This is a genomic window from Legionella parisiensis (assembly GCF_001467945.1).
GTDB lineage: Bacteria > Pseudomonadota > Gammaproteobacteria > Legionellales > Legionellaceae > Legionella > Legionella parisiensis.
Map to the genome: position 1 here is coordinate 2,163,599 of NZ_LNYQ01000013.1, position 57,671 is coordinate 2,221,269.

Here is a 57,671-nt window from a genome sequence, read left to right on the forward strand (position 1 = left end):
GGGTTTTAGCTTGGTTGGTGCAATTCGAAATAGACCTCCATTAAGCAATAGCAATTGTTGCTTACTCATCCCCGCCCAGGTTTCATCCCCAACAGATGGCATGAATGCTTTTTGAGCTTTAATACCATCAAGATATTTGCTGGCAATGATTGAAATAATACTGGCTCCATATCCTTTCTCAATATGATAATCAGCTATATTTAAAGCTTTATAGTTTGCCTTCATCCAATCCTTCATAGGAATTTCATTTTTGTAAAATTGACCCGTCAGAATTAAGGGTAAAGAAGCAATTGTTGTTGGATAGCCACCAACGGTGTTTGGATAAAAAGTGAAGCCGCGCAAAAACGCCACTTCTTCAGGCCAATTCTGTGCTATCTCATTAAAAATGTCAGATTGAAAACTATCCAAAATTATCAGGATCTTATTATTCTTCTCGTGGAAGGAGAAAAGACTCTTTGCAGCAGCTTGCTCATCATTTTTCTTAGAGTGGTAGTCCGAACTAACCCAGGCAGTAATTAGTGACAGAGTTCCTAACAGTAAGCTACCTTGTGCCAAAATAAGTAACTTATTCCTTGATCGAAAAGCAAGAATAATAGCAGCGCTAACAAGAAACAACCAGACTAGCAATTCTAAATTGGCTTGAATGCTCCATTTGCTCCAGTTGACTCCATTTCCATCTAACGGACCAAAGTCCCAAGCAAAAAGTTGACTTTGCACCCAAGCAGACAATGCAAGTCCCACCAATATTCCTGAAATGATTGCATACACCACCGGCCACCGGGAAATGACCAGTAACAAGCCAAGTAAAGCTGCTGTGACGCCAACACAAATAAATACTAGCAGCGGTAACACATCCGCCAGATTAGTTGTAAATTCAAAATGGTTTCCCAAATAAAAAACAAGAGGAGCTACCAGGAAAACAATAAGAGGCAAACTTAATGCAAAAATTACTGATCGTTTAAAATCCATTTATGTCTATTGTCCATCTTCGCTGTAAGATATTGGTACGTATGGAAAAATTACTCCATTCATACCCCACTTCAATTTAAATAAATTACGACAGCACTATAACAGAAAAACTCATATTGGAAAATCTCCTAAAACTTGATCAGAGCATTGATAGTGAAATGAGTAATTCTCAATTGCAGTTATTGCCCCCCGCTCGGCAACAAGAACCAGAGCTTGTCCGACATATTGTTAATTTGAATATTACGTCAATTTAATCTTTTATTTTCCATAAACTATTAATAAATTAATTTTGAGTTAAGTCAAAAATCGTCGGAGCAAAAGATTAAAAATCGCCCCCAAAGGGGCATTATGGGTTCCTTACATTACATCCTTTCGTTCAAAAGTTTCATTGTACTCGCGTAGACTAATCAATCCGGCTTCATATTTTTCGCGAGCTTCATAAGCACTTACATAGCAGTTATTGGGTTTATCTTCCGTAACACCAACAATAGCATCAAGAAACTCAACCAACCATTGAAGTATCTTTCTCATTTTGACCTTCCCTGTTATAAATTACATCCGTTCAACCATTATAGCCATATTTCAGACATTTTTTCCAATAGCAAGCAGGATCATTTTGATCTCAAAATATGTGGCATAATTTAGATTATTTCTGGTCAAACAATCCAAACCATCTTTTTTTAAGTGATTAATAATTAATAATTATCGAAAATTCGAATTGCCGTCAGGGAAAGAACCAAAATTACAATTTAGATATGCTTTAAGTGACTCGATACAAGCAGCCACAGATTTTATTAATGAATAGGCAAAGGCACATTCAACTCCTAAGAGGAGTGTGCGCGTGTCCATTGGAATATAAAAAAAGGTGATTGGTCAACTTTTTGACCTCCCCCTGAAAAAATGAAGGATATAGATAAGTCCAGTTATAAAAATATATGCACTCTATTTGAGAATGCTCTCATCAGTTATTTTTTTACCCATTCACCAGCAGAGTTTTTTTTGTATTCGTTTTTGACTGCGCTCCAGGCAACTGCATGGGCAGTCTCTTCCCTGTCACGCTCCCCCTGCCTTTTCTCGGGCTTATCATACTGATCCCAAGCATTATTATATGCCTCCTTATAAATTTCCTGGGCATGATTAGGCAAGTTATCCTTAACGCTATCAGGTAGTTCATTGATTTTTTTATAGGGCATCAGAGCCTCCTTTCTTTGATAATTTTTATAGCATGTAATTAGGAACTATAAGTTGAATTAATAAGCTATAGTTCAATATTGTTAAAATAACAAAAAACAAATTTGTCCATCGCTATTAAAACGGTTCATATTTTCAGCACGCACTGAAAGGCGATCAGTATTGAATTTTGTATCAGTCGTAATGCAAAATTCAAAACCAGTTCCCTTGTGCTCTGGTAATAAGTATAGTTGCTGTAAAGCCTACGCTTTCTTCTTTCATGTCATCTTCCATCGTTTTGTCCTTCATGTTTTACCCTTCTTGAAAACAACAATCATCTAATAGGCTAGAATTAAAACAAGATGGTTTTTTCCTACTAAAATCAATGGAAGAAATATAGGAGAAATAACATGAAAAAAATGGAATGTTCCAAAACAAACTGCCTCTGGGCACTACGCTTTGAAGTCCTAGGAGTTATCTTATTGGGTATCGCAACCTGCCTAACTATCTTCACTGGTGATAGTCTTGGAATAGCCGCTTTATTTGCTGCAGGCGTTATCTTGTGTCTCTTTAATAAATTTTGCTCTCAAGTGTGCTCATCAAAACAACCGTCCTGCCCTGTTTGTGATTCATCCCATTCTGAAGAATCCATCCAAAAACAAGAAAAGAAAGAAGGTGAAGTTGGGCAAACAATTTATAGTGAAAGTACAAGTCAAACCAAGAGAGGAAAATAACCTTATCTCATATGAAATATAAGCTATTTTTCAGCTCAACTTTCACTTGCTTGTTGTTTTTAGAAAAGCTTTTTCTGATGTTTAATTAATTTTGGAGGACAAAGATAATTCTGTCCTTCAAAATTAATTATTTGTGCACTTTCGAATATGCTTATCAGCATGTGGTTGGGTGAAATTTCCTTGCTCATGAACTCATTTAGCATGTTCTTACTATTGACGGATTCATCAAGACCTGACTCCAGGCATTAACCTTTCGTCAAATAATTGACACCTAAAAAATCAACTCAACCAATACAGCTCTTCATTCAATAATTGTAATACACAAGAGTATTCATAAAGGGTTCGGAATTACTTATTCCACAATAAACCGGGAAGAAATTTCTATTTACTACTAGAATATAAAGAAGTTCTTAGGCGCAACTCACTTTAATACTTTAAGTTGCTGATGAGGAGTATACATTATACAGGACGTAAAAAATGAATCTTAGCCATTGGTTTCAGCTAGATGACATTCCCATTAATGCTATTTATGGATATTATTCTCCGGGATTAGTATTCCTCTCTTATATCGTCGCTGTTTTAGCTTCTTACGTAGCATTAGATTTGGTTGGTAGTTTACGTACTGAACATCGAAAGAGAGCCAGATATTTCTGGTTAGTTGGTGGTGCTTTCGCAATGGGGGCAGGCATCTGGTCTATGCATTTTATTGGCATGTTAGCTTATGTTATGTCGATGCCAATGAAATTTGAATTGACATGGACAGTAGCTTCCTTGTTAGCCGCTGTACTCGCTTCAGCCTTAGCATTGTTTATTTTGCAGAAAGAGAACTATTCATTAGCCCATTTAATTTTTGGTGGGGTAATAATTGGTCTTGCAATAGCCACCATGCATTACATGGGCATGGAAGGGATGAAAACCCATGTAAATATTCATTATTTACCAGGTTTATTTATTCTTTCAATTATTATAGCGGTTACTGCTGCCGAAGCAGCCCTTTGGTTATCACTACGCACTAATCAAGGTACAAGTCGACGACAATTTTATACCAAGCTCGTTAGTGCATTAATTATGGGTATTGCTATTTGCGGTATGCATTACACTGGCATGGAGGCTGCCGTCTTTACACCACTTATGACCTACCCAATGTCTCAATCACATTTGGAGATAATTAGCACCTATTACATGCCCTTCTTTATTGCAGGAACCACCATTTTAATTTTGATTTTGGCACTTATAACAAGTACTTATAAAAAAATTATTAGTAATGAAAAAGCTTTTTTAAAAGCCATGTTAAATAACTTAGAAGATGGCATTATAGCGTGTAACGCGGTCGGTAAAATAACGGTAGTAAATGATGTGCTTCATCGGAAAATATCAGCAAATATAGTGGGTAAATACGTTCAGGATTTGCCTAAATACTTTAATTTTTATTCATCTAACAATGAACTAATTACGGATGAAAAAATACCTCTTAAAAGAGTGTTAAAAGGTGAAAAAATCCAAGGAATACCCTTCCTAATAAAATTTAAAAACGACTTAGTAAATGATGTAATCATTGATGGGCAAGAAATTTTTAATGCAAGCGGAAAAGTAATTGGTGCTTTAACAGTCATTCACGATGTAACTGAACTTAAAAAAACAGAAAAATTAAAAAAAGAATTTGTTTCGATTGTTAGCCATGAATTACGTACCCCCCTTACTTCCATACGTGGCTCACTTGGATTACTCATAAGTGGTACTATGGGCAGCTTTCCTGAGAAAGCCACAAAATTACTCGAAATAGCAAATAATAACTGTGAGCGACTACTTTTATTGATCAATGATATTCTTGACATCGAAAAAATTGAAGCAGGAAAAATGGAGTTTCGATTAGTCGAAAAGGATCTACAAAATTTAGTAAATGAAGCCATTGAAAGCAACAAAATGTACGCTGAGAAATATGATGTCAAGATAAAATGTACTGAATTGGCAGAGTCATTTAAAGTAAATGTGGATCCTGATCGTCTGATTCAAGTATTAAACAATTTAATTTCCAATGCTTGTAAATTTTCAACCAAGGGGAATGATGTTGTCATTTCAATTGAAAAATTAGATAAAATGGTTCGAGTTTCAGTCTACAATTACGGCTCAGAAATTCCTTTAGAATTTAGACCACGTATCTTTCAAAAATTCTCTCAAGCAGATTCCTCTGATACGCGCGGAAAAAGTGGCTCAGGATTGGGGCTCAATATTAGTAGAGCCATCATAGAAAAACTCGAAGGACGGATCAATTTTACAAGTTCCCCAGAAAACACTAGGTTTTATTTTGACCTCCCGCTTATTGAAAGTACGCCTAGAGGATTATCTCTTAACAAAGAGAGTATTCGCCCTCAAAATAATCAGAGATTACTTATTTGCGAAGATGATGAAGATCAAGCCAATTACTTACAAGCATTATTAGAGTCCGCGAGCTATGAAACTGACATAGCGCATAGTGTTAAAGAGGCGAAAATGCTGCTGGAGTTGAATCAATATCATGCCATATTAATGGATTTAGTGTTACCCGATCAAGATGGCGTATCCTTTATTCGTGAGCTTCGGACTGATCAAAATACTAAAGACATTCCAATTATTGTTCTCTCTGTAATAGCCGAGACAGGACGTAGCTTATTAAATGGTGATGCAATCAGTGTAGTGGATTGGTTAGATAAGCCTATCGACTCCAATGCACTATTGGATTCAATTCGTAGAATTAAAAATTTAGGTATGAATAAACCCAATATTCTTCATATTGAAGACAATGTAGAGCAGCAGCATATTATTTCAACTTTGTTAAATAAGAATGCAAATGTGACTACTGCAAGTAATTTGCGTCAGGCAAAAGATATGTTACAGCATAAAAGATATGACTTAGTTATTTTAGATCTATTATTACCTGATGGTAACGGTATGGAAATTTTACCGTGGTTGGCGAAGTATCAGTTCCCGGTATTGGTTTTTTCAAATTTTGAGCTAAGTAAAGACTATGCTAAATATGTTAGCCAAGCATTAGTTAAATCCAAGTCGTCTAACGAGGTATTGTTAAAAACAATAACTAATCTCCTATAAGGAATAGCAAAGATAAGGATCAGGTTATGACAACTAAACTTAAGAAAATATTATATGCTGAAGATGAAGAGGATATTAGAGCAATTGCCCAAATTGCATTAGAGGATATCGGTGATTATGAAGTAAAATATTGCTCTAATGGTCAAGATGTTCTATCTGCAGCACAAACGTTTACGCCTGACTTAATTCTTCTTGATGTGATGATGCCTTTTAAAGATGGCCCAACTACCCTTCAAGAGCTAAGGAAATTAAATAGCTTTTCATCAATACCAGCTGTTTTTATGACCGCTAAAATCCAAACACAAGAAATTGAAGAATATAAAGAAATGGGCGTTGTGGATGTCATTGCCAAGCCTTTTAATCCTATGGAGCTTGCAAACGAACTGAATAAAATATGGATCCGATATCATGGAAAAAATACGTAATCGGTTACAAGAACTTTTTTTAAACTATTCCAGAAGTTTGCCCACTAAAATTGAGCAAATAAATCAAAACTGGCAAGAGCTAATCACACGCTTTAATAGTGAAAATTTTATTACTTTTCATCGTCAAGTACATAGCTTATGTGGATCTTCAGGGACTTACGGCTATTCAGAAATAAGTAAAGCAGCGCGAGAGTTAGAAATTTATTTAAAAAAATTATTAGGTAATACTATGCTGTCTCCTGAGGAGCAACAAATTATATCTCAATTTTTAATGAGTATAAAAGATAAGTTAGAGCTTCCTCCGTCTAAGAATTTGTTTCAATTAACTTTAGAAACAAAAGAAATCGAAAATAAAGCTATATATATTTTAGAGCAGGATCCCTCATTAGCAAAGGAACTCGATGAAGGGCTTACGCAAGCAGGTTACTCTGCAGAAGTGTTATTAGATTTGAAAGAACTGCAAACCAAAGTGCAGCAAAATCAACCAATAGCGCTGGTAGTTAATACTCATTTTTTAATGTGTATTCGTAATCAAAAATCGCTAATCAATTTAGTTAAGAAGCAAAATTCTTTTATACAACTATTCTGCATTGTACCTAATTATGAATTATTACCGCGTTTAATAGCTGTCCGTGCAGGCTGTAGAGCTTTTTTTCAAAAACCAGTAGATATATTTTATTTAATTCAAATTATTAATCAAAAGTGTAGTTTTACAACGAACATTCCCTTCCGAATTTTAATAGTAGATGACTCTGAATCTCTTGGAGAATACTATTCTTTAATTTTAAAACAAGCCGGCATGGTTGCTCATGCAATTAAAAATCCCATGGATATTTTTAAGTATCTTGAAAAATTTCGCCCTGACCTGATTTTAATGGATATCTATATGCCTCAATGTACAGGATTAGAACTTGCATCAGTACTGCGTCAGGAAAGTAAATACAATAAAATACCTATTATTTTTCTTTCGACAGAACAAGATAAACGTAAGCAATTAACAGCATTAAGCATTGGCGGCGATGATTTTCTTACCAAACCTATATCACCAGCACACCTAATATCTGCTGTAAAAATCCGTTCGCAAAGAGCGGGAGTTTTAAACTACTATATGTCGACTGATAGCCTAACAGGATTACTAAACCACTCCAGTTTTTTAAAACGCTTAGAACTTGAGCTTGATTATGCAAAACAAAAAAGCACAGCATTATCTTTAGTTATGATAGATATTGATCACTTTAAAAAGGTCAACGATACTTATGGCCACCCTTTTGGTGATGTAGTGATAAAAAAATTGGCGACTTTACTAACGCTTCGCCTTCGCAATAATGATATCGTTGGAAGATATGGTGGTGAAGAATTTGCTATTGTATTACCAGGGACAAATGCGCAGCAAAGTAAGAAAGTAATCGATGAGTTAAGAAAGCAATTTTCGCACGAGTTTTTTGCGAATACAGACCGTTTTTCTGTTACCTTTAGCGCCGGAATTGCTCAAAAAAATGCAGATAGCGATATCAATAAATTAGTTAACGAAGCTGATATAGCCCTTTATGAAGCGAAACATTTAGGTCGTAATCAAGTAGTGCTCAATAAAGATATAGAATAATTAGTGAAATTTAATCTTGATTCCATATTTCTTACAAATCGATAAATAAATTTTTCTTGCCTTCTTGAAAATATGCTGTGAGAAACCAATAATAATCCCCAGCACCCTCAGTAAGAGAATGTTCATACACAACTAATTTATCGGAGTTCCAAATATAATTAGGCCAATTCCATTTCCATGATTAATAAAAAGTGGGTTATTAATCAACATTACTTTTGCCTTCAACAACGGGAAAAGCAAACCGATGGTGACACATTACCCGAGACTGCATTGCCAGATATCACGGAAACCACGTCAGAAACGTGGTGAAACCTATGCTAATTTGGACATGAGATGCTAGGCGCCCTTTTCAATTTTGCTGCAGGGCAATATGAAGACAATAGTGTCATTATCTTTTCATAGATAACCAAGTAAAACGCCGCTAACAAACACTAACCTGGTATCGTATTACCTATATAAAGTCTCATGACGTCTTCTTTCTCATGTTTGGCTACCTATTTATCTCGTACACTCAACTCTAAGGTTTTTCTCTTATTGCCATGGTGTTTTCAAAAAGATGCAAATTATCGAGTTCAGTCTTAATAAAACCGAATTTAGTATCTTGATAAAAGAACACTTCGCCTGTTGAAATATCATGATAGCCACCAATAATTCCACACTCGCCTGTTTCAATAAGTTCTTTTAAAATGGGACTGCGCTCCATAACAGCGTGCACCGTTCTTTTTATATTAATCGTTGTAACTTTTTCCACAAATTCCTCGTTACTTGAGGTGCGGTTTTCAATTGTTGTTTTTTCAGCCCTGACAGCAGGTTGTATTTTACTTAACAAGGCAGTCAGACTTCCCATTTCTACATGATCACATGCACCCTTTATTGCGCCACATTTTGAATGTCCCAAAACCACTATTATCTTAGCCCCTGCTACTTTGCAAGCAAACTCCATGCTTCCTAAAATATCTTCATTAATAATAGTTCCTGCAATGCGCACGCTAAATACATCACCTAAACCCTGGTCAAAAATCAACTCGACAGATGTTCGTGAATCAATACAGCTTAAAATGATTGCAAAGGGATGTTGCCCATCAGAGGTTTCATTAGCCTGCTGCAGCAGGTTACGATTAACTTTTAAGTTATTTACAAATCGTTTGTTACCTTCTTGCAATAAATGCAATGCAATTTCAGGTGTAATAGCTTCCTGCATTTCTTTAGTCAATGTTTTCATCTTTATGCTCCCACGTAGGCTCCAAGTATTAGCTGAATTCAATAAAATTTATTGTTTCGACAGTAATATGTTTCAATTTTGCGTTTACCTTATAATCTCGTATGTATTCCACCACATCGTAGGCAATGGATTTTGAGTTTGAGCAATCAATAATTACTTTTGAATAAGGCGGAATGGCATCCAGAGCTTGGATGATGCTGGCCTTATTAAAGAAAGATACCTCTTCTGCCAATACGAGATGATGAATCGCATGCGCATTTTCCTTGGTTATTGTATCTTTCATATAATAAGCATTGCGATAGCTGTGGCGTAAGGTATAAAAAATACCAAAAGCCATGCCAATACAAATTCCTTTAAGCAAATCCGTTGCCAAAATCCCCACGACAGTGGCGATAAAAGGCATAAATTGCTCGGAGCCTAATTGATATAAATGTTGAAATAATACAGGCTTAGCTAGCTTATAACCTATCATAATCAATATAGCCGCAAGGCTTGCAAGGGGAATATAATTTAGAAATTGAGCAATAGTAGCAGCACTGATTAATAAGAAAATACCATGCAGTATTGTAGAAAGCTTGGTTTTTCCACCAAATGCAATGTTTGCAGAGCTACGAACAATTACCTGGGTAATAGGTAATCCTCCACACAGTCCTGACACTATATTACCAAGTCCCTGTGCTTTTAGTTCTCTATTTGTTGGCGTCACTCTTTTGAATGGATCTAACTTGTCAGTGGCCTCCACACAAAGCAGTGTTTCCAGACTTGCAACAATAGCTAGAACAACAGCAGTTTTCCAGACCTGGGGATTGGTTATTGCAGAAAAGTCCGGTAAAGTAAATTGCTTGAAAAATTCGATTAAATTATTCGCAACAGGTATCCTCACCAAATGGTCTGGAGCTAAGCTAAAATTTAAGATATTTGATTGAAACAGCAGGTTCATTGCAATTCCCATCAAAACAACGACTATAGGTCCTTGTATTAATTCAAAAATCTTATGCTTTTTTGTTAAAACAGTTTCCCAAAAAATTAGCACCGCCAAGGATAAAGTGGAAATTAAAATTGCACCCGGTGTAAAAGAATTAAGTGCACTACTAATAGAGGCAAACGTAGTTTCACCATCCGCTTGATAGTATGAAAGATCGCCGATTAAATCATTATCATAACCCAAGGCATGAGGGATCTGTTTTAAAATAATCAATAATCCTATGCCTGCAAGCATCCCTTTTATGACTGAAGAGGGAAAAAAATAAGCAATAAATCCTGCTTTTGCATAGCCCATAATAATTTGAATCATACCCGCGAGAATAACTGCCAATAAGAATGCAGGCCAAGAGCCTAATGTGTTGATGGCCGCAAATACAATAACCGCTAACCCCGCAGCCGGTCCGCTAACGCCTAAATGTGAACCGCTGGCTATACCGACGACGATGCCGCCAACTATCCCTGCTATAATGCCTGAGAACAAAGGCGCACCGGATGCTAAGGCAATACCAAGACATAAAGGCAGTGCCACAAAGAATACGACAATACTTGCCACAAGGTCGCTTTTGAACTCTTTGAACATATTGTATCCCTCCATAAAGGACAACATATTGCTTACTAATTGTTGGCAAATTTAAGTGCCAACTATGATTTAATACATCATCCTTAAAGGAGATTATCTGGAGTATGGCTCCATATAGTCTTTACTTCATTAACCGCTGAGCGGATAACTTCATCAGATTGCAATCCGCCATCGAGATAAGCTAGTCCTTGAAGCAGCCAGTTTGCTAATTCTGGTTGAGCCAACTGATAGAACACCAAGTTTCTTTCTTTGCGCTGCTTGACTACCTTGTTGGCTCTTAAAATGGACAGATGCTGTGATACTACCGAGTGACTCGTTCCTAAAATTGATTGCAGACTGTTGACGTTTTGTTCACCAGCATGGAGTTCTTCAATAATTCGAATACGGTGTTGGTGAGCTATCGCATTTAAAAACTCTGCCATTTTCTCAGAAATTAATTTCCTGGCGGGCATAATGAATTTCCAATATTAGTATATTCTAATATAATAATATGTTTATTCTTATTTGCAACTTAATTTACAACTTTCACTTTTGCTAATACAAGAGGTAAGCTTAGGGTATACTTAAAATTCAAAGCTTTATCTTGAAAACAATAAGAGCGGGGGCGCTTATTAAATGTTACTAAAAAACCGTGTAAAATTGGATTTTGAATTAATTACCATCTTCTTTTACAACAGGAGCTGTATTTTTTCCTATCAACGAGAGTCAATCTAATATGGATGTCTTAATTTTACTAAGTCTCATTTTATTAAACGCTGCTTTTGCCATGGCTGAAATAGCTGTGATCAAAACACGTAAGGCACTGTTAAAAAAAAAATTGAAGCAGGCGATCGCTCAGCTCAATTGGCGATGTATCTTAGCGAAAACCCCAATGAATTTTTATCAACCATTCAAATTGGCATTACTTCCATAGGGATACTAAATGGAATTATTGGTGAGAATGCTTATGCGGAACCACTTAGCAAGTGGTTCACAAGCCTTGGAATGGCCCCCCCTATTGCAACTATTATTGCAACATCGTTCATTGTAATTTTACTCACCTACATCACCATTGTGATCGGAGAGCTCGTTCCCAAAAGACTTAGTCAAATCCATCCCGAACCCATCGCGGTCTTTTTTGCACGCCCGATGTATGTCCTTTCCCTTATTGCCAAACCTTTTGTTGCATTGTTAGCCTATTCAACTCTTCTTCTTTTAACTTTATTACGCGTTAAACAAACGAATGAGCAAAATATTACTGAAGAAGAACTTCAGCTATTACTGGAGGAAGGTAGAGGCGCTGGTGTTATTACACCACAAGAACATCAAATGGTGCGTAATGTCTTTTTGATGGATGATAGACCTATCTCTTCATTAATGGTTCCTCGTACTGATATTGTTTATCTGGATCTAAAAAAACCATTGGAAGACAATTTAAAATTAATGGATGAATCCCACCACACCCGCTTTCCGGTTTGTTATGGCGGGGTGGATAAGTTATTAGGGATCATTCATGCAAAAAAAGTATTATCACAATTGCTAAAACAAGAAACGCCTAATTTAAATGCAGATCTACAGGAGCCTATTTATGTTTTAAAATCTTTGACGGGATTAGAGTTATTAAAACAATTTAAAACGGCCAAAGTGCAACTTGTTTTTGTGATTGATGAATATGGTGATATTTTAGGTATGTTGACCCTGCAAGACTTAATGGTAGCCATTACAGGACAATTGCAAATTGAAACTATTGAAGATTCTTGGGCATTGCAGCGAGAAGATGGTTCATGGCTTTTAGATGGTCTTATTCCCCTACCGGAACTTAAAAACTGTCTGCAGTTGACATACTTACCCCCAGGAGCATTACATCAGTACCATACCTTAAATGGTATGTTGATTTTTTTATTAGAACGTTTTCCTCATTTGGGCGATAAAATTGAATGGGAACACTGGATTTTTGAGATTGTTGATATGGATGGCAATCACGCTGACAAAATATTAGCTTCAAAAATTAAAATGAAAGGCGTGCTAAAATGATAAGGGAAACCAAGACGAAATTATATTTAAGACAAGCTTAGGGATCATCGGATGACAACAGTGAGTGAGTGGTGGATGTGGTTAGGTTTTTTAGTTTTTGTAGCCATGATGCTTGCTATTGACCTGTTTTTATTGGGTGGGAGAAAAGCCCATCGTGTTTCTACGAAAGAAGCATTGTCATGGACAATAGCGTGGTTCACCTTAGCGCTCATTTTTAACCTGCTTTTATGGTGGTATCTCATCGATACAGCCAATATGCAAATTGCTAATGAAAAAGCACTCGAATTTCTCACGGGCTATCTCATCGAGAAGTCTTTATCGATTGACAATGTGTTCGTTATTCTCATGATTTTTAGTTATTTCTCTATCCCCGAAAAATATCAGCGTCGCGTACTAATCTATGGTGTACTCGGTGCTATTTTCATGCGCTTAATCCTTATTTTACTGGGTGTTTGGATAGTGAATCAATTTCACTGGGTACTCTACATTTTTGGTTTTTTGATGCTAATTACAGGTATTAGAATGGCTCTCTTTGCCGAACAGGCACCCAATCTTGCAAAAAATCCTATTCTTCGCTGGATGCGCAAGCATCTACGCATCACAGATAAATTGCAAGGCGAGCGATTTTTTACCGTCCACAACCAGTTAAGGTATGTTACCCCTCTTTTTCTTGTATTAATTCTTGTGGAGGTCAGTGATCTGATTTTTGCAGTCGATAGCATTCCAGCTATTTTTGCAGTAACTGATGATCCCTTTATTATTTTTACCTCAAATATTTTCGCAATACTTGGATTACGTGCTTTATATTTTTTATTGGTCAATATGCACAGTCGCTTCCATCTTCTTAAATATGGGCTTTCATTAATTTTGGTCTTTGTAGGCTTCAAAATGCTCATTGCACCCTGGTTTAAAATCCCTATCTTCATTGCTTTAGGTATTGTAGTGATCACCTTGATCTTTTGCATCGTACTAAGCATCTATCAAACATCGCTCATAGCGAAAAATAAAAACCCACCCAGGAAAATGTAGCACAAGAATTTTTTCAACCTTTATTGTGTATTAACATGAACATTGCTGCAGTAAATGCTGTTACAGGAATGATCGGTATCGATGTTAAAAAGATTGTTTGCATCATGCGACTAAATCAGTTTGTCCGTATAAAAAAGTACTTTATGATTTACGTTTGATTGATGCCCTTTTTAGCATTAAAAATCCAGCTAATCCCGATATAAAAGAACCAAGAACCACCCCAATTTTAACCATAGGCATTAAACTTGAATCATTATTTTGGTAGGCTAACGTGCCAATAAAAAGACTCATGGTAAAACCAACGCCACAAATAAGTGCAATGCCATAGACTTGAGTGAGACTCACCTTATCCGCTTTAAGAATTTGCTTGAACTTAACAAAATAACCTAAAGAGATGAAAATACCGAATTGTTTGCCAATAAATAACCCTAATCCGACTCCCAGTACGATAGGATGAGTAAACATTGATAAATCAAGTCCAATAAAGGTAACACCTGCATTAGCAAATGCAAATAAAGGTAGAATTAAAAAGACAACCCAATGGTGTAATCCATCTTCTAAACGAGACAGCATTGATTGATTACCCTCATCAGGAATCGTCATGGCAATCACAATCCCTGCGAGAGTTGCATGAACTCCTGATTTTAATACCGCAATCCACAAAGCGACTCCAAAAAGCATGAAGACCGATATATGACGACATTTGAAATAATTTAAGCCAATCAAAATCAAAGTAAACAATAAAGATAGTGAAAGCGAGAGTAACGATAAGTTCTTGGTATAAAATAATGCGATAATAATAATGGCTGCAATATCATCGAAAATGGCAATTGCAGTCAGTAAAATTTTAAGTGAAAAAGGAATTTTAGAGCGTAAAAGAGACACAATCCCTAAAGTAAATGCGATATCCGTAGCAGTAGGGATTGCCCATCCTTTCAGATAGACTGTATTGTGGGCGTTAAAGAAAATAAATATTAATGCAGGGAATATCAATCCGCTTAATGCCGTTAGGACAGGAACTAAAAGATTTGTTTTGTTACTTAAAATCCCGCGATTAATTTCCCGTTTTATTTCAAGACCGATCAATAAGAAATATATGGCCATTAATCCATCATTAATCCATAAAAGGAGGGGCTTTGTTATTGACAGACTTCCGACAGAGACATTGCCACTGATAGTTAAAAAATGCTCATAAGCAGTACGATAAGGGGAGTTAGCAACAATTATTGCAAGTACTGCAGCAATGAATAATAGAGTTCCACCAAGAGTTTCTAAGTTGTAAAAATCCGATTTTTTCATGAATCTATTTTATAATTTATAAAAAAATTAAGTGTACCCAGTATTGGGATAATTATCCAAGCAATTTACAATATTTGCTTACATACTCACCTTAGTTGTACTACAGGAAAAGAAACTGTCTTTCTGCCTCATCGTATGAATCGCTACGGGAACTACTGTGCGTTTAATACAGTCACATACTAAACAATCAAACGGTATAGGTACATTGGACCATAATAAAAAGAATTACCCATCAAGGTAGTGATGCCTCATTTTTACCGCAAACATTTATAAAGCAAAAAAAGTTTAGAAAGTAGAGCGGATGCATTATTAAACCAATTTAGATTTTCAAAATAAGTCTTTTGCAAAAATCGGTTTGGTTCGACTCTCATCATATTTAATGAGTGAATTAAAACATTTATTTATCTACTGACATGAATCCATTTTAAAAAACAGCTATAGTAGGAAGAACATGATTGTATTTGTATCCTGATAAGAGGATGTTTTTTAAGGATATTGTTATGGATGACAATTTATATAAAGAAGCTTTGCTTAGGCTCGATAACGCTTCTACTCTCGCTTCGCTTGACCCGGAAGCCGTTGAAAAATTAAAACATGCGAAAGCATGCCTTGAGGTGGCGATACCAGTACGAATGGACGATGGGCAATTAAAAATATTTACCGGTTATCGGGTCCATCATAATTCTATACGTGGCCCCACTAAAGGGGGTATTCGTTTTCATCCTGAAGTGAGTCTTTCTGAAATAAAAACTTTAGCTTTCTGGATGACCATTAAGTGTGCTGTAGTTGGTATACCTTTTGGTGGCGCAAAAGGTGGCGTTATTGTCAATCCGAAACAATTATCACGCCTGGAATTAGAACGACTAAGCCGAAGTTACATTACGTCCATAGCAGACTTTATTGGACCGGATTTAGATATCCCTGCACCTGATATGTACACAAACGCTATGATTATGGGATGGATGATGGACGAATACTCTAAAATTGTCCGTCAAGCAACACCCGCTGTAATTACTGGGAAACCTCTACCATTGGGCGGAAGTCAGGGACGAGAGGAAGCAACAGGTTTAGGTGCTTATTATTGTATTAAAGAGCTGGAACAAATAAAAAAATGGCGCCCCCAAAAGATGCGCATAGCCATTCAAGGTTTTGGCAATGCAGCACAACCGTTAGCGCAATTATTAAATCAGGATGGTTACAAGATTGTGGCAGTTAGTGATTCCAGAGGTGGTATCTATCGTGCACAGGGGTTTGACATTCCAAGCATTATTTATGCAAAAAACAAATTTGAACAGATAAAAGCCGTGTACTGTGAAGATTCCGTCTGTCAAATGGTTAAAGCAACTCAGATCACTAATGAAGAGCTGTTAGAATTAAAGGTTGATATTCTAATTCTGGCGGCGCTTGAAAACCAAATAACCAAGAAAAATGCGGCAAAGATAAAAGCGCCTGTAATTGTTGAGGTCGCTAATGGCCCTACTACAGTAGATGCCGATGATATTTTAAAGAAAAAAAATACTCTTGTTGTCCCTGATATTCTAGCTAATGCAGGCGGGGTTACGGTAAGTTATTTTGAATGGGTTCAGAATAAGTCAGGTTACTACTGGACGTTGGCACAGGTGCACAGACGTTTGCGCGCCATTATATCGAGAGAATTTAACAACGTTTTTGAGTTACAGGAAGCTTATCAAGTTGACCTGCGCACGGCTGCTTATATTCATGCATTAAATCGACAGGCGGAAGCTGTCGCAGCCCAAGGGACTCATGATTATTTTTCCGAGTCTTATTGAAAAAACCTATTCTTGAATACTCTATAGAGTATTTCTAAAAATGTGACAAAATATGTGCCTACGCATGTATTCATTTGATACTTTTCTAACTCTCTAAAAAATATAGGGGATTGTTTTAACTGCAAAGAACACGCTTTTTATTGCAAAGAAATATCGCGGTGTTATTGATGAGGGGCTCGGTTTCGATTTGATACAGCTGCATAGCAACTCAATTTACTCATACAAATTGCTTTAATTTATTCCTTATGAACAACGAGCTAAAAGAGGCTCTTTTATAAAAGTTAAAAGTTTTGAGTCATATTTATCTGTCAACACCAAATTAATGTCCTATCATTAAATCAAGAAGGATAAATACTATCCATGCACTTGGGTTTTGAATGTATGATTTTTTCATGGCCAATCAAATACGAAGGGTGAACAATAATTCAAACATGGCGCTGAATTGTTGTTTTCTCAAAAAAACCGATGCAAGGAGGAGTGAGTTATGCAACGATTTTACACTATTCTATTCGTCAGCCATGGGGTTAAGGATGAAACAGAAGCCTTGGCACTAAAATTAGCCCCTATAAAGAGAACATTCTACAGAAAATTGACTGTTCGTTACCGGCATTAAAACCTCTTGTCTTTGTTTCACCGGTAAAACGTATTAATCAGGGAAAAAAGTACCATGGAAGAACAACAAAACATCTTCTCAGAACCATGTTGGCATGAGCAATCCAAGGAAACAATTCTCTCGACATTAAATGCTACAGAAATGGGTTTAAGCGAGGCGGAGTCTCAAAGCAGATTAAAGATTTATGGCTTCAATCGCTTACCGGAGCCCCCAAAAACAAGTACTTTCTTTCGCTTTATACTCCAGTTTCATAACATACTCATCTATGTGTTACTAGCGGCTGCCCTGGTCACTTCTTTTTTACAACACTGGATAGATACTGCAGTTATTTTAGCCGTTGTTATCATCAATGCCCTGATAGGCTTCATCCAGGAAGGAAAAGCAGAAAAAGCACTGGATGCAATTCAAAAAATGTTCTCTCCTACTGCTATCGTAGTACGGGATGGCGAACGAGTACGCATTGCCAGCGAGAAGCTTGTTCCAGGCGATATTATAGTGCTGGAAGCAGGAGATAAAGTTCCTGCCGATGTACGCTTAATCAAATCTCATGGGCTCACTACTCAAGAAGCCATACTCACTGGCGAATCCGTCCCAGTTGAAAAACACATCCATCCGGTTTCAAGGAATGCTGCTTTAGGGGACCGGACGTGCATGGCCTTTAGCGGAACATTAGTGACCAATGGCCAAGGCAAAGGGATTGTTGTAGAAACAGGCTCCACCACTCAAATTGGATGTATTAGTGGATTATTATCACGAGTAGAAACATTAACTACGCCATTAGTCCTGCAAATGGGGCTGTTTGCAAAATGGCTCACTTTATTCATTTTATTAATCGCCGCAATTCTTCTTGTTTATGGTTATTTTGTCCAGCACCATCCGTTTGGTGAATTGTTTATGGTCGTCGTTGGTTTGTCGGTAGCAGCTATTCCTGAAGGCCTTCCTGCAGTACTTTCGATTACACTAGCCATCGGGGTGCAGGCCATGGCGAAACGACACACTATTGTACGCCGACTCCCTGCTATTGAAACCTTGGGATCGGTATCGGTTATCTGTGCTGATAAAACCGGTACGCTGACCCAAAATGAGATGACGGTATCCTCTGTCTTAACCAGTAATCACTGGTTTATACTAGATAGCATCAGCTATGAACCTCAAGGAACAATTACGCTAAACGAACAAGTGATTGATAGCAACGAGTATCCTCTGCTTAAGAAACTCGCGCGGGCAGCAACGCTTTGTAATGATGCAACACTTCATGACCAGGAAGGGAACTGGACTGTAGAAGGCGATCCGATGGAGGGGGCATTACTCGCGTTTGCCGTTAAAACAGGACTTATTCTAAAAGAAGAAAACGCATCTTGGGTACGTACCGATGTGATTCCTTTCGATGCCAGACATCGCTTTATGGCTACCTTAAATCATAACCATTTAAAGCATGCAATGATCCTTGTGAAAGGCGCTCCTGAACAAGTTTTGAAGATGTGCCAAAATCAACAGAGCAATTGGGGTGAAATACAGCCTTTAAACGAAATGTATTGGAAAGAGCAAATGGAGCAAATGGCTGCAAGAGGACAGCGTGTACTGGCTTTCGCAATCAAAAAAGCAAAGACAGAACATACAGTTTTGGAATTTGCGGATATTGAAGGTAGTTTGACCCTGCTTGGAATGGTTGGCCTAATTGATCCCCCACGGCCGGAGTCCATTTCGGCGTTGGCGCAATGCCATGCTGCAGGTATCGCAGTCAAAATGATTACAGGGGATCATGCCAGTACCGCGCTTGCCATTGGTCGGCAAATAGGACTTAAAAATTTGGACAAGGTTTTAACGGGTGTTGATTTGGATAACATGAATGATGCAACACTCAGAAATGCTGTACTGGATACCGATATTTTCGCTCGCACCAGTCCTGAACATAAATTAAGACTGGTCATGGCATTGCAATCGCATGGTATGACTGTAGCCATGACCGGTGATGGGGTGAATGATGCTCCAGCATTGAAACGGGCGGATGCTGGAATTGCCATGGGCAGAAAAGGCAGTGAAGTCGCAAAAGAAGCGGCTGAGTTTATACTGACAGATGATAATTTTGCTTCTATTGTGGCAGCTATTCGTGAAGGCCGTACCGTTTATGACAATCTTAAAAAAGTTATCAGCTGGACTTTGCCTACTAATGCAGGTGAAGCAATGACTATTATTCTGGCACTGCTCTTAGGTTTGAGTTTACCCGTAACTGCTATTCAAATTTTATGGATTAATTTGATTACTGCCGCGACGCTTGGCCTTGCTCTAGCATTTGAACCTACAGAAGAAGGAACCATGCATCGCCCGCCTCGCCCTCAAAATGAACCTCTGCTAACTGGAAGTTTGGTATGGCATATTATTCTGGTTTCGATTCTATTTATCTGTGGCATTTTTGGCATCTATTTTTATGCACTGGATCGGGGTTATTCCCTTGAGCTAGCGCGTACAATCGCGTTAAATACCCTGGTCGTACTTGAAATTTTTCATTTGTTTTATATTCGTAATATTTATACCACCTCACTTACATGGAAAGCAGTAAAAGGAACCAAAATTGTTTGGATGGCAGTCATTGTAATTACTGTGGCACAGTTTGCAATCACTTATTTCTCTCCTTTACAAACAATATTTGTTACTGAAGCTATCCCTTTTTGGGATGGGGTACTCATTGTTGTAACTGGTGTACTATTTTTCGCTGTGATTGAAACTGAAAAGCAGCTTCGCTTAAGGATAAGTACTATAAGACATGTCCATGCAGGAAAAAATACTCTCTATGGGGATAAAATCCTATGATGGATTGGTCGTTAATCCACGGTTTCCTTTTATGACATGACTTCGATGCTCATGATGGCAAGGATTGCAGGTTTTTTCTGGTTGCTGCTGCGATAGCAAATGGATTAGTCTCTTTGGCTACAGCCCCTATGACAAGTCCTGTTTACTACCTTGATTTTTTTATTGCTCCTCAGCATGGATTTAGTGCTTGAATATAAGCTGCAGTACACATATCGACTTGGTGATGTTGTTAACTTCATTATCCTTAGTTAATACATACTATTTGCTAAAAAACGATATGACTGCTAAGTTTAACCACACTTACAAATAAATTAATTATAGATTAATGCTTACAATTACAAAAATGTCGGTTTTTTCACCTAAACCCGATGAGCAAACATTGGGTTATTATGCTATTTTTGTACCTGAAAAGTTAAGGGTTCAAGGGATTGCAGCCAGGGCTTGATATCAATTGTCCTTCTATGGATACTGATCTAGATTCGCCTCTATCAGCTCAGTCGCCTTATGAAAGATATAGGGATGGCTTTAATGGCTTCCTTGATTATGAGTATATTTTAATAGATATAGCTGAGCACATAACTGCTCCTGGAGAAGTTAAAAAATGATGACTCCATTCTCACAAAAGTATTTTTATTTTATTGCAAATATTCTACTTACAGGTTACATACTTGTTATCTCAGCCACTTTATTTAACCCTTTACTCGCAGCACTTATCTTAGCTTTGGCTTTAAAACCGTTTGGTACATTCCTTGAAAAATTCAAAATTCCTCGTCTCTTGGCTTCTCTTATTTCGGTAGTTACATTCGTTATTTTTTTAGGGGGGCTTATCCTTTTTTTTCAAGCTCAAATACGGAGTATCGACTTTAAGCTAGGTCATATTAGTCAAAATATGATCTCAATACCATCCCATATCCAAAGCTCGGTTAGTAATTTTTTAGGCATAAGTGAAGAGCAGCAAACTTCTCTTCTAAACGAAATGTTTACAATAATAATTAAAAACAGCACGGTTTTATTCAATCGTACTTTGTCATTTACCACAGCACTTTTTGCTTCAATATCAATTTTTATTATTGCTTTATTTTTTTTCCTTAATTATCGAAAGTTTTTTAAAAATTTTTTATTCAAAATGGTTAAGGAGAAATACCATTCCAATTTAAATCGGATCTTAACTCGCATTTTATCTGTTGTCGGTCGTTATATATTTGGTTTACTTCTTATTATTTTCATCGTTGCCCTTTTGAATACTTTGGGGCTTTGGCTTTTAGGTGTGGAACATGCGATTTTGTTTGGTGTATTAGCTGCTATTTTAATACTTATCCCCTACATTGGTATTTTTATTGGTTCTCTACTTCCTGCCTTATTTGTTTTATTGACAAAAGGATCGTTTGGGTATGCCTTTGCTGTGATTTTTATTTTTATAATTGTACAATTCCTTGAAGGTAATTTTTTAACTCCCAATATTATTGGTAGCCAGGTGAGTGTTAACCCTTTTGCCGTAATATTAGGACTGTTAATTGGCGGATTATTACTAGGAATAACTGGTATTATGTTCGCGCTTCCCGTACTGGCAATAACAAAAGTGATTTGTGATGAAATAAAATCCCTAGAACCTATAGGATATCTAATTAGTAATCCTAAATGAGAATCTCGTAGCGTAGCATGATTTGTCATACCATTATATTATGACGAATAACATATAGCTAACGATAAGGCTGTATTCCTGTTTTTGTGTTGTTATTTCTTTTTTAGGGATAATAACCAAGCAGCAGACATTTATCCAAATCGCTAAATAAATAATTCTTTTCGGACATAATAATTCATAAAGTTATGTCCCTTAGTGCAAATCTACTACTCCGAACCTCGAATTAAAAGAACAGGTACAGTCGCTATATGGATGATATTATCAGCCACACTGCCTAAAAATAATCGACTAAACCCTCGTCTGCCATGTGCACCTACAACCAATAAATCAGCGGGCCACTTCTCAGCCTCTTTAACAATTATTTCTGCAACTCTACCTCGTAGTTGTTTCAGTTCCAAAAGTACTTTTTCAACTTTTATTGTCGATTGAGTGTTTATTTTTTTTGTTGCATTATCTAAAATTTCTTGTCCTTCTTCTATCGCTAATTTAAGTAAGGAAGCATAATCCAAATCAAGCCGCCCACTCGCATAAATACTTTCATCGACCACATGAATAATCCGTAAATTCATGTCGTAGCCTTTTGATAGCTTTATAATTTCTTCAATAGCACAATTAGAAACTTCACTTCCATCAATGGCTAACATAATATTTTTATACATAACTACTCCAAAAAGAAGATAGATTTGGAACCATGTGCATTTGGATAATTATAGGATGGATAGTTCTTTTTACAAATATCACAATAAAAGGGGGTCCTAATAGTTGTCTAAAGTGTTCTGTTTGATGTATTGCCCATCACTCGGCTGATAGAATAAATCCAATTGTCTTGGTTTAAAAATACGCTTCAGACAACGTTTGGCGATTTTAGTAATTAATCGTAAAGCATTCGTTGCATTGATAAAACGAAACTCAATGACTTGAAAATTGTCAAATCCACCCTAAATCGATTGGTATGTACAAAAAAACATGGTTGCGGTACTACAAACCGGAACGCTACTGCTTACCTATTATAAAGGAGTTACTCTTCTCTTGATTTAATTACATAATAAACTATCCTTGAATTGTGCAATGCAACAAGGAGCGTATCATGCAACAATTTAATCCAAATTCATTTAATAGCCTAAGTCTACCTCTACAACAAATTGTAGAATTAAATAAAAAGACATTTGAAAAATTTTCTTATTTAAAAGCGGAAGATTTTCAAACTAATAATCCTCAAATTTTAGTAGAAAAAAGTGTTCAAGTTTTTATAGATAATAGTCATAAAAGCCTTGATTATATGCATCAACTATTTAATATCTGGGAAAAACTATCTCAAGAATCTCGTGAAAAAACACAAGATGTAATGAAAAAGTCGCAATCTTATGCCTCTTCAATTAGCAAGGATTCCCGCTCTTCGGCAAAAAGAGCACATGGCAAAAGCTCTTCTCCCTTAAGAAGGGAGCATTCTAGTTCGAATTCTAATAAATCGCCAAATAGTCCTTCCAGAAACGCTGCTCAACATACAGCTTCATCTGATAAAAAACATGATGCGATCAAATAAAAAATAAATTTATTTAATTTAATGAGTAAAAATATTTTTATCTATAAGGAGAAAAAAATGGGTTACATAATTGGATGGTTGTTGGGTATACCAGTGAGTGTTCTTTTATTAATTTGGCTTATCTCTCATATTTGAAAAAGGAAATTACCATGCATACTGAAACTATCATAAAAACAGGCTGTTATAAAACAACAGTTATTCGCATTTGTTGGACTGCTATTCTAGCAGGGGCTGTAGTAGGAGTGGGACTGGGGTTTTTACTCAATCTCTTTGGCATGGCCATTGGATTAAGTGCATACAGTTCATCTGCAAATGGCGGTGAAGTAATTGCTATAGGTGGGGTAATTGGTTTGTTAATCGGTACTATTGCCGCAATGGCAACGGCAGGATTTGTAGCAGGTTATTTAGGCAGATTTCATCATTGCTATTGCCATGGTGGGGTACTGTATGGTTTTATAACCTGGAGTATCGCTTTAATACTAAGTATCGTGCTTATCGGCCCTACAACTCGCTATATCTCTACATATGAAAATCATTTAAGTCCATCTTTTGCGACCGTAGAAGTTACTAATTCATTAGTTGGAGATAAAGTAGTAGCGAGTGAGAAAAATAGTAACTCCCCTAGTGTATCCGTAGAAGCAAAACATTTGGCATGGAGTGGTTGGGTTCTTTTCATTCTCTTTTTTGTTGGGGCTTTCTCATGCTGTATCGGGGCTTGTTACGGTATGCGCTGTAAAAAAGAAGAGCTATCCACGGACCTTCCTTCGCAAAATGGACCTAATTAAAAATTGCAAACTAAATACTAACCATTTCATACATGAGATGGTTAGATTTCTACCTTCATCTGATGAAAATAAAAATGGAATAAGATCATTTCAGCATAATTAAAAATTACAGTAAAAACATATAAGATAAATATTTATCAAAGTCTTATGTTCCCATTCGCTTATAAAATAAATAATAATGATATTATATTTTCAAACTTCTTTTTGCCTTCTGGAATATAAGGGTAAGTTATGGCCGGAACAAGTTTATTAGCTCTAATTGATGATATCGCAACCGCATTAGATGATATTGCAGTTATGACTAAAGTAGCTACTAAAAAAACGGTGGGTGTATTGGGTGATGATTTGGCACTTAATGCCCAACAAGTACTAGGTATTCACGCGAAAAGAGAATTACCTGTTATCTGGGAAGTGACCAAAGGCTCTATTCTCAACAAATGCATATTAATTCCATCTGCACTCTTGATAAGTTTTTTTGCACCACCGCTTGTAAGGTTCTTCTTATTATTGGGTGGACTCTATTTGTGCTTTGAAGGATTCGAGAAAATTATTGAAAAAGTATTTCATAAAAAAAATAATAGCGCAAAAAAAATAGAGAAACTTAATATCAACATGTCTTTATTGGAACAGGATAAAATTAGAGGGGCCATACGCACTGATTTTGTACTATCAACTGAAATTATAGTAATAACATTAGGAACCGTCCTCGCAACATCCTTAATTAATCAAGTAGTAATTTTAATCATCATCTCACTCATCATGACTGTTGGTGTATATGGTTTAGTGGCCTTAATTGTAAAGCTGGATGATTTGGGGTTCATTTTACGCGAAAAAAAGCAACCAATCAGACAAATAGGCATTTTTTTAATCGGCACAGCTCCAATTTTGATGAAATTTTTAGGTATAGTAGGAACAATAGCTATGTTCTTGGTTGGAGGAGGGATTATTACACACGAAGTGTCTGTAATTCATTCGTACACCGAAAATGTATCTTCAATTCTCTCTTTGGGTATTGATTTCATTACGGGCATCATCGCTGGGGGAATAGCTGCGATTGTATTTATTCTTTTTAACAAACTTAAATCAAAAATCATAATTGATAAATAAAATGATGATTGAAGAAATCCTCAATTTATACGCTACAACTCTTTTTGAAAAAAGTTTTAATAAAACGACCGCTAAAAATAAATAAGTAGGCGCATAATACGGAACTACTTCGGCTAATACGGTGATCGTTATATAAGACACCAATGAGATGATTACTATGAGCCACTGGTTTCCATTGTCAAAATAATACAATAACTCCAGATTAGGGGGAAGCATGGGAAATTTTTTAGGAATAAACGAACTTTTGGATTATGGTCTCTATTTACGAGGGATAATAATTACACTGTATGCGATTGTGATCTTCAGAATGAACTTGTCTCGGCTTTATGGAAATCATAGCGCCTTGGATTTTATTATATATATTATCTTGGGGGCTATCTTGGGCGAAGCAATTGTGAACAATATACCTCTTTTGCCTTCTATAATAGTGTGCTCATTGATTGTTTTGATGTATAAAATAATGGCCTTTTTAACTTATAAAAGCCATCGAGTGGGAAAATATATTAAAGGAGAAAAAATTATACTCATTAAAAATGGAAAACTAATTAAAAAAAATCTCGAATGCACACGAATTACGAGAAACGATATAATGCAGTCATTAAGATTGCAATGCGGCCTTTGTAATCTTGAATTAGTAGATATAGCTATTCTTGAAAGAGGAGGAAAAATTTCCTTTCAAATTAAACGTAGCCACCGTCCTTAAAAAATCGATCTTATAATGATTTTTCAGAGAATTAGTGTTACCCAAATAAATCAGCACGCGCATTTTTTTGGATACCATGTACTATAATTTTTCTAATAAATTCGTTTCTTGAGAAACAAAATCTAGATGATGCAAGTAATTTCCAATCTAAAATGAGAACATAGCATTATATTATTCATTAAGAGTTTAAGGATTAAAAAATGAAAAAGGGAATTTTTCCTTATTTAAAATATGATTTTCAAGCCTCTATAGTGGTGTTTCTAGTCGCCCTACCCTTGTGTCTCGGTATTGCACTAGCATCAGAGGCTCCCCTATTTTCTGGAATTATAGCTGGAATAGTGGGGGGGATCGTTGTTGGATTTCTCAGCGGTTCCGCATTGGGAGTAAGCGGCCCAGCTGCAGGTCTTGTAGCAATAGTTCTCGCTGCTCAACAATACTTAGGTTCTTGGAAAACATTTTTATTGGCCGGGTTTATCGCAGGAATCATGCAAATTGTAGCCGGTTTTCTACGTGGTGGAATCATTGCTTATTATTTTCCCTCATCGGTAATTAAGGGTATGTTAAGCGGTATTGGGATAATCATTATCTTAAAGCAGATTCCCCATTTAATTGGATATGATGTACCTAAACCCAAACCCCAATTAAGCTCTTAATGGACATCTCACTTCGACTTGCTTCAATATTGATGGTATTTGGCTGTCTTTTTCATGCCGAACCTCCTGCACTTAGATTACGAAAAAATTCGACTTTTAGCATTTTTGGGAGGCTTACCATTCACTTTTGATTAAATATCCCTATAACTGTGGAAGAACTTATTTTATCTAAGACTCCCTTATAAAAAGCTGAAACGACGCCCTCAGCTAATTACAAGGGAACCTATTGCACTATATTTTATTTTAATTACCAACCATAAAAATTTGAAATAGATTGAACATACTCTGGAGAGAACTCCGGCCAATGATCTTTATCAAAACCAGGGGAATTTTTTAACCGCTCTTTATCTATATTCAAAATAAAACAATCTTCATCAAGATTATAGGTAAAGGCATTCCAAGGAATAGCAAAAAATTTATTGCCAAAACTCATAAAGCCACCAAAATCAAGCACTAAATAAGTCACTTTTCCTGTGTCTTTATCAATTACTATTTCCGCAACCTCTCCCAAATCTTTTAAATCATGATTTTTAACTGAAACCCCAACAACCTCACCAGAACGTACATTTGAATGAGCCATTTTTATTTCATCCTTGTTATTTAAAAATTTTAGCAAAAATATACCCTATTCCTGCTGCCAGAATAACTGAAGTAAGTGGTTGTTTTTGGATAGAGCGAGAAACACTTTTTACAGAATCTTCAATATATCCTTCAGCTTTACTCAATTCTTCCTTGCCAGATTTATATAAATCCGCCGCTGTATCACCAATTTGCGCTACTAGTTCTTCTGCTTTGGGTTTAGTCTCATAATAAGCATTTCCCGCTTTTTCTTTGGCTGTATCCAAAAGCTGGCTTGCTTTCTTTTTAATTTCTTTTGCATTGTCATTAAAATCATTCATAACTATTCTCCTTATAGTCTTATACTTCAAAGAACTTGGGAAAACACTCTATATAAGCTTAATGATTAAGAACTGTTTGTCAAATACAGCCCAAAAAGACCAATGTTTTACCATTTTTAATTATTGATAGGCATCTCGGCTCAAACCTCTTATCGGGCCAAGTGAAACAAAATGTAAGGCTAAGAAAATTTGGGAAAATTTTTCTAAATATTCAGGTTAATATGAATGATATCCAGTACAATTGATTAATGATTATGTTTTAAAGTGTATTGGCATTATTAGATCTGCTGATATTATTGGCATCCGGCCAAATTATACGCTCCAGTAAGTTCCTTTTTGGGGCTAACTGCTAGATACGCACTGCATACCAAACCTCAACAAATTCCGTTTAAACCTTAGCGAGATTTAAAAAATAACGAGTCGCTTTAAGTTCGCCGATTCGTTTGAGAATATTTTTTTAACCAAGTCATTTAGTTCTCTGGTTCTTTATCGATCGGTACGATCATATGAGGTATAAAAATTGGAATAAATCGGTATTATGCCTGTAAAAAAGATAATCAGTGCACTAAGTCGTGCAGCCATGATACGGTTTCTTCATTTGAATTAAAGGAAATCGAGTCATGCAATTGCACAACTCAACCAAAAACATTTGGAGTTAAGGCCTTTCCTTCTCTACGGTAGGAGGAAGGAAAAAACCTGAACCCGTTGAGTGCTTGCATGAGATCATCAATGATACCTAGAACCCTCATTATTGAAGATTTAGTTCAACTTTAGGAGTATTATAATCATCTCGAATAAAAATAGATTTTCCTGCTAATGTTAAAAAATCCTCTAAATCATGTTCTGGTATATTGGGGGCAAACAGAGCTTTGTCTACCAATCCAACAGTCCTATCATATTTTTCACCCGACATTCTTAATCCCGCGTTATTTACACATGCTATCATCGCTCTTGCAATATAGGCGTTTAATGAATGCTGGTGGTAATTCCCACCGCTTGCTTCCTGGATCGCTCTAAAAATATCTCCTATTGTATTTGCAGAATCAAGCTCATGGGAAAATTTTTGTGCTCTTTTTACACCAGTATCACCATGACGATGAAAAAATCCACGATATCTTTTAGGTGAATTGTCGTCTTTTTTCGTTGAATATTGAATATAATATCCAGCTTGCTCTTGCAAATTTTTTTTAAGCGTCTCAATACTTACTTTTTGAAGTTCACTCGATATGTTTTCTAAAGTTTTTCTTTTATAGTCTTGCACGCTTGAGGCGCCTAGGAAATCTCTGATTTTATTTCCTGATGCTATTACGGAAGACATTCTACCAATTTGTCTCTCTAAAGCTTGTTTTACTGTGTCAACTTCTTTTTTTAATCGCGACATGACATTCACCATTACACTTAAAAAAGGCAACTTATAGCTATTATATATAATGAATGTTAAGGGAACATTAATGTGTATAGCGACAATTAAAACGATGAATTGCCTCGAATTATGTGCATTTTCAGTAGAGCAGCAATAAACGAAAAAAACAGCCCAAGTTAAGGCATAGAATTTGGATTTATTTCATCTTTCATTATGTGTTTTTTATCTAAAGCCAAGGATAATAGTGTGGCGATGACAAGCGCTGCCGTAATAATAGACAAAGTCTGTTCAAAATTAAAATGTAACTCGAGTGATTTACCAAGCAAAGGCTGAAGTATAAGAGCACTCATCATTAAGATCATATTGGATGTTGATAATGCTGTACCGCGAAGTTCGTTGGTGACACTGTCTTTTACTACTCCAAATACCAAAATATATGCGGAAGAAAAAAAGCCTGTGAGGAACAATAAAAAATACAATATTCCCAAAAATTCAATCTTCAAATAGACAACAAATGAATAAAACAAAAATGTTAGCGAGGCAAATAATGTCATTACTATTTGTCTTTTTACACCGCATTGAACAAGCCAGGCACAAAAGGGGCCTCCAATGGCGGCTCCGATAAATACGACAGACATCAGAGTGCTGACTGTATACAAAGACATTGCTGGATAACGATGAACTAAAAAAGGAATTCCCCACAAATTAGCAATTGCATTAATGATCGAAATCATAGCAAATCCATAAAGTCCTGCGAGCCAGACTTGTGGATTTTGCAGAACTTGTTTGAGCGCTTTCGATGGGGATATCTGTTCTCTTTCTTCAGAAATAGAACAATGCTCTGGGTCTTGAATAATAAAAATAACAAATAAGGTGACTACAATGGCGCAACATCCAACAACATACATGGTAACGCGCCAACCCAAGTGAGTAATAAGTGAAGCCATACCAACTTCCCCAAGTGCCACTCCCATCATCGCTAAAGTCTCGGAAATGCCAACCAGCATCGTAAAGTGACGATTGGAAAACCAAGATGCAGTGACATAAAGCATCCCAATAAAACCAAAGGCGCTTCCCGATCCCATGATTAATCGAGCGAGATAAGCTTGCCCATACGATTGACTTAATCCCAAGCCAAATATGCCAAGGGATAGTAATATCGATGCCGATATTAAAATTTTACGTGTCCCAAAGCGATCATAAGCTAATCCAACCGGAATTTGCATGATCACATATGCTAGAAAAAAAGCAGCAGATAGCGAACCTACCTGTGTTTTAGTTAATTGAAAATCCAGACTCCACTTAGACGCCATCAATCCTGCCGTTGCTTGAAGAAAAAATTGAAAAAAAACATAAGTCGTAGCCATCCCCCAGTTAAGCCATGGCATTAGGTGTTGTCGATTAAGCATATTTACTCCAATTTCATAAGCCACTCTATCATTAATCTCTGTTGATTAAGTAGAGTACCTGGAAAGAACTCCATTAAAATAGCACCTTGAACACCTATTTCTTCTGGTATTTCTTGTATAATGCGCGGCACTGGCAAATCCTTGTCCCCAATTCTGCAGCAGGACATTTATAACCAAACATCAAGCTCAGAAAATTATAATCCGAATATTTTGTATCATCTCCATTTATTTTTATTAAAAGCAAGAAAAATGGTCTATATTTAACCTACTAACCAGATGAGTTGAAAAAAATCATAGAAGGAACATATTTATGGACAAAAAAATAGAACTATTGACCCCCCAAAACTCGGTGCTATTAATGATTGATTATCAACCACAAATGGCTTTTGGTGTCGCAAGTATTGATCGGCAATCTTTGAAGAATAATGCCGTAGCCATGGCTAACGCAGCAAAACTATTCCAGGTTCCTACTATTCTTACCTCTGTGGAAACAGAAAGTTTTAGCGGTTTTATATGGCCAGAGTTACTCGATGTATTCCCTGAAAATAATGTTATTGAGCGCACCAGCATGAACTCATGGGACTCTCAACTAGTGAGGCAACATGTTGATAATACTGGCAGGAAAAAGTTAATCCTTGCAGGCTTGTGGACTGAAGTATGTATCAATATGTGTGCTTTTTCAGCAATGCAAGATGGTTATGAAATTTATGTAGTTGAGGATGCTTGTGGTGGTACAAGCGAAATAGCACAACAATCCTCTATGAATCGAATGCAACAGGCTGGAGTTGTCTCTGTAACTTGGCAGCAAATACTGCTTGAATGGCAACGTGATTGGGCAAGAAGAGATACTTATGATGGTGTCATGAATATTGTCAAAGAGTTTAGTGGTGCTTACGGTATGGGCGTTGATTATGCGTATACAATCGTTCACAAACAAAAGCCAAGAAGTGAATGGAAAGGTAAAATGGTAAAATAGTATCTTTCTTAAGGAGTAGATAAATACGTGACCCCCAGCCTCATAAAAGCACCAACGCAGGCTAATGATTTTATATCAGGGGCAATCAAGGAGAACCTTGCAATGGATACAATTTATTACAATGGAAATTTTAAAGGCTCGGGTATTAGTAATAAAAAAATAACTGCTGTTGCTATTAAAAATAATAAATTTGTTCAATTTGGCTCTGATATAGAAATTATTAAACTAAAAACATCCGAGACGATACTGGTTGATTTACAGCAAAAAATTGTAATTCCAGGATTAAATGATTCTCACATCCACTTAATTCGTGGTGGACTGAATTTTAATATGGAGTTACGTTGGGATGGCGTTCGAACACTTAGTGAAGCGTTATTTATCCTTAAAGAGCAAGCTGAACGGACTCCGGCTCCCCAATGGGTTCGAATTGTTGGTGGTTGGACTGAGTTTCAATTTAAAGAGCGGAGAATGCCAACATTGGATGAAATCAATTCGGTTTCAAAAGACACTCCTGTCTTTGTCCTTCATCTCTACGATCGCGCATTACTCAATAGAGCCGCATTGAATGCCATTGGTTATGATAAGAATACTAAAGAAATGCCTGGTACCATGATTCAGCGTGATAAAAAAGGTAATCCAACCGGCTTATTAATTGCCCATCCTAACGCCATCATACTCTATTCTGCATTAGCTCAAGGCCCTAAGCTTAGTCGTGATGATCAAATTAATTCAACCTTACATTTTATGCGCGAATTAAACCGTCTTGGAGTCACTAGTGTGATCGATGCTGGTGGTGGGTTTCAAAATTACCCAGATGATTATGAAATAATCCAAGCGCTCGATCAAGAAAATAAATTATCTTTAAGAATCGCTTATAATTTATTTACGCAAAGAGCAGGATATGAACTAGATGATTTTACCCATTGGACAAAAACTTCGAAATACCAACAAGGTAATGACTATTATCGTCATAATGGAGCCGGTGAAATGCTTGTTTTCTCAGCTGCTGATTTTGAAGACTTTCTGCAACCGCGACCTGACTTACCTTCTGTAATGGAGGAACAACTAAAACCTGTTGTACGTCTTTTAGCAGAAAATAAATGGCCCTTTAGATTACATGCAACTTATGATGAATCAATTGCTAGAGCTCTAACTGTTTATGAGGAGGTCCATTCAGAGATCCCTATTGATAATTTACATTGGTTTTTCGATCATGCAGAGACCATCTCTGATCATTCAATAGATCGGGTAAAAAAAATCGGTGGTGGTATAGCTATTCAAAACAGGATGGCTTTTCAAGGAGAGTATTTTAGTGAACGCTATGGGAAAGAAAAAACCTTACTTACTCCCCCAATTAACAAAATAATTGAAGCAGGGATTCCAATCGGCATGGGGACAGATGCGACTCGAGTTTCGAGTTATAACCCCTGGTTATGTTTATATTGGCTCACTACAGGAAAAACAATAGGTGGACAATCACTTTATAATGAAGACAACATCCTTTCCAGAGAAAAAGCATTAGAGCTTTATACTAAAGGAAGTGCATGGTTTTCTAATGAAGAACATTTAAAGGGATCTTTTCTTTCTAATCAATTAGCAGATTTTGCTGTTCTGTCTAAAGATTTTTTTTTAGTACCAGAAGAGGATATTAAAGACATCTATTCGTTAATGACGGTGGTAGGTGGGAAAATCGTCCATGCTTGCGATAGTTTTTCTCAATACAATCCGCCAATTCCACCTGTTAGTCCCTCATGGTCTCCAGTTAAATATTATGGAGGTTATCATCGAGAAAACGTACTCGCATCAATTAACCAAAAGTTCCATCACCACAATCATTCTACTACTTCTTGTCATCATAGTTCTTGGCAATGGGGTGCATGTTTTTGCTGGGCATTTTAGTTATGAAAAACAACAGCCAACGCAAAGGATAGGGGTCAGATGATTAATAGATTTGGGATAATACTCTTCAACTACTTAATAAAGTAAGGCTCACTTCAGTTGATGGTGGGAGCATACTATAGGTCGGATTCGTCTTCCATTGCCCAGAAAAAAACCTATAAACAATATTTAAGGCAATATCAAACTGAAACAGAAAAACTAGAACTTAAAAATTGCCATGGCCTACGTCATGCCTATGCTCAAAAAAGATATCATGAAATTACAAACCAGCTCTCACCAGATAAACTGCCATTTAAATGTCAATTGAGGGTGGAAAACCATAATCAAGTTACTTTAGGCTGAGACGTTTTGTTTTTTAATTTCTCAATACTCAATCGCATTTTATAGTGTGGCACTGGATGCCATGAAGCTATAAATTCCCCAATGATTTCAAAACCAGCTTTTTTATAAACATGAACTGCACGCTCATTAGAGATTTCAGGATCAATAAGTACGATTTTAGCATCAGAAAATTGACTTAAGATAAACTCATGTATCATCTGTACTGATAATCCCTTACCAATATAATCCCGCCTGCAAATAAATAAATCGAGTGTTACTGCACCATCAGGATATTCTTCTGACTCCTCTATTTCAGAAGTAATTAAATAAGCGAATGGGGTTTCATTATCATATGCTATCCAATGAGTAGCCCATGGTTCCCCATCGTTTAAAAATTCATGAATGTCTTTTATTGTATTACTTAAACCATTGCCATGAAGCCATTCATTAATATGTGGCTGACTAATCCAGTCAAGAACAAGGTCTTCTTGTGTTTTATTCATTGGTTTAAAATGAAATCTGTTCTCATTATTCACGTTCATAATTGATTAAACTCATATAGCTGAGATAAAACATTGGTTTGTACCTCTATATAGCCGAATCTTAAAAATTGAATACTTCCGACATGCTTATTTAATCGCATCATAATCCGAATAAATTTCATGCAAAACCTTTTTTACATCAGTACCTTTAATTGGCCAACATAAAGTTTTCCATAATGCCCATCCTAAAGCGCGTATCCAGGTATCATTATCCAGCTGAACTGCATTTTTAAATACTTCTCGCTCTTCGCTGGAAAAAAAATTCCATGCTATTACCAAATCACACGCAGGATCTCCTACAGCAAGCTGGCCGAAATCAATAATAGCGCATAGTCTTCCGCTACGAACCAAAATATTTCCAACAGCGATGTCTCCGTGAACCCAAACTGGCTTTAAACGCCATTCAGAAGAAAGTGCCTGTTTCCATAAAGATTCTGCAATTCTTTGTTCATAAACGTTTTTAATTTTAGGAATTGCAAGTTGCATTTCATGATCATAGGCCTTTAATGAACTGCCCCGATAAAAATTATGTGCGCCAGCCAAAGGCCCATCTGTAGCATCTACAGATTGAAATTCTTTTAAACTTTTCCCTAATTTTTCTGCAAAACACTTTATATCATGAATATTCTGTCTTGAAGCAGACTCTCCCTCAATCCAACGATTGATACTCCAATTCCATGGATAAGCTGGTGATGGTTTTCCTAGTGCAATAGGTTGTGTAATCTGGAATGAAAGCTTTTTGGAGAGCCAGGGCAACCATCGATATTCTTTATGAATCTGTGGCTCATACCCCTTATCGCTAGGCAAACGAATCACCATTTCTTCACCTAAATGAAACGTTCGATTATCCCAACCACTTTGTACAACTGGATGTATTGGTAGTGATTGCCATTGTGGAAATTGCTCGGCAATGAGCTTTTGGACTAAATTTGTATCAATTGTTATTTTATCCATTAAGCCCTCTATAGATTCTTTATTGTAGGTTTTCTATGAAACTTGTGCGTAATCCCTGCATGCTCAAAGTCAAACTCAAATTTAAAACCTAATTTTTCCATAACGCGCAATGATGGATAATTAGTGTATGCAGTAAAACAAAAGAGCCAGCTAAATTCAAATGCTCTTCAGCATACTCCAAGGATGCTTGCCCCATTTCAAATGCTAAGCCTTTTCCCCAGTAAATTTGAGCTATTTGATAAGTTAACTCAACTTCCTCTTTTCCATCAAATATAAAAGTCTTTAATCCATGGTTGTGTGTTTCTTTGTCATACCAAATTGCAATAACTGTTGTTTTTCAATTTCAAATGCAGCGTTCCACGCAGGATTATGAGGAAGTAAGGCAATCATATTCTATGAATTGTATTTCATAATAACCAATATTGGGCTATCTTAACATATGTCTTAAAAGTGTATTAAAAATATTCACATGACGAGGAAAAAATGATTGCGATAAAAAAGCTAGACGAATTGCATACAGATGAATTGTCTTCCTATCTCAATCATTATCAAGAAACAACAATGTTCATTAGGAACAATTTATACCACTCGGGAATTACCTACCACGATGAACCTTTTCATGGGGAATATTACGGCTCCTTCGAGAACAAGCAACTTAATGGTGTTTTAGCTCATTATTGGAATGGTAACGTGATGATGCAGGCTGAAAATTTTTCTGCATTATCAGCATTAGTAGAAGAATTTGAGCTTAAAAGAACAAGACCAATTGCCGGAATACTTGGCGAAGACTCTCAAGCCAATTTTGTCATTGATAAGCTGAACTTAGAATCATCACTATTTGCTATTAATTATCAGGAAAAGTTATTCTTACTTAACATTGAAAAGGTGATTATACCCCAAGCAATTCATTCATTTAGCTGCACACTCAAAACAGTACAAGAGTGTGACAGGGATGTCATCAAAGAATGGCTTATCGCTTATCATATTGAAGCACTTGGCGATGATACGAATAATGCAAAACTTGAAGAATCGATTATCGATGAAATTCAAGATAAGCAAATTAGCCAAAATCGATGGGTTTTGTTTGTAAATAATACCCCTGTTTCATTATGTGGATTTAATGCCACCCTACCTGATATTGTGCAGCTCGGCCCCGTTTATACCCCTCCCACTTTAAGAAATAAAGGTTTTGCCAGAATTGCTGTGTATCTGTGCCTAAAACAAGCTGCAGCCAGACAAGTCAAAAGGGCAATTTTGTTCACCAATGATAATTCCGCTATATGCGTTTACCAAGCCCTTGGGTTTCACCAAATTGGAAAGTATCGATTGGCCTTGCTAAAATAAAGGCTTGTTGCAGTCATGATACAATATGCAGCTCAACAAAATACCTACTGAGTTAGAAATGATTGTACTACGCGATTTTGAATGGTATCTGGATAGATGCGACACAAAGCGACGATGAGATTATGGAAAAAATCTGGGAAATGCTGGATAACAGCACTGAACCCGATGCTGAAGAGTACGCCATACCTGATAAGGGGCTCTTATCAAATACTGTTTCAAAATTTTCCAAGCCCCCCAAGAACAAAAAACGAGAATTTTTCTGGCATACTACTATTAGAAATAACGGATCATATATCAACTTTGAATCAGAGTAGTTTACTCATTACAATGACCAAAAAAGGTACCGATATCAATATTACTTCCACAAAAAATAACCCCTACCCTTTTACCATGAAGTTCATTTTTTAAAGGGCCAAGACATGCTGCAATACCGGCAGCACAAGCTGGCTCAACCATCATTTTAAGTTCTTCTGCAATTAATTTCATTGCAGTAATAAGTTCCTGATCGCTAACGGTTACTAATTTATCGACATGCAGTTTACATAAATGGAAACTATATGGTTCCGCTTTAGGGGCACCAAGGCTGTCCGCGATGGTTTGAATTTTATTTATAGACATTGGCTTATTCGCTATGAAACTTCGACTCATTGTGTCTGCGCCTTCTGGCTCAACTCCGTAGATTTTACAGGATGGTTGGGCTTGACTGAATGCATTTGAAACCCCTGCACATAAGCCACCGCCACCTATAGCGATAACAACAGCATCTAATCCTTGAGTCTGTTCTGCAAATTCCAAACCCAATGTAGCAGTACCCAGGGCCGTATGGTAACCCTCAAAAGGATGAATAAAGGCTCGAGATTCCTGCTTTGCAATTTCTTGAACCTGGTTAAAGCCTTCATTAATAGTGTCACAATAGATTATTTCAGCACCATAAGATTGACAACGTTGAACTCGAAATTTGTTAGCTGTTTTTGGAATAACAACCTTTGCACCGATACCTAATTGTTTTGCAGCGTATGCGACTGCAATTGCATGATTACCAGCACTTATAGCAGTAACTCCGTTTTTTAATTCACTAGTCTTTAGAGCCATCATATTTAATAAGGCGCCACGAAGTTTAAAACAACCACCATATTGAAGTGTTTCGAGCTTGAGAAATAATTCAGTATTCTTCCCAAAAAGATTATTCTTTTCTTGCCCCTTCCATTCCCAAACAGGAGTTAGTAAAATTTTATCACCAAGAAGCTTTCTGGCTTCGCGAATTTCATTTAGATTTGGAATTTTGATCTCTTCAGCCATAAATATTGATGCCTTATGTTAGAGTTATTTATCACTTCTGAACAAAGTTTAATTCAAATAAAGGCAGTTGAATGCCCTCATAGATCTTTTCTTGCTTCAATTTGATCCCTATGCCTAACAATCTTACTGGCATACGCTTTCTCAAAAAACCTTCGTGTATGAGTTGGCATAAAATATTGAAATCAAGACTGTCATGCACGCACTCTACCGTGGTTTGCTGAAAATCATTAAATTTTAATTTAACAAACAGATTATGTATTCCAGCAATTGCTCTAGCCTGCTTAATTCTTGCTTCAAGACGAACTATTAATTCGGGTAAAGCAGCCAAACATGCTCCCACATTCGGTAAATCTTGCAAATAAGTTTCTTCAACACTAATCGATTTTCGAATACGTTCAGGATTTACTGGACGCTCATCGACTCCACGCGCTAAATCATAAAGTCGCTGGCCAATAGCACCAAATTCATTAATTAAATAGTCCATTGAATAATCTTGCAAATCACCACATGTTTTAATATTTAATGAATTGAGTTTTTCTTCCATTTTAGGGCCGACCCCAAATAATTTACGCACGGGTAAATCAATCATAAATGAACCAACCTCCTCTGGCTTAATCACCTTCTGCCCATTAGGTTTATGCCAATCACTGGCAATTTTTGCCAAACTTTTGTTCGGGGCAATTCCCGCGCTCGCAGTCAGTTGTCGTGTCTGATAAATTCGTGCACGTAGTTCTTGTGCCATCCACGTCGCACTCCCTTTACAATTAGGGGAGTCCGTCACATCAAGATAGGCTTCATCCAAGGATAAAGGTTCAATCAGATCGGTATACTCTTCAAATAAAGCTCTAATGTATTGACTTTCGTTTCGATAAACCTCCATGCGTACAGGCCGTAAGACAAGGTGACGGCATAATTTTAAGGCTTGGGCTGTGGACATGGCGGAGCGTACACCAAAGGCTCGTGCCGCATAATTGCACGTGGCAATAACTCCTCTGCGGTCAGCTGCCCCACCTACGGCGATGGGTTTATTCGCAAGCTCAGGAAAATCACGCATTTCGATTGCAGCATAAAAACAATCCATATCAATATGAATGATTTTTCTTATCGGATTTTTATCCTTTAGTTCATTCATAATTTATCCTTTCAATACAAATGAACTTGAGGAACATCAGACCATCGCGTGGTATAAGCAGGTGATTTAAGTTCTGCTCGCATAGCCCAAGGTTTTGAATATCCTTCTGCTGCGAGTCGAATCGTGCTTCTTCCATATTTTTGATTGATTTGATCAAACACAGTCATCAGCTGTTCCGTATGATGTAATTGCTCATCACTCGGCTGATGAAACATATCCAGCTGGCATGGGTTTTTAGGAATTAAGTCCTCAAGACAAACACCTGCTTTTTTATAGTAATATCCGGATTTAAAAATTCGTTGCAGACATTGTTTGGCAATTTTGGTAATGAGGCACAAATCATCGGTTGCATTAACAAAACGAAATTCCATGGCTTGAAAGTGTTGTGCCAAATCTTCCCGAAACCGATTAGTATGTACAAAAACAAATATGCGCTGTGCTACCAATTGCTGGTTGCGCATTTTTTCAACGGCTCGGGCACAATGGCTACTCACCGATTCGGCAATAGAGGCGTATCGGGTTTGCATCTGCCCGAAACTTTTTGACGACATGATACTTTGTTTCGGCTCAACTTCTTCTAAACCATTACAGGAAACTCCTTGAAGTTCCATTGCGGTACGCATTAACACGACATTAAAACTCTTCTTCAGAAGATGCGTATTGGTCATTGCCAAATCATAGGCAGTATGAATACCTCGTGCAATTAATTTATTTTCCCATTGCCGCCCTATTCCCCACACATCCCCCACTGAAACTTGCTTTAATAATTGCTCACGATTTGGCGTGATATTAAAGACCGGAATCTTAAAGACCTTTTTACATAAATGATTCGCCACTTTAGCCAGAGTTCTGGTGGCTCCAATACCAATTGAGGTAGGTATTCCAGTATGTTTTAAAATTTTCTTCTGTAATTCCTGGCAAAAAGTTTCATGACAATCAAACGGTAAACTTCTTAAATCAAGAAATGCTTCATCAATGGAGTAGATTTCCATGTGTGGCCAGTTTTCTTCTATAGTGCACATCACACGATGACTTATGTTGCCATAAAGTGTGTAATTTGAAGAAAAGGCTTTCACTCCATGCTGCTTACATAAACCTTTAATTTTAAAATAAGGCTCGCCCATTGCAATACCCAATGCCTTAGCCTCATTTGAGCGGGCGATGCAACAGCCATCATTATTAGACAGCACCACTATGGGAACATCTCTTAAATCAGGGCGAAATAAACGCTCGCAGCTGGCATAAAAGTTATTACAATCGATCAGGGCAAACATGTTAGGCAAGCTCATGAAGAACTAAAGTGACTACACCCCAAATTACCATCTCACACTCTTGGGTAATATCAATTGGCTTAAATTTGGAATTGGCAGGAAGTAATTGCACCCTACCCCCTTTTTTTGAAAGACGTTTCACTGTGAGTTCACCATTTACTGCTGCGATTACAATGCGCCCATCAGAGGGCTCTATGCTTCTATCGACTAATAGCCAATCGCCTGAAAAAATACCGGCCTCCACCATGGAATCTCCTGTGGCTTGCAAAACAAATGTGGCGGAAGGATGTTTAATGAATTTGGTATTTAAATCGAGATATCCTTCAATGTAATCGTCTGCAGGCGATGGGAATCCTGCTTGAACTTTACTTGCAAAGATGGGCAATTGATGCGCTTTGCGATTCGTTAATTGCTCTAATTCGAGAAGCTGGGCTACCGGAAGACGAACCGCTTTGGTAGGTTCACCCTTAGGACGCCCTGCCCCTGCTCTTTTTCCGCCTCGTGGTGACATGATGACTCTTGTTTTGATTTACGTACAAATATCATAGACAGGGAAAAATAAGCTGTAAAGCCCATATCAAGGCAACATGAGCTGAAATCACCATTAAGTCTTCGAGAATATTAAGAAAAATATTTTTAACTTTTTTATTTAGATAAGGGTTCCATCGCCAATGGATGGTCAAAGTCAGCCTTATTCACTAAAGTAGTAACCCGATACCCTTCCAAATCATCATAAGGATAAGGTTTCATAAGTGCTATTAATTGTGCTTTATCGCATTGCGTGTTATTAAGCCAAATGGCTTGGGCTTCTTCATCTAAAATAACAGGCATACGATGATGCACTGGTAGCATTAAGGGGTTCGCATCAGTGGTAATCAGACAACAGGAATGGATTACTTCTTCTTCATGCTGCCAGGTATCCCAAAGAGCCGCAACGGCCAGTAAGTCACGATTCTTTTTTTGAAAGAAATAAGGTTGTTTCATCCCGTCCTCTTGGTGCCATTCGTAAAAACCACTCATAGGCATTAAACAGCGCTTGGATTTCATCGCCTGACGAAATGCCGGTTTTTCAAAAAGGGTTTCGGCACGAGCATTAATGAGACTACCTATTTTTTTTCTATCTGTTACCCAAGAAGGAATAAGCCCCCATCGCAATAACACACTTTGAATTTCATGAGCATCGGCTTCTACAAGACACACCAATTCAGCTCCTGGCGCAATATTAAATCGCGGAGTAATTTCAATCGAATTGGATAGATGAAATTGATATTTTAACTTGTCATAAGAAGCCACATAAGCAAATCGGCCACACATCATATTCTCAACTATTTATTTAAAGTGTAGTACCACTTCATTTTTCTTGTATATTGCTATGAAAGACACCTTGATAAATGATGAATCATCTGGTTAACCTCCAAATTCTACAAGGAATTTGACAGACTATAAACAGACTTATCCACAGAAAATGTGAATAACTTAAATGAAATTGCGGAGATTTAAAAATGATATAAATCAGACACAGTAAGGTTTCTTATATTTTACTGATTAGTCATTCATTATTTGGTAAAAAAGATATCCACAGAAAAGAGATAAGGAAGAAAAATTTAGACATGGATATGTTATACAAATAAAAATTAAAAAAACAGTCTTGACTCGCACTATTTTTATTTTTTATTTTGTCCCGATGCTTGGTTAAACTTTGTGCTTAAAAATAACTCTTCTCGGAAAGAGTAAGTGTATATAGAAAATAAACCATCATAAATCTCAAATTCAGTACTTTTTTACAATTTTTCTTATAGCGGATATGAGTTGTGTATTAAGATTAGGTAAATTAGGTTTAAGATAATTTAAAATTGTTTTTATTATTTCAATACGTTCACCATTATTTGGATCAAGTAATCAATAAAGCATTTCATACTTGGAAAAACAAACCAATTCTCTCCATTACCAAAGATAAAATCAGTAAACAACATGAAAAACTAGGTAATGAACATGGCGAAGCATATGCCAATCTAGCCATGCGAGTATTACGTGCCCTATTCAATTTTGCTTCTGGTCAATATGAGGATGCTCAAGGCAAATCATTAATTATGGAAAACCTTTTAAGACGCCTGTCACAAACTCGCGCATGGTATCGTGTGGAGCGCCGACAAACTTACATTAAACCTCATGAATTAGAAGCTTGGTATACTGCTCTTAAAAATATTGAAAATGAAACCCTACGCGATTACTTATTATTAATTTTACTAACAGGCTTACGTAGAGAAGAAGCTGCCACCTTAAAATGGGAAAATGTCGATCTGGCAGCAAAAACCTTTACTGTGGTTAAAACAAAAAATAACGAATCCCACACCCTAGCCCTTTCTGATTTTCTCTATGATTTATTGGTAGCTCGTCATGAGAAGAAGATAAACGATTATGTATTCCCAGGAACTGGTGCTGCTGGTCATATTATTGAGCCACATAAACAAATGGCTAATGTAACCAAAGCATCTGGTGTCCACTTTACCGTTCATGATTTAAGACGTACCTTTATCACTATTGCTGAAAGCTTGGATATTTCTGCTTATGCGCTTAAACGGCTAATGAATCATAAAATGAGTAATGATGTGACCGCTGGGTATATCATTACAGATGTGGAGCGGTTGAGAAAACCAATACAATTGATTACCGATTATTTTTTAAAGTGTATGGGCGTTATTAGATCTGCTGATATTATTGGTATACAACCTCTTCAATTTGGATCGCATTGAGATCCAAATTAGACATAGAAAATAAATTTGTATTCCTTATATTCAATTTGGCGGACAATGTCGGCCAAATGATACACTTCAGTAAGTTCCATTTTGGAACTCACTGCTAGACACTTTAATTTGGTACTCAGCGTACCAAATCTCAAAAATTACATTTAAGTCTTTTCGAGATTTAAAAAATAACGAGTCGCTTTAAGTTCGCCAGTTCGTTTGAGAATATTTTTTTTCACCAAGTCATTCAAATCTCTGGTTGTTGTAGCGATCGGTGCGCCTGTTATGCTCATATAATTTTTAGCGCTCAAACCACCTTCAAATCCATCAGGCCCCGCTTGAAATAATTTTAATAAAACCTTTTCTTGCCTTGGATTAATTTTCCCTTCCGCTTCCCTTAAAATAACAGATTTCTTAATAATGAAATCTATATACAAATAAGTGCTTTGTTGCGCTTCTAGAGCGATGTTAGCGAACCATATCAACCAAGAGGTGAGATCCAAGGTTTTGCTTGCTAAACCTAACTGTTGATAATATTCCTTTCTCTTTTTTAATAATATTTTTGCCAATACTGTCATTACTGGTTTTGAAAATCCTTGCGATAAAGCTTTTTCTGCTATAGCTCGCCCTATTCTTCCATTTCCATCTTCAAAAGGATGGATACTCTCAAACCATAAGTGGGCTATTCCTGCTCGGGTTAATGTAGGTATAGGAGCTGAACCGGTGAGAGAACTTCGTTCAAACCAATCAATAAATTGATCCATTTCGGCCGGAACGCGTGTTGAGGGAGGAGCTTCAAAATGAACTTTTCGATCATAATCAGGTCCAGAAACAATTTGCATTGCTTCTTCATGCTTACGATATTGACCAATATGTTCTAAATGATGGCTATTACCCATTAAAAATTGATGCCATTCAAATAAAACCTGATGTGTTAGCGGATTAGAAATCGTTTGATATATATTAACCATCATTTTAGCGATCCCGCGTTCTGCCATGCTAGCTCTAGGAGATTTCGTAGACAATCCTAACTCTTTTTGAATAGAAGATTGCACACTATCTCTATTTAAATGCTCTCCTTCTATTTCTGAGCTATCCAAAGCATCTGTACACATTAAATCGATAAATAAATTTTGCTTACCTTCTTGAGATATATGTTGCGAAGAACCAATAATAATACCCGCGTTCTCAGTAAAAGACTGTTCAAACACAACTAATTTATCGGAGTCCCAAGTAAAATTTGGCCAATTCTCAAGCTGCCAATTCCATTTCATGATGAATAACCTCATATTTTATTAATCAAAATATAGCACAATAGTGATTAATAAAGTATGGATTTATTAATCACCTTTTGTTTCTTTAGAATTAATAAAATTAAATAATTGATTCTTTAGCGTCAGGGAAATTGCCATTTTACGAATTAAATTTTTTTTCAAATTTTCACATTGCGAAGCAATGTATATTGCGCCCTTGGAAAATTCTTTCTTCGGGATAAAGTTAATTTTGCATTTTGGATAAGTGTTTTTTTGTTACCCCATCATTGTGAATGATGCGTTGAATTGATTAATCAAAACAGCAGTTCTCTAAGATTACTTTGATTCAAACTAAATCATATAAAAATAATGAAACTATAATTACTATCACCGTATTAACTTAGAGAATATTTTATGAGCATTCAGGACATTAACAATCAGATAAAAGAAAAGATTAATAAAGATATAAAAATACTGAAGGAGGAAGTTGACCAGTTTATTGCTCAGGCAAATGCTAATAAAGATTTTGAATTAGAACTTGATTTATTAGAATCATATATTAAATTGTTAAACAGAGAAGATAAATTACAAAGTGCACCAAAAATATTTAGAAGTATAACTATTGCGGGGAATATTGAATCAGAACTAGATATTATTAGTGATTCACTAGCAGCTAGTTTAAAACCTTCATCTAAAAATCACATAAAATATCAGTAGGTCCTATCTCATCTATACCAATCACATCCTTGCAAGGTTTTATTGATAACATAAAGTCTAAAATTAAAAAAATATCCAAAAGGCTTTGGCAGTTTTTATCACAAATGATGAACCTTAATGAGTGGTCTGTTTCTGGAAACTCTAATATAAGTATTTGTGGTTTTTCAGGAGGAGTTACTCTTCAACTAACCTTTAAAGCTTGATAGCTAATGCTTTAAATAATCATTGAATTTTAAACGGCTATCATTTTATATTATTACTTCCACCATGAACGATCATAATCCGTTAGAGCGGGACATGGGGGACAAGTGGGGCATCCATATGGTTGTTGGGCCATCGGCGTTCCACAGTCAAAATCGATAGTGGAACGGGTGGGACTTTATTTAGAGTATGTTTATACTATATTCCATCTGCTCTGGCTTATATTTTTATCCATGAAACCACTTTTTCATTAAGAGATTCCAGGGCTTCTTCCCAGCTAGCGGGGTTTTGGTTGTATACCAAAGGTCCAATAAAATTTTGATATCTGTTTTTATGCTTAATATCTTCTTGGAGCAGTTTAAATCCATATCGTAGCTCTTTATATGGTTCATCTCGGAATTGAAGATGTTGGTTACCAAATTCCTCCATATCAATTTTAATGACTTGCTCTATGAACCTGCTTATTTTAGTCATGTCTGCATTGGATTGGTTAATAAGGTGGAGGTCATAGATATGGCGAATCAAAACTTCATCATCCTTTTTCTCATTATCTCTAGCATATGCCGAAGTTCTTCTTAACAACGATACAAATTTTTCACTGGCTGTGACCTCTATAGTTGCGCATGGGCATTGTAAAAGTTCTGGCGATAACCGAAGAGCTTCGGCGTACATTGAGGAAACTGGCTTAATAATTGGTGGTTCAAGCAAAGGGGATTCTGTGATTTCTAATTGAATTACAGGGCGAATCGCTTCAATCAATTGATGATAACGAGGGTATTGAATGTGGTATAGAAATTTACCTTCATCTAATTTCTTTGACTCAGTTAACTCAAATATTTCATGTTCTTCTAACAAGTCACGTAATTTTTGATAGAATTCCCCCCTTAATTTTCTTTGAACGCTTCTCGATTTCTTTTGAATATCTATAGATGGAATTATTTTAATATCCACATCTTCTGACATGCGAAAAGTATTTATATGAGCCTTCGATAAAGAGGTTCCGCCTGAAAATATAAATGAGTATGAAGAATCACCGACTGAATAAAGCCATTTGAGTAATGGCGTAGTAATCTTTTTCTACGAGAATGGGCTCTTCTATGCCGAACGCATCGGCAACATCTGCAAAATCGTAGGGTCTATTTCTTCCATTAAGAGCAAACAACCTTTAAGGTAAATTTATCTGTGCCAATTTTACGGTTAAACCTGCTTTTTACAACAACCTCAGCATTTGCGGGTATTTGTGTAGAGTTCGTCAAATAAGATTTCGTTGCATCGGAATATTGCCATTTTACACCAAGTCTTGTTAATGCTTCTTTAGAGATAGCTGTAAAACCGCCCTCAGCAGCAAGCATGGGTTTGCCGGTAATCCGATTTATTCTGGCTTTTGCATACAAACCATAACCTATTTTGAGCAACTTTCCTTCTCTGGATAATTCTTTTAATGCCCTGCCAACTTGATCATAATCACTTAATTGTTCAAAATCAGAGCGTAAAAAAACCTGCCGTTTAGATCGACCGATCTTTTTCCCAATTTTACTTCTAAGTGATACGCGTGACATAACTCTATTTTCCGATAGTTTCTTACAACATAATTATAGCAAAAATACGACACTTTTCAAAACAAAAATACGACACTTAATCTGATATGATATTTCTGTACGTGAATCTTTCTGATTGAATAAAGTTAGGGAACCTGTGGTACAAGTGGGACAGTAGAGTTATTTTAGTTACATTTTCATTGAATTTGTTTTCAATTGTTGACTTTAATTTTTAAACCACGTAATAATCTATTTGTTGTTTTAAATAGCTTTATGAAAATGGCTATAAAGCTACATGGAATTTAGGATAGGTGGAAAAGTACCAGTATTACTGGAATTTTCAATGATGGATTTATGGAAAAAGCCTCTTTGGCGGCATTTTTATTGCCGATTGAAAATTCTTTTAATGACGAGGTATTACTATGTCTAGAAAAAATGTATCACGCTTACAACTTATCAATGAATTTGAATCAGCTCCAGACTCCACTCTCTTTAATCAAAATACACTTGCCGCAGTCTTAGATTGCTCTGTTCAATTACTTGAACGAAACCGTTGGGCTGGTCAAGGTGTTCCCTATATTAAAATTGGTCGTACAGTTCGATATCGCAAATCAGATATTATTAATTATCTTCAACAACAATGCACTTATAACGTCCTTCAAGATGCTGTTTAGCAATTCTTTGATTAAGTCTTGTGATTGATTGGAAGGTGGTGGAACACCTTCCTGTGAACGTTGTTGGAGAAAAAGAAAATGAATTCAAATCAAATATATCATGTGGATTTTAAACAGTCTAAACGTATTAAGTCATTCCCATATGCAGGTGGATTGTTTCAATTAACCTCTGATGGAGTAATTTTTATCGGTAAGGATAAAGACAATAATGAGCTACCTCCTCGTTGGATTTGCTCTTCGTTGTACGTGGTCGCTAAAACTCGTGATGCCCATAGTGGTGAATGGGGTCGATTGCTCGAATGGGTAGATGATGATGGAATTAAACACCAATGGGCTATGCCTTTGGCTTTATTACAAGGGGATTCTAGCGATGTAAGGCGAGAGCTGGCGCGATTAGGATTGACTATTTCACCTAGTAAAACAGCTCGTGATTTGTTAGCGTCTTATATTCAAGTCTTTCCTGTTGAAGAGCGTGCTCGTTATGTTGATAAACTGGGCTGGTATAAAGAGGTATTTGTTACTGCTAATGAAACCATCGAAAAATCTGATGACCAAATCGTTTTTCAAAATGCCAATAGTCTTGAACCCGCATTATCCACTTCGGGAAGTGTTGAAGATTGGCGGAATTCTATTGCACGACTAACGGATGGCAATTCGCGCTTAATATTTGCAATTTCCTCGGCATTTGCACCAAGCCTAGCCAATCTTGTTGGTGAAGATTCAGGGGGATTTCATTTCAGAGGCGCCTCTTCCTCTGGCAAAACAACAGCTTTAAAAGTAGCTGCCTCTGTTTGGGGTAAGCCGGACAGTTATATTCGTTTGTGGCGAAGTACAGCGAACGGTTTGGAAGGATTGGCTGCCCTCCATAATGATGGTTTATTAATCTTGGATGAACTGAGTCAAATGGATCCCAAAGAAGCAGGAGAGTGCGCTTACCTGCTTGCCAATGGTCAAGGTAAAACACGAGCCTCTCGCTGTGGCACTGCAAGACAATTAATGCGTTGGTCATTACTCTTTTTATCCGCTGGCGAGGAGTCATTAACCTCGTTAATGGCCAAAGCTGGTCAGCGATGCAATGCAGGACAAGAAATTCGTTTGGCAGATATTGAAGCTGATGCGGGTGCTCAAATGGGATTATTTGAACAGCTACATAATCATATAAACTCAGCCTCTATGGCACTTGCGTTAAAAGAGGCTGCCAGTCAATATCATGGAGCAGTTGGAATTGCATGGCTCCATAAAATTGTTAAGCATCGCGCTGAATTAATCCCCCTACTCTCCAATAAAATCCAGCAATTTGTAGCAAAGGTCACGAAGCCCGAACACTCAGGTCAAATTCAACGAGTGGCCAGACGTTTTGCTTTAGTTGCCATGGCTGGGGAAATAGCGAGTCATTTTGAATTAACTGGTTGGAAACGAGGCACCGCCTGTCAAGCTGCGGAAAACTGTTTTAAAGCTTGGCTTGAAGATTTTGGAGATCATGGTAACCGAGAAGATCGAGCCATACTATCGCAAGTTCGAGCGTTCTTTGAAAAAGAAGGAGCAAGTAGGTTTGAAAGCGAAAATCATCCAAATAGTGAACGTCTTTATAACCGAGCTGGTTTTTTTCGAACGGATAACGAAGGTTTTCGTATTTATATGGTTTTATCCGAAGTTTACAGGAAGGAAATTTGCCAAGGCTTTGAGCCTAAAATGGTGAATAAAGTGCTTATCAATGCTGGTTGGATAGTTCCAGGGAATGACGGCAAAGCTTCTCAAAAGCGAAGAATCAAAGGGGTTGGTATTCCTAGATGCTATGTTTTTACCGAGAAAGTTTGGTCTGACGAGTATAAATTGTTCCACTAGTTCCACCGTCGATTTTGATAGTGGAACGCTTCTAAACCAGTAATTATAAAGGGTTCCCACTTGTCCCATTTGTACCACGTATTTTAAGTCTGTATCCTATCTCTTGTTTTAGTGTCTGGTATAACTCTCCGACTTAGCAAGCTTCCTTGATTGCTTATTTTTTTTCTTACCTGAACTGGGAGGTGTGATGTCATTAACAAAACAGAATTCAACATCAACTCTCATACGACGAAGTTCTTTAATTGCTCGTTTAAGGCTTATCCGAGAAAATAGAGGAAGATTTAGTGATTTTTTGATTTTATCTTTATGCGTTATTATTTGATAAATAATCTTAAACTCTTGATGTACGCTGTAATTAATTTCTATCTGAGGCTGTAATTTATTATTTATTAGCTTTGAAAAATTTTCAAAGGTTTCCGAATCATCTCGCAAAAGCCGAATAGAATTCAGACCTTGATTAAAGAGATGACTCAACGTAGCTGAATCCGTAGATCTTTTAACATGGTGTAATATAATTACTCTATTATTTTGAGCCTCTACAATATCGCAAGGTTCAACTTGCCTCTGGCCTTTCGGAGAAATATTACTTCTATCTAGACATAAGCAATTATTGAACATATCCGCGCAATGTTTATTAAATTCACCTTCATTTTTATGGTTGTAATCAGGGAGTGTTGTGTCTGCATAAAAAGAATCAAGGTATTCTGAAAGTTCGGAAACAAAATTTCTATCAACATAGTACCAGTTCCCTTCGCAAATATGATAAGTTTCTTTTTCATTTAAAGTAGATTGAGGAATCTCACTGGCCATAAGGTAATGATATGTTTGATGACGTCGACTGATAGGAATATATCCTTGTACCCGAACTTCATTATAAGAACCTAATAACTCAATACCGGGATTAGCAATCCAAGCCTGGGTTCGATGTGCAGTCTGTTGATAATCAGCAAAGAAAAAACCACCTAAAATTGCTTCCCCATAGCTCCAATTTTTGAGTTCACGCACTCCCGTTCCTATACTGTACGCAGAATTGCTGCTATTTAAATCTCTGCTTCCACCCAGAATAGTACCATCTAAGAACCATAACTTCTCTGCATTGCCTATGAGCGGCTGCATACTATCAATAAAACCACCAATTTGACTTTTTCCTAATAGGCCTTGGCCTGTAACTCGTGTCGACCATGGCTGATAACTAGGATAGGCTGTATTAAATCCTAGAACTATAATTACGACAATAAATGGCTTTAGATAATCTAAACTTGCTTTCTGCTTCAATCTCTTCATCCTGAACAATAACAATTATATTGTAAAAACTATCCATGGGACTGAATTGTAGCATCTCCTGACTTATAATATGAGTTTATAAGCTTGTCGCAGACCAAAACCTCTTTTCTTTATGGTTTCAAACTAGTAAAAATTACACAGGCCTGGCATTAGAATGTTCCTCAAACCATAAACCAGGAATATATTTATGGCAAATAATGCCTATACTATAATAGTTTTTTAAACATGAAGTGTGATTTGAAAAACTTGCGTCTGTTGATAAAGGGGGTTATGAGTTGGATAGATTTTTTACAGAAACGACGTAATAAACGAGCTGCGCTCCTTTTTTTAAAAGGTGTTCAGCAAGTCCTCTCCCTTTCCAGAGCTTCAATGAAGTCATACTGCGTTTAAGATTTCGAAAAGCCCTATGGTGCTAAGATAATTGTTTCTGGTTGTTGAATAGCTCTCTGAGAAGAATGCAACATATCAATCTGTTTTGTTGTTGCTATTTGTGGATAAAAGAATAGAGATTGACGAATTTGTTGAGTATCCTGGTAAAAACTAGTAGGGTTAGTAAAGTCGACTTCTAAATATGTGAGGAGTTTTAAAAGAACTTCTTTTCTTCCCTTATACTGATATGCATTGATTTCTCTTGAAAAATAATCTTTATATTTTGTAAATGCAGTAATCAGATTTGTAGTTAATTCTATTTTATTCTCAAGGACCAATTTCAAAGCCTCTTGTAACCGTGTACGCAATGTATCTACCTGTTCGTTTGCTTTTTCTGAATTAATAGCCTTACATGCTCTTATTAGCATATTATCCATTGAGCGAGCTATTGATAAATAGTCCAGCAATTTACTGTTTTTTTCACTGTGGGTTATTTTATTATGTAAATCACATAAAGATTTTAAGTGAGGGCTATCGGAAGTTATCTCTGTTGTAATATTCAATGTGAACTTTAATAAATCTATATATCCATCATATTCTTCATTCTCAATCCTCACATCTTTGGACCAAATACCCCAAAGAACACGCTGTTGAATAGCAGAAGCTCGGTCTCTCTCAATAGTTTCTGGATCATAATAATGATAACTACTCGAATTAAAGAGCCTGGTCAAGTTTTTGATAAAATCATCAGATTTAAGATCTCTTCTTTTGATAGAAACGAACTGTGCATACTCCAAACCTTGTCCACCAAGTAATGCTTCTCTGTGAGTACGTTTTCGACTGCCGAGCTCAATATCCACGCCAGTTGTATAAAAAACTTGTGGGTTCATTGTATTATAGTGTGGAATCTGCCAAACAGTCCCATCTTTTTTCTCTAGCCCCAAACCGACCTGTGTACCCCCTGATAGATGAATTTCCTCGCACATACTTTTAGGTAGAAAAATAAAATGAAGATAAAAGTCATCGGTATCTGCATAATCTAAAACAGCATCAATCCCACTACCTGCATCTTTTATTTCAAAGGTGCTTAAATAGCCAGAGTTTTGGTAGAATGTTTTAGAAGCATCGGAAGCGGTTGAAATATTAAGATGTTGGCCCGGGGTCACAGAATAACTGACTCGTCCGATTAAATCGTTCAGCGTAATACGTTCTCTTTTATCTGTACGAGCAAAAATAATAAAAGAAGATAATGAACTTTCTTGTAATACCGATTTTTTCTTAACAGGTTGTTTAAGCTCAGAGCTAACATCTAATTTATGCTTCATCAAAAATATCAATTCAAAACCTCAATATAGTACTAAATGATTATTGGTTGGTCAAATAAATATAATTTACATTATTCATCAGACTATTAATTAAGTTGAATTGCCCCTCTAAATCCCAATAGCTAATGCTGTATCTGTAATACCATCACACATTTTTAAGACTTCATTTGATGATGGGAGAGGAGAAAAAAGTTTACACATCTCCAAGAGCTCCTTATCCTTCAGATCCCCTTCAACTAGGCGGAGTTCAATATTAGTCCCATAGGATAAAAAACTTAATGTTTTCGATTTTGAATAATCATAACCGAGCCAACAAATGCTTTCCTGATTCACTACATGGGGTTTCATTTCCCAAACCCAATGATCATATAAAGCGGCATGATCTAATGTTGATAAAGGCCCAAAGTCATATAAAAACTGCTTATATCTTAAGAGAGCATTTTTATACTTAACATGGAAGTAATAGGAGGAAAAATGAGCAGAACACCAAGCAGACCATTTTTTAAATTGATAATGACTTGGTTGTTCATTATAAGGAAGATCTTCTTTCCTGAGAATAAAGTTATCTAAAGTAACTTCAGCAGTATTAGGTATCAAAATAACAAAATTTACTTGTTCTTGAGCCTGTGTTGGTGAAATTTCATTCACTAGATTCATTTTTTAATTCCAAGCATATTAAAATTAAGAGTTATCTATAATTTGGTGGGTCTATAAATAATTTTTAAATTGAATACTCTTTTTCAGCTTCTTTTGCTTCAGCTATTTTGGTATCGCTCATAAAAAAACCAGTTATAGAGGCTCTTACATGATTTCCTGCTGAGTGTTCTACTTTTTTTATACAGTGCAAAATATTATTTTTAAAAATAACCAGCCTATTAGGTTTCGGTACAATATAATATCCAATCCCATCTGCAGCATATTTATTCAACTCAGAACTGTTAAGATGGAATCCTACTTTTTTCTTTTTATCATTGATTAACGTCACTTCAGGGTAATCAAAATCCAGTCGGGGTGTAGGATTAATTAATAATTCGGCTCCCCAATTTATGTCCCAAATAGGGTGACAATAATAGGCGCCTGAAATTTTGTATTTACCATCAGTATGCCAAGAAAGTCCTGAGCCTCTGGGATAAAGATAGGGTCTAGCATAGAAAAAGTCCCAATCTATACCTTTGAAACCTATTAAATGACCAAACTCAGAGGATTCTGTAATTAGCTCTTTTATAAATAGATCTATTGTGGTGTTTGTAGGATAAATTTGTTCTGTAGTGCAAGGTTCAGTCCTAGGATGAGAAATAGTAACACCGGCCCATAGGGGAGAGCCGTCCTCGAGGCTAAAAGCATTTATCCATCTAGAAGAATGAACAAATTTGAATTTCTCAGTTTGAATAAAACTCCACATTTGCTCAAAAACTGAGAGCTCTAAGAAGTCGTCAATTACTGCAAAGCATCATTGTTAAAAACTAATTTCATATTAGTAGTAAATCCATCAAAGGAGATTTTTATCTCTCCTTTGGTTACCAAGGCATGTATTCATCCTTATCTTCATCGGTTTCAATTTTAATTGAATAAAATTCTTTCATAACATCTCCTTATTTGAAATAACCATTTAGCGGGATGCGATTATAGATTCACTTTTTAATGAGGCAATTGAATTTAAGGGTATATTTAAAAATCACAATAATTAATTAAGATACAAATTACTATTTTGAGGTTTGAATGAAAACTGTCTAAGCGTTTTAGAAATAACATTTAAAATGTATGCCATTAAATTGGGAATTACACTACAAAAGATAACAATCAATTACCTTGTAGAAATGGTACCAAAACTGGTACCAAAATTCTTACTTCCATTTCTAGAATCTCATAAGCCCTTGATTTTACAATGCCGATGCGCAGAATCGAACTGCGGACCTTCTGATTACGAATTAGTAAATTATGGGTTTTAGCCGATTAGACACTTTTTTAAATTCTTTTAATTTCCTTTTATTTACTTGATGTTACAACATTATTACGTTATAAGTTCTATTAATGAATTTTAAACAATTGTGCGACACAGTTGCGACACATAAAAAACCGAACATAAAAATCGACTATGAAAATAAACAAAACAAACGTAGAAAACCTCCCTCTTCCTCAGGCAACGGAAGAAGGAAAAACGGCGCAAAAAAGATATTATGATGACAATCTAAAGGGATTTGGCATACGTGTTACTTCGGGAGGAGCAAAAGCTTTTTTCGTTGAAAAATTTATCAATAAGAAACGCTGCCGAATTACTTTAGGACATTACCCAGAGTTAACCGCTGAAATGGCAAAGAACAAAGCCCTCCATCTTTTAGGGCAAATCGCTATGGGGATTGATCCAGTTGCTGAGAAAAAAGCAGCAGAGATTCAAGATATAACCCTCAATCAAGTCTTTAAAGACTACATTAAAACCAGAAAGAACTTGAAACCCAGAACGTTAGATAACTACAAACATATATTAGATAAAGCCTTCACCAGCTGGAAAAGTAAACCGATGTTATCTATTACCCGAGATCGCATTGCCAAATATCACGAAAAACTAGGTCAGGAACGCGGTGAAGCCTATGCGAATTTGGCCATGAGAATACTCCGTGCCCTATTCAATTTTGCTGCGGGACAATATGAAGATAATAGTGGTCACTCTCTTTTCATCGATAACCCAGTAAAACGGTTATCACAAACACGAGCCTGGTATCGTATTGAACGACGAAAAACTTATATAAAATCTCATGAGCTGGCTGCATGGTATGCAGGATTACAACAAATCCAAAATGAAACATTACGTGATTATTTGCTGCTCATCTTACTAACAGGACTACGCCGACAAGAAGCCGCAACATTAAAATGGTCTGACCTCGACTTAAAAGCGAAAACATTTACTATTAATAAAACAAAAAACAATGAATCTCATACCCTCCCCCTTTCTGATTTTCTTTATGATTTGCTGATTGCCAGAAAAGAAAAAGCAATCAACGACTATGTTTTCCCGGGATCGGGTGCAGCAGGTCATATTATTGAACCACGTAAGACAATGGCGCATGTGATAAAAAACTCCGGTGTTCATTTTACAGTCCATGATTTGAGGCGTACTTTTATCACCATTGCAGAAAGCCTTGATATCCCTGCCTATGCATTAAAGCGTTTAATGAACCATAAGATGAGTAATGATGTGACTGCGGGATATATTATTGTTGATGTTGAAAGACTACGAAAACCTATGCAGCTTATTACCAATTATATTCTAAAGTGTATGGAAATGATTAATTCTGCAGAAGTCATCCCCATTCAAGCCACAGATATAAATGCCTCTCTAGTTATGGACCGCAGTGCGGTCCCGAATTGAGAATAAATATTTAATTTGGATCGCAATGAGATCCAAATCATAAATAAAGTTATAGCATAGATTCGGAACGCACTGCGTTCCATATTTAAATCATATCTAATTTGGTACACGCGATGTACCAAATTAAAGAAACAAAAAAATAATAGATAGAAAAGCTATCTAGGATTTGGCAGAGACTGTCTGCCAAATTAATAAATCCAAACATCAGTATGTTCCATTTTGGAACTCACTGCTTAGATTTTCAAATTGAACTCTCCGAGATTTCCGGATAGTTCAAAATTAAAGAATATAATATTATCCAGCAGCACTATATTGAATATTAAAATCCAAAGCCTTAGCAATTGGTTTAGAATTTTTCCCAATTTTCTTCATTTCAATAATTCCGTAGCGAGCCATTGTGCTAAGTGTACGACTCAAATTACTCGGTTCACGTTTACTTAAGGCAGCAAGCTCTTTAATTGACTCAGGCTTTTGTTCATCAATTATTTTCAATAGCCTCATATTGTTTTCATTCAATACTTCACAAAGTGATTTGATTGAACTAAACCAAATCTTAGGTTCATTTTTTTTAGGTTTATAACGCCCGGAAGCAATTTCAATAGTACGACTTTGAAATTTATCTCGTGACATAATACCAACTTGTAATGTTTTCATTTTTTATCTCCATTATTCAATTTTTGAATAATTGAATTCACTTCTTGAAAAAAATCTCTCAAAAGCTGTTCAGCACTTTCAAACTCATAAGGAGTTCCCTTATCATTTATTGATGTATGAACGTGATCATACTTAATAATACGCCCCGAATACCGACCACTTTCCTTAACTTTGATTCCATGCGCATTATCAAACCCTAGAATCCGCTGATTGTAATTATCATGAAGAGTTAGATTATATCTAATACCATGAGGTCTCTCTTCAGTTGGCTCGACCAAAAACGCCTCTATTTTGTACCAATAACCATTTTCCTCTGTATATTCCGTACCATGTAATGCAAGTAAGTTTTCTAGTCCTACATCCTTCATTAAAAATCCAAGATATCATCTGTTGATATTCATATTATAATATAAATTCGGGATAAATAGTTCTTTTTTGGTTAATTTAAATTCTAAGCAGTAAGCAAAAATGCAAGATCTGACCCTAGGTACGGTACTCTTTGCTCAAGTACTTGCATTATTTACCAACGGAAGATGAACTACTACGATCTGAATTGGAACTTGAGCATGCTATTTTAAATGAGTTGCTCAGTCACGATGAGTAAATAAACCACTAATGAACCTAATAAACCGATCAGAAATTATATTATTTTCTATAATAAAAGTTGACACAAAAATGAAGGGGCACTGAATTGTCGAAATTTTGTCGACAACTCAAATTAAAATCCTATTTGTAGACATTGTCTGCCAACAGTGCGTCCCATTTTGGAACTTACTCATTATTAATGACAAAATGAATAATTCAGGCATTTCCTGGGATTTCACAACCAAGAATTTTTTTTTTGCCTATTGATCTTCCCTACTATCAAAATCAAGTTTTCTAATCTCAATAGTTTCATCAGCTCTTTTTTTCTCATAATCAATATTTTTTATTAAATAATTTTCATATTGTTTAGCAAAATTTACAAGAATTTTACTCCTCTCATTCTTCCAGTCTTGTATTTCATTTTTTTTGTGCTTATAGCTTTCAACAGTACCGTATTCTCCAGATACAACTCCCATTTGAGACAAAATAACAAACATTTCTCTATAAATCTTTTTACTGTTAGGGTGTTTTTTAATAAATACTTTACATACTTTATGAAGGAATTTTTCGCCCTTATACGCTCGTAAAATAAATATAATTATCTTGTCTTTATTTTTAACATTTGATTTTAATAGTTGTATCAGTTGATTCTCTAATTCCTCATGAAATTTGGGAAATATTAATTGTAATAACTTACTTGCTTCCCAATACATTAACCAATCTTCTTCGTCATACCATTGTAAAATTAATTCAATTACTAAACCTGCATTATTAATTAATACCCCACTCAAATCAAAGCTAAATGGAATAGCTTCGTATCTAGATTGATCCTTATTTATAATTTCATATTTTATTCGTTTATAGAAAAAACTCAGTACTTCTTCTAGATAATTTGGAATTGCCAATGAAATGATAGTTTCGATATTATCATCAATATTGGGAGC

The 57,671-nt window shown here is 36.3% G+C and carries 49 protein-coding genes and 8 pseudogenes (2 of these 57 running past the window's edge); 25 read left to right on the plus strand and 32 right to left on the minus strand.

Annotated features, from left to right (window positions below; all coding sequences use genetic code 11):
- The 3 genes from Lpar_RS15625 to Lpar_RS15630 form a co-directional block, all read right to left on the minus strand.
- Positions 1-969, minus strand: partial view of a sulfatase-like hydrolase/transferase gene (locus Lpar_RS15625; RefSeq protein ID WP_058518795.1) — the beginning only. 1,188 nt of this gene lie to the left of the window's left edge; 969 of the gene's 2,157 nt are visible here — the first part of the coding sequence; its start codon is at positions 967-969; its stop codon lies beyond the left edge, outside the window.
- 357 nt (positions 970-1,326) lie between these two features.
- Positions 1,327-1,500 carry a lipase family protein gene (locus Lpar_RS19040; RefSeq protein ID WP_141710100.1) on the minus strand — a complete coding sequence of 58 codons (174 nt, stop codon included), beginning with the start codon at positions 1,498-1,500 and terminating at the stop codon, positions 1,327-1,329.
- 434 nt (positions 1,501-1,934) lie between these two features.
- Positions 1,935-2,162: a ChaB family protein gene (locus tag Lpar_RS15630; RefSeq protein ID WP_058518796.1), complete on the minus strand. Its 228-nt coding sequence runs from the start codon at positions 2,160-2,162 to the stop codon at positions 1,935-1,937.
- Between the two features lie 387 nt (positions 2,163-2,549).
- On the opposite strand from Lpar_RS15630, the gene Lpar_RS15635 reads away from it, so the two are divergent.
- From Lpar_RS15635 to Lpar_RS15650, 4 genes are all read left to right on the plus strand, one after another.
- Positions 2,550-2,873 carry a hypothetical protein gene (locus tag Lpar_RS15635; RefSeq protein WP_058518797.1) on the plus strand — a complete coding sequence of 108 codons (324 nt, stop codon included), beginning with the start codon at positions 2,550-2,552 and terminating at the stop codon, positions 2,871-2,873.
- 477 nt (positions 2,874-3,350) lie between these two features.
- A complete protein-coding gene (locus Lpar_RS15640) occupies positions 3,351-5,960 on the plus strand; it encodes an MHYT domain-containing protein (RefSeq protein ID WP_058518798.1) in 2,610 nt (869 codons plus the stop codon).
- 26 nt (positions 5,961-5,986) lie between these two features.
- Positions 5,987-6,385: a response regulator gene (locus Lpar_RS15645; protein WP_058518799.1), complete on the plus strand. Its 399-nt coding sequence runs from the start codon at positions 5,987-5,989 to the stop codon at positions 6,383-6,385.
- Complete coding sequence (locus tag Lpar_RS15650) at positions 6,369-7,988, plus strand: diguanylate cyclase (protein ID WP_237759430.1); 1,620 nt, start codon at positions 6,369-6,371, stop codon at positions 7,986-7,988. The genes Lpar_RS15645 and Lpar_RS15650 overlap by 17 nt, the downstream gene beginning before the upstream one ends.
- Positions 7,989-8,505: 517 nt before the next feature.
- On the opposite strand, the gene Lpar_RS15655 is transcribed toward Lpar_RS15650, so the two are convergent.
- The 3 genes from Lpar_RS15655 to Lpar_RS15665 form a co-directional block, all read right to left on the minus strand.
- Complete coding sequence (locus Lpar_RS15655; RefSeq protein ID WP_058518801.1) at positions 8,506-9,210, minus strand: carbonic anhydrase family protein; 705 nt, start codon at positions 9,208-9,210, stop codon at positions 8,506-8,508.
- 28 nt (positions 9,211-9,238) lie between these two features.
- On the minus strand, positions 9,239-10,774 hold the full coding sequence (locus Lpar_RS15660) for a SulP family inorganic anion transporter (RefSeq protein ID WP_202814068.1): 1,536 nt from the start codon (positions 10,772-10,774) through the stop codon (positions 9,239-9,241).
- Between the two features lie 83 nt (positions 10,775-10,857).
- Entirely contained in the window at positions 10,858-11,226 is a 369-nt protein-coding gene (locus Lpar_RS15665; protein ID WP_058518803.1) for an ArsR/SmtB family transcription factor, read from the minus strand.
- Positions 11,227-11,590: 364 nt separating this feature from the next.
- On the opposite strand from Lpar_RS15665, the gene Lpar_RS15670 reads away from it, so the two are divergent.
- Both Lpar_RS15670 and Lpar_RS15675 read left to right on the plus strand, forming a co-directional pair.
- The gene (locus Lpar_RS15670) at positions 11,591-12,787 is read left to right on the plus strand and encodes a hemolysin family protein (protein WP_272947106.1); all 1,197 of its coding nucleotides are present in this window, start codon (positions 11,591-11,593) and stop codon (positions 12,785-12,787) included.
- Between the two features lie 51 nt (positions 12,788-12,838).
- Positions 12,839-13,816, plus strand: a complete 978-nt coding sequence (locus tag Lpar_RS15675) for a TerC family protein (RefSeq protein WP_058518804.1) — start codon at positions 12,839-12,841, stop codon at positions 13,814-13,816.
- A gap of 141 nt (positions 13,817-13,957) precedes the next feature.
- On the opposite strand, the gene nhaA is transcribed toward Lpar_RS15675, so the two are convergent.
- Positions 13,958-15,115, minus strand: a complete 1,158-nt coding sequence (gene nhaA / locus Lpar_RS15680) for a Na+/H+ antiporter NhaA (protein WP_058518805.1) — start codon at positions 15,113-15,115, stop codon at positions 13,958-13,960.
- 500 nt (positions 15,116-15,615) lie between these two features.
- Between nhaA and Lpar_RS15685 the strand changes: the two genes are divergently transcribed.
- The 4 genes and pseudogenes from Lpar_RS15685 (at position 15,616) to Lpar_RS15695 (ending at position 21,971) form a co-directional block, all read left to right on the plus strand.
- A complete protein-coding gene (locus Lpar_RS15685) occupies positions 15,616-16,905 on the plus strand; it encodes a Glu/Leu/Phe/Val family dehydrogenase (protein ID WP_058518806.1) in 1,290 nt (429 codons plus the stop codon).
- 570 nt (positions 16,906-17,475) lie between these two features.
- Positions 17,476-17,547 (plus strand): annotated as a pseudogene (locus Lpar_RS19715) (universal stress protein); the annotation flags it as partial.
- A 25-nt stretch (positions 17,548-17,572) separates the two neighbouring features.
- On the plus strand, positions 17,573-20,329 hold the full coding sequence (locus Lpar_RS15690; RefSeq protein ID WP_058518807.1) for a cation-transporting P-type ATPase: 2,757 nt from the start codon (positions 17,573-17,575) through the stop codon (positions 20,327-20,329).
- Positions 20,330-20,930: 601 nt separating this feature from the next.
- The gene (locus tag Lpar_RS15695) at positions 20,931-21,971 is read left to right on the plus strand and encodes an AI-2E family transporter (RefSeq protein ID WP_065236082.1); all 1,041 of its coding nucleotides are present in this window, start codon (positions 20,931-20,933) and stop codon (positions 21,969-21,971) included.
- A 206-nt stretch (positions 21,972-22,177) separates the two neighbouring features.
- Here Lpar_RS15695 and Lpar_RS15700 read toward each other — a convergent pair whose 3' ends face one another.
- Entirely contained in the window at positions 22,178-22,630 is a 453-nt protein-coding gene (locus Lpar_RS15700) for a universal stress protein (protein ID WP_058518808.1), read from the minus strand.
- 135 nt (positions 22,631-22,765) lie between these two features.
- Positions 22,766-22,968 (minus strand): annotated as a pseudogene (locus Lpar_RS19720) (Y-family DNA polymerase); the annotation flags it as partial.
- 90 nt (positions 22,969-23,058) lie between these two features.
- Here Lpar_RS19720 and Lpar_RS15705 point away from each other — a divergent pair.
- The 5 genes and pseudogenes from Lpar_RS15705 to Lpar_RS15730 all read left to right on the plus strand — a co-directional run.
- Entirely contained in the window at positions 23,059-23,514 is a 456-nt protein-coding gene (locus Lpar_RS15705) for a hypothetical protein (protein ID WP_058518809.1), read from the plus strand.
- Between the two features lie 149 nt (positions 23,515-23,663).
- Positions 23,664-24,299 (plus strand): hypothetical protein, encoded by a 636-nt coding sequence (locus tag Lpar_RS15710; RefSeq protein WP_058519304.1) that lies wholly within the window; start codon positions 23,664-23,666, stop codon positions 24,297-24,299.
- Positions 24,300-24,530: 231 nt separating this feature from the next.
- Positions 24,531-25,406, plus strand: coding sequence for a DUF808 domain-containing protein (locus tag Lpar_RS15715; protein ID WP_058518810.1), 876 nt, complete (start codon positions 24,531-24,533; stop codon positions 25,404-25,406).
- 214 nt (positions 25,407-25,620) lie between these two features.
- The gene (locus Lpar_RS15725; RefSeq protein WP_058518812.1) at positions 25,621-26,109 is read left to right on the plus strand and encodes a DUF421 domain-containing protein; all 489 of its coding nucleotides are present in this window, start codon (positions 25,621-25,623) and stop codon (positions 26,107-26,109) included.
- 200 nt (positions 26,110-26,309) lie between these two features.
- Positions 26,310-26,732: pseudogene (locus Lpar_RS15730) on the plus strand (SulP family inorganic anion transporter); the annotation flags it as partial.
- Positions 26,733-27,009: 277 nt separating this feature from the next.
- On the opposite strand, the gene Lpar_RS15735 reads toward Lpar_RS15730, so the two are convergent.
- From Lpar_RS15735 to Lpar_RS19580, 5 genes are all read right to left on the minus strand, one after another.
- Positions 27,010-27,342 (minus strand): PRC-barrel domain-containing protein, encoded by a 333-nt coding sequence (locus Lpar_RS15735; RefSeq protein WP_058519305.1) that lies wholly within the window; start codon positions 27,340-27,342, stop codon positions 27,010-27,012.
- 16 nt (positions 27,343-27,358) lie between these two features.
- Positions 27,359-27,661, minus strand: a complete 303-nt coding sequence (locus Lpar_RS15740; protein ID WP_058518814.1) for a DUF883 domain-containing protein — start codon at positions 27,659-27,661, stop codon at positions 27,359-27,361.
- A gap of 748 nt (positions 27,662-28,409) precedes the next feature.
- Positions 28,410-29,042 (minus strand): hypothetical protein, encoded by a 633-nt coding sequence (locus tag Lpar_RS15745; protein ID WP_058518815.1) that lies wholly within the window; start codon positions 29,040-29,042, stop codon positions 28,410-28,412.
- Between the two features lie 158 nt (positions 29,043-29,200).
- A complete protein-coding gene (locus Lpar_RS15750; protein ID WP_058518816.1) occupies positions 29,201-30,433 on the minus strand; it encodes an MFS transporter in 1,233 nt (410 codons plus the stop codon).
- 2 nt (positions 30,434-30,435) lie between these two features.
- Positions 30,436-30,564 (minus strand): hypothetical protein, encoded by a 129-nt coding sequence (locus tag Lpar_RS19580; protein WP_272947100.1) that lies wholly within the window; start codon positions 30,562-30,564, stop codon positions 30,436-30,438.
- A 179-nt stretch (positions 30,565-30,743) separates the two neighbouring features.
- Between Lpar_RS19580 and Lpar_RS15755 the strand changes: the two genes are divergently transcribed.
- From Lpar_RS15755 to Lpar_RS19460, 3 genes and pseudogenes are all read left to right on the plus strand, one after another.
- Positions 30,744-31,409 carry a hydrolase gene (locus tag Lpar_RS15755; RefSeq protein WP_058518817.1) on the plus strand — a complete coding sequence of 222 codons (666 nt, stop codon included), beginning with the start codon at positions 30,744-30,746 and terminating at the stop codon, positions 31,407-31,409.
- A 102-nt stretch (positions 31,410-31,511) separates the two neighbouring features.
- Positions 31,512-33,308: an amidohydrolase gene (locus Lpar_RS15760; RefSeq protein ID WP_058519306.1), complete on the plus strand. Its 1,797-nt coding sequence runs from the start codon at positions 31,512-31,514 to the stop codon at positions 33,306-33,308.
- A gap of 132 nt (positions 33,309-33,440) precedes the next feature.
- A pseudogene (locus Lpar_RS19460) lies at positions 33,441-33,625 on the plus strand (phage integrase N-terminal domain-containing protein); the annotation flags it as partial.
- Between the two features lie 6 nt (positions 33,626-33,631).
- Here Lpar_RS19460 and Lpar_RS15770 read toward each other — a convergent pair.
- The 3 genes from Lpar_RS15770 to Lpar_RS19625 all read right to left on the minus strand — a co-directional run bounded on the left by Lpar_RS15770 (position 33,632) and on the right by Lpar_RS19625 (position 35,450).
- Positions 33,632-34,171, minus strand: coding sequence for a GNAT family N-acetyltransferase (locus tag Lpar_RS15770; RefSeq protein WP_058518819.1), 540 nt, complete (start codon positions 34,169-34,171; stop codon positions 33,632-33,634).
- 87 nt (positions 34,172-34,258) lie between these two features.
- A complete protein-coding gene (locus Lpar_RS15775) occupies positions 34,259-35,125 on the minus strand; it encodes an aminoglycoside phosphotransferase family protein (protein WP_058518820.1) in 867 nt (288 codons plus the stop codon).
- An 88-nt stretch (positions 35,126-35,213) separates the two neighbouring features.
- Positions 35,214-35,450: a GNAT family N-acetyltransferase gene (locus Lpar_RS19625; protein WP_337589243.1), complete on the minus strand. Its 237-nt coding sequence runs from the start codon at positions 35,448-35,450 to the stop codon at positions 35,214-35,216.
- A gap of 158 nt (positions 35,451-35,608) precedes the next feature.
- Between Lpar_RS19625 and Lpar_RS15780 the strand changes: the two genes are divergently transcribed.
- Complete coding sequence (locus tag Lpar_RS15780; protein ID WP_058518821.1) at positions 35,609-36,469, plus strand: GNAT family N-acetyltransferase; 861 nt, start codon at positions 35,609-35,611, stop codon at positions 36,467-36,469.
- Positions 36,470-36,531: 62 nt separating this feature from the next.
- Positions 36,532-36,660: pseudogene (locus tag Lpar_RS19470) on the plus strand (antirestriction protein ArdA); the annotation flags it as partial.
- Between the two features lie 124 nt (positions 36,661-36,784).
- Here Lpar_RS19470 and Lpar_RS15790 read toward each other — a convergent pair.
- From Lpar_RS15790 to Lpar_RS15810, 5 genes are all read right to left on the minus strand, one after another.
- Positions 36,785-37,768: a threonine ammonia-lyase gene (locus tag Lpar_RS15790; RefSeq protein WP_058518823.1), complete on the minus strand. Its 984-nt coding sequence runs from the start codon at positions 37,766-37,768 to the stop codon at positions 36,785-36,787.
- Positions 37,769-37,799: 31 nt separating this feature from the next.
- A complete protein-coding gene (dinB, locus tag Lpar_RS15795; RefSeq protein WP_058518824.1) occupies positions 37,800-38,900 on the minus strand; it encodes a DNA polymerase IV in 1,101 nt (366 codons plus the stop codon).
- A gap of 11 nt (positions 38,901-38,911) precedes the next feature.
- Complete coding sequence (locus Lpar_RS15800) at positions 38,912-40,189, minus strand: Y-family DNA polymerase (protein WP_058518825.1); 1,278 nt, start codon at positions 40,187-40,189, stop codon at positions 38,912-38,914.
- On the minus strand, positions 40,176-40,682 hold the full coding sequence (locus Lpar_RS15805) for a LexA family protein (protein ID WP_058518826.1): 507 nt from the start codon (positions 40,680-40,682) through the stop codon (positions 40,176-40,178). Before Lpar_RS15805 ends, Lpar_RS15800 begins: the two co-directional genes overlap by 14 nt.
- 134 nt (positions 40,683-40,816) lie before the next feature.
- Complete coding sequence (locus Lpar_RS15810; protein WP_058518827.1) at positions 40,817-41,485, minus strand: SOS response-associated peptidase; 669 nt, start codon at positions 41,483-41,485, stop codon at positions 40,817-40,819.
- 587 nt (positions 41,486-42,072) lie between these two features.
- On the opposite strand from Lpar_RS15810, the pseudogene Lpar_RS15815 reads away from it, so the two are divergent.
- Positions 42,073-42,924, plus strand: a pseudogene (locus tag Lpar_RS15815) (tyrosine-type recombinase/integrase); the annotation flags it as partial.
- A gap of 155 nt (positions 42,925-43,079) precedes the next feature.
- Here the strand turns inward: Lpar_RS15815 and Lpar_RS15820 are convergent.
- On the minus strand, positions 43,080-44,189 hold the full coding sequence (locus Lpar_RS15820; protein ID WP_058518828.1) for a Fic family protein: 1,110 nt from the start codon (positions 44,187-44,189) through the stop codon (positions 43,080-43,082).
- A 393-nt stretch (positions 44,190-44,582) separates the two neighbouring features.
- Between Lpar_RS15820 and Lpar_RS15825 the strand changes: the two genes are divergently transcribed.
- The gene (locus tag Lpar_RS15825; protein ID WP_058518829.1) at positions 44,583-44,885 is read left to right on the plus strand and encodes a hypothetical protein; all 303 of its coding nucleotides are present in this window, start codon (positions 44,583-44,585) and stop codon (positions 44,883-44,885) included.
- Between the two features lie 420 nt (positions 44,886-45,305).
- Here the strand turns inward: Lpar_RS15825 and Lpar_RS15830 are convergent, their stop codons facing one another.
- Together Lpar_RS15830 and Lpar_RS15835 are read right to left on the minus strand one after the other, a co-directional pair.
- Positions 45,306-46,157, minus strand: a complete 852-nt coding sequence (locus Lpar_RS15830) for a nucleotidyl transferase AbiEii/AbiGii toxin family protein (protein WP_082650409.1) — start codon at positions 46,155-46,157, stop codon at positions 45,306-45,308.
- A 77-nt stretch (positions 46,158-46,234) separates the two neighbouring features.
- On the minus strand, positions 46,235-46,645 hold the full coding sequence (locus Lpar_RS15835; RefSeq protein WP_058518831.1) for a DUF6088 family protein: 411 nt from the start codon (positions 46,643-46,645) through the stop codon (positions 46,235-46,237).
- A 401-nt stretch (positions 46,646-47,046) separates the two neighbouring features.
- On the opposite strand from Lpar_RS15835, the gene Lpar_RS15840 reads away from it, so the two are divergent.
- Both Lpar_RS15840 and Lpar_RS15845 read left to right on the plus strand, forming a co-directional pair.
- On the plus strand, positions 47,047-47,298 hold the full coding sequence (locus Lpar_RS15840; RefSeq protein ID WP_058518832.1) for a helix-turn-helix transcriptional regulator: 252 nt from the start codon (positions 47,047-47,049) through the stop codon (positions 47,296-47,298).
- A gap of 78 nt (positions 47,299-47,376) precedes the next feature.
- A complete protein-coding gene (locus Lpar_RS15845) occupies positions 47,377-49,143 on the plus strand; it encodes a DUF927 domain-containing protein (RefSeq protein ID WP_058518833.1) in 1,767 nt (588 codons plus the stop codon).
- 108 nt (positions 49,144-49,251) lie between these two features.
- On the opposite strand, the gene Lpar_RS15850 is transcribed toward Lpar_RS15845, so the two are convergent.
- The 4 genes and pseudogenes from Lpar_RS15850 to Lpar_RS15865 all read right to left on the minus strand — a co-directional run bounded on the left by Lpar_RS15850 (position 49,252) and on the right by Lpar_RS15865 (position 53,594).
- A complete protein-coding gene (locus Lpar_RS15850; protein ID WP_162264350.1) occupies positions 49,252-50,418 on the minus strand; it encodes a DUF6119 family protein in 1,167 nt (388 codons plus the stop codon).
- A gap of 413 nt (positions 50,419-50,831) precedes the next feature.
- A complete protein-coding gene (locus Lpar_RS15855; RefSeq protein WP_058518835.1) occupies positions 50,832-52,121 on the minus strand; it encodes a hypothetical protein in 1,290 nt (429 codons plus the stop codon).
- A 153-nt stretch (positions 52,122-52,274) separates the two neighbouring features.
- A pseudogene (locus Lpar_RS15860) lies at positions 52,275-52,778 on the minus strand (hypothetical protein); the annotation flags it as partial.
- A 64-nt stretch (positions 52,779-52,842) separates the two neighbouring features.
- Positions 52,843-53,594, minus strand: a pseudogene (locus Lpar_RS15865) (2OG-Fe(II) oxygenase).
- A gap of 622 nt (positions 53,595-54,216) precedes the next feature.
- Between Lpar_RS15865 and Lpar_RS15870 the strand changes: the two are divergent.
- Complete coding sequence (locus Lpar_RS15870; protein ID WP_058518836.1) at positions 54,217-55,488, plus strand: tyrosine-type recombinase/integrase; 1,272 nt, start codon at positions 54,217-54,219, stop codon at positions 55,486-55,488.
- Between the two features lie 294 nt (positions 55,489-55,782).
- Here Lpar_RS15870 and Lpar_RS15875 read toward each other — a convergent pair whose 3' ends face one another.
- The 3 genes from Lpar_RS15875 to Lpar_RS15885 all read right to left on the minus strand — a co-directional run.
- Complete coding sequence (locus tag Lpar_RS15875; RefSeq protein WP_058518837.1) at positions 55,783-56,142, minus strand: HVO_A0114 family putative DNA-binding protein; 360 nt, start codon at positions 56,140-56,142, stop codon at positions 55,783-55,785.
- Complete coding sequence (locus Lpar_RS15880; protein ID WP_058518838.1) at positions 56,139-56,510, minus strand: toxin-antitoxin system TumE family protein; 372 nt, start codon at positions 56,508-56,510, stop codon at positions 56,139-56,141. Before Lpar_RS15880 ends, Lpar_RS15875 begins: the two co-directional genes overlap by 4 nt.
- Positions 56,511-56,987: 477 nt before the next feature.
- Positions 56,988-57,671 carry the end of a RelA/SpoT domain-containing protein gene (locus tag Lpar_RS15885; protein WP_058518839.1) on the minus strand. 2,238 nt of this gene lie beyond the right edge of the window, so 684 of the gene's 2,922 nt are visible here — the last part of the coding sequence; its start codon lies beyond the right edge, outside the window — the gene reads right to left on this strand; the stop codon is at positions 56,988-56,990.

Coding starts and splice junctions, on each gene's coding strand:
- Lpar_RS15875 (WP_058518837.1), bottom strand. CDS start 56,142: ATGAAAACATTACAAGTTGGTATTATGTCACGAGATAAATTTCAAAGT.
- Lpar_RS15640 (WP_058518798.1), top strand. CDS start 3,351: ATGAATCTTAGCCATTGGTTTCAGCTAGATGACATTCCCATTAATGCT.
- Lpar_RS15740 (WP_058518814.1), bottom strand. CDS start 27,661: ATGAATGATTTTAATGACAATGCAAAAGAAATTAAAAAGAAAGCAAGC.
- Lpar_RS15800 (WP_058518825.1), bottom strand. CDS start 40,189: ATGAGCTTGCCTAACATGTTTGCCCTGATCGATTGTAATAACTTTTAT.
- Lpar_RS15705 (WP_058518809.1), top strand. CDS start 23,059: ATGCAACAATTTAATCCAAATTCATTTAATAGCCTAAGTCTACCTCTA.
- Lpar_RS15710 (WP_058519304.1), top strand. CDS start 23,664: ATGCATACTGAAACTATCATAAAAACAGGCTGTTATAAAACAACAGTT.
- Lpar_RS15780 (WP_058518821.1), top strand. CDS start 35,609: ATGATTGCGATAAAAAAGCTAGACGAATTGCATACAGATGAATTGTCT.
- Lpar_RS15825 (WP_058518829.1), top strand. CDS start 44,583: ATGAGCATTCAGGACATTAACAATCAGATAAAAGAAAAGATTAATAAA.
- Lpar_RS15845 (WP_058518833.1), top strand. CDS start 47,377: ATGAATTCAAATCAAATATATCATGTGGATTTTAAACAGTCTAAACGT.
- Lpar_RS15655 (WP_058518801.1), bottom strand. CDS start 9,210: ATGAAAACATTGACTAAAGAAATGCAGGAAGCTATTACACCTGAAATT.
- Lpar_RS15700 (WP_058518808.1), bottom strand. CDS start 22,630: ATGTATAAAAATATTATGTTAGCCATTGATGGAAGTGAAGTTTCTAAT.
- Lpar_RS15685 (WP_058518806.1), top strand. CDS start 15,616: ATGGATGACAATTTATATAAAGAAGCTTTGCTTAGGCTCGATAACGCT.
- Lpar_RS15750 (WP_058518816.1), bottom strand. CDS start 30,433: ATGCTTAATCGACAACACCTAATGCCATGGCTTAACTGGGGGATGGCT.
- Lpar_RS15760 (WP_058519306.1), top strand. CDS start 31,512: ATGGATACAATTTATTACAATGGAAATTTTAAAGGCTCGGGTATTAGT.
- Lpar_RS15810 (WP_058518827.1), bottom strand. CDS start 41,485: ATGTGTGGCCGATTTGCTTATGTGGCTTCTTATGACAAGTTAAAATAT.
- Lpar_RS15840 (WP_058518832.1), top strand. CDS start 47,047: ATGTCTAGAAAAAATGTATCACGCTTACAACTTATCAATGAATTTGAA.
- Lpar_RS15645 (WP_058518799.1), top strand. CDS start 5,987: ATGACAACTAAACTTAAGAAAATATTATATGCTGAAGATGAAGAGGAT.
- Lpar_RS15690 (WP_058518807.1), top strand. CDS start 17,573: ATGGAAGAACAACAAAACATCTTCTCAGAACCATGTTGGCATGAGCAA.
- Lpar_RS15755 (WP_058518817.1), top strand. CDS start 30,744: ATGGACAAAAAAATAGAACTATTGACCCCCCAAAACTCGGTGCTATTA.
- nhaA (WP_058518805.1), bottom strand. CDS start 15,115: ATGAAAAAATCGGATTTTTACAACTTAGAAACTCTTGGTGGAACTCTA.
- Lpar_RS15880 (WP_058518838.1), bottom strand. CDS start 56,510: ATGAAGGATGTAGGACTAGAAAACTTACTTGCATTACATGGTACGGAA.
- Lpar_RS15665 (WP_058518803.1), bottom strand. CDS start 11,226: ATGCCCGCCAGGAAATTAATTTCTGAGAAAATGGCAGAGTTTTTAAAT.
- Lpar_RS15790 (WP_058518823.1), bottom strand. CDS start 37,768: ATGGCTGAAGAGATCAAAATTCCAAATCTAAATGAAATTCGCGAAGCC.
- Lpar_RS15770 (WP_058518819.1), bottom strand. CDS start 34,171: ATGAACGTGAATAATGAGAACAGATTTCATTTTAAACCAATGAATAAA.
- Lpar_RS15820 (WP_058518828.1), bottom strand. CDS start 44,189: ATGAAATGGAATTGGCAGCTTGAGAATTGGCCAAATTTTACTTGGGAC.
- Lpar_RS15675 (WP_058518804.1), top strand. CDS start 12,839: ATGACAACAGTGAGTGAGTGGTGGATGTGGTTAGGTTTTTTAGTTTTT.
- Lpar_RS15650 (WP_237759430.1), top strand. CDS start 6,369: ATGGAAAAAATACGTAATCGGTTACAAGAACTTTTTTTAAACTATTCC.
- Lpar_RS15855 (WP_058518835.1), bottom strand. CDS start 52,121: ATGAAGCATAAATTAGATGTTAGCTCTGAGCTTAAACAACCTGTTAAG.
- Lpar_RS15735 (WP_058519305.1), bottom strand. CDS start 27,342: ATGGCTCATTCAAATGTACGTTCTGGTGAGGTTGTTGGGGTTTCAGTT.
- Lpar_RS15805 (WP_058518826.1), bottom strand. CDS start 40,682: ATGTCACCACGAGGCGGAAAAAGAGCAGGGGCAGGGCGTCCTAAGGGT.
- Lpar_RS15725 (WP_058518812.1), top strand. CDS start 25,621: ATGGGAAATTTTTTAGGAATAAACGAACTTTTGGATTATGGTCTCTAT.
- Lpar_RS15835 (WP_058518831.1), bottom strand. CDS start 46,645: ATGTCACGCGTATCACTTAGAAGTAAAATTGGGAAAAAGATCGGTCGA.
- Lpar_RS15695 (WP_065236082.1), top strand. CDS start 20,931: ATGATGACTCCATTCTCACAAAAGTATTTTTATTTTATTGCAAATATT.
- Lpar_RS15870 (WP_058518836.1), top strand. CDS start 54,217: ATGAAAATAAACAAAACAAACGTAGAAAACCTCCCTCTTCCTCAGGCA.
- Lpar_RS15630 (WP_058518796.1), bottom strand. CDS start 2,162: ATGCCCTATAAAAAAATCAATGAACTACCTGATAGCGTTAAGGATAAC.
- Lpar_RS15715 (WP_058518810.1), top strand. CDS start 24,531: ATGGCCGGAACAAGTTTATTAGCTCTAATTGATGATATCGCAACCGCA.
- Lpar_RS15660 (WP_202814068.1), bottom strand. CDS start 10,774: ATGTTCAAAGAGTTCAAAAGCGACCTTGTGGCAAGTATTGTCGTATTC.
- Lpar_RS19040 (WP_141710100.1), bottom strand. CDS start 1,500: ATGAGAAAGATACTTCAATGGTTGGTTGAGTTTCTTGATGCTATTGTT.
- Lpar_RS15635 (WP_058518797.1), top strand. CDS start 2,550: ATGAAAAAAATGGAATGTTCCAAAACAAACTGCCTCTGGGCACTACGC.
- Lpar_RS15745 (WP_058518815.1), bottom strand. CDS start 29,042: ATGTCGCGATTAAAAAAAGAAGTTGACACAGTAAAACAAGCTTTAGAG.
- dinB (WP_058518824.1), bottom strand. CDS start 38,900: ATGAATGAACTAAAGGATAAAAATCCGATAAGAAAAATCATTCATATT.
- Lpar_RS15775 (WP_058518820.1), bottom strand. CDS start 35,125: ATGGATAAAATAACAATTGATACAAATTTAGTCCAAAAGCTCATTGCC.